Source organism: Vibrio sp. 10N.261.55.A10 (genome assembly GCF_041470825.1).
GTDB lineage: Bacteria > Pseudomonadota > Gammaproteobacteria > Enterobacterales > Vibrionaceae > Vibrio > Vibrio crassostreae_C.
Genome location: NZ_JBFRNC010000063.1, coordinates 1 through 57,671, shown reverse-complemented (window position 1 = coordinate 57,671; position 57,671 = coordinate 1). Strand labels below are relative to the sequence as shown.

52 protein-coding genes, 1 pseudogene and 1 riboswitch (1 of these 54 running past the window's edge) are annotated in these 57,671 nt (G+C 44.8%); of the genes and pseudogenes, 24 read left to right on the top strand and 29 right to left on the bottom strand.

Annotation, left to right across the window (positions count from 1 at the left end; all coding sequences use genetic code 11):
* From tnpC to AB4274_RS19100, 11 genes and pseudogenes are all read right to left on the bottom strand, one after another.
* Window positions 1-612, bottom strand: a pseudogene (tnpC, locus tag AB4274_RS19150) (IS66 family transposase); its annotated part reaches 348 nt to the left of the window's first position; the annotation flags it as partial.
* The gene (yegS, locus tag AB4274_RS19145; protein ID WP_108111935.1) at window positions 513-1,253 is read right to left on the bottom strand and encodes a lipid kinase YegS; all 741 of its coding nucleotides are present in this window, start codon (window positions 1,251-1,253) and stop codon (window positions 513-515) included. The gene yegS and the pseudogene tnpC, both read right to left, overlap by 100 nt.
* Window positions 1,254-1,272: 19 nt before the next feature.
* Entirely contained in the window at window positions 1,273-2,178 is a 906-nt protein-coding gene (locus AB4274_RS19140) for a LysR family transcriptional regulator (RefSeq protein WP_372112947.1), read from the bottom strand.
* A gap of 78 nt (window positions 2,179-2,256) precedes the next feature.
* Window positions 2,257-3,639, bottom strand: coding sequence for a BatD family protein (locus AB4274_RS19135; RefSeq protein WP_372112946.1), 1,383 nt, complete (start codon window positions 3,637-3,639; stop codon window positions 2,257-2,259).
* Window positions 3,636-5,342, bottom strand: a complete 1,707-nt coding sequence (locus tag AB4274_RS19130) for a VWA domain-containing protein (RefSeq protein ID WP_372112944.1) — start codon at window positions 5,340-5,342, stop codon at window positions 3,636-3,638. Before AB4274_RS19130 ends, AB4274_RS19135 begins: the two co-directional genes overlap by 4 nt.
* Window positions 5,335-6,414, bottom strand: a complete 1,080-nt coding sequence (locus AB4274_RS19125; RefSeq protein ID WP_050621573.1) for a VWA domain-containing protein — start codon at window positions 6,412-6,414, stop codon at window positions 5,335-5,337. Before AB4274_RS19125 ends, AB4274_RS19130 begins: the two co-directional genes overlap by 8 nt.
* Window positions 6,407-6,949 (bottom strand): DUF4381 domain-containing protein, encoded by a 543-nt coding sequence (locus tag AB4274_RS19120; protein ID WP_017066901.1) that lies wholly within the window; start codon window positions 6,947-6,949, stop codon window positions 6,407-6,409. Before AB4274_RS19120 ends, AB4274_RS19125 begins: the two co-directional genes overlap by 8 nt.
* Window positions 6,950-7,912: a DUF58 domain-containing protein gene (locus AB4274_RS19115; RefSeq protein ID WP_372112942.1), complete on the bottom strand. Its 963-nt coding sequence runs from the start codon at window positions 7,910-7,912 to the stop codon at window positions 6,950-6,952.
* A gap of 12 nt (window positions 7,913-7,924) precedes the next feature.
* A complete protein-coding gene (locus AB4274_RS19110; RefSeq protein ID WP_017060007.1) occupies window positions 7,925-8,908 on the bottom strand; it encodes a MoxR family ATPase in 984 nt (327 codons plus the stop codon).
* A 149-nt stretch (window positions 8,909-9,057) separates the two neighbouring features.
* Window positions 9,058-11,481 (bottom strand): tetratricopeptide repeat protein, encoded by a 2,424-nt coding sequence (locus AB4274_RS19105; RefSeq protein ID WP_372112940.1) that lies wholly within the window; start codon window positions 11,479-11,481, stop codon window positions 9,058-9,060.
* A 192-nt stretch (window positions 11,482-11,673) separates the two neighbouring features.
* Window positions 11,674-13,221, bottom strand: a complete 1,548-nt coding sequence (locus AB4274_RS19100) for an arylsulfatase (protein ID WP_372112939.1) — start codon at window positions 13,219-13,221, stop codon at window positions 11,674-11,676.
* 346 nt (window positions 13,222-13,567) lie between these two features.
* Here AB4274_RS19100 and AB4274_RS19095 point away from each other — a divergent pair, with 346 nt between their 5' ends.
* The 5 genes from AB4274_RS19095 (at window position 13,568) to AB4274_RS19075 (ending at window position 20,183) form a co-directional block, all read left to right on the top strand.
* Window positions 13,568-15,130 carry an arylsulfatase gene (locus AB4274_RS19095; protein WP_017064704.1) on the top strand — a complete coding sequence of 521 codons (1,563 nt, stop codon included), beginning with the start codon at window positions 13,568-13,570 and terminating at the stop codon, window positions 15,128-15,130.
* Window positions 15,131-15,497: 367 nt separating this feature from the next.
* Window positions 15,498-16,592 carry a cytochrome-c peroxidase gene (locus AB4274_RS19090; protein ID WP_372112937.1) on the top strand — a complete coding sequence of 365 codons (1,095 nt, stop codon included), beginning with the start codon at window positions 15,498-15,500 and terminating at the stop codon, window positions 16,590-16,592.
* Window positions 16,585-18,972, top strand: coding sequence for an ATP-binding protein (locus tag AB4274_RS19085; protein ID WP_372112936.1), 2,388 nt, complete (start codon window positions 16,585-16,587; stop codon window positions 18,970-18,972). The genes AB4274_RS19090 and AB4274_RS19085 overlap by 8 nt, the downstream gene beginning before the upstream one ends.
* Before the next feature lie 13 nt (window positions 18,973-18,985).
* Window positions 18,986-19,411, top strand: coding sequence for a hypothetical protein (locus AB4274_RS19080; protein ID WP_372112934.1), 426 nt, complete (start codon window positions 18,986-18,988; stop codon window positions 19,409-19,411).
* 106 nt (window positions 19,412-19,517) lie between these two features.
* The gene (locus AB4274_RS19075; protein WP_017060014.1) at window positions 19,518-20,183 is read left to right on the top strand and encodes a DUF2057 family protein; all 666 of its coding nucleotides are present in this window, start codon (window positions 19,518-19,520) and stop codon (window positions 20,181-20,183) included.
* Between the two features lie 179 nt (window positions 20,184-20,362).
* Here the strand turns inward: AB4274_RS19075 and AB4274_RS19070 are convergent, their stop codons facing one another.
* The 3 genes from AB4274_RS19070 to AB4274_RS19060 all read right to left on the bottom strand — a co-directional run bounded on the left by AB4274_RS19070 (window position 20,363) and on the right by AB4274_RS19060 (window position 23,295).
* Window positions 20,363-21,385 carry an adenosine deaminase gene (locus tag AB4274_RS19070; protein ID WP_372104172.1) on the bottom strand — a complete coding sequence of 341 codons (1,023 nt, stop codon included), beginning with the start codon at window positions 21,383-21,385 and terminating at the stop codon, window positions 20,363-20,365.
* A gap of 90 nt (window positions 21,386-21,475) precedes the next feature.
* Window positions 21,476-21,575, bottom strand: a riboswitch (purine riboswitch).
* 75 nt (window positions 21,576-21,650) lie between these two features.
* Window positions 21,651-22,145: a GNAT family N-acetyltransferase gene (locus tag AB4274_RS19065; RefSeq protein ID WP_372104169.1), complete on the bottom strand. Its 495-nt coding sequence runs from the start codon at window positions 22,143-22,145 to the stop codon at window positions 21,651-21,653.
* A 166-nt stretch (window positions 22,146-22,311) separates the two neighbouring features.
* Window positions 22,312-23,295, bottom strand: a complete 984-nt coding sequence (locus AB4274_RS19060; RefSeq protein ID WP_372104166.1) for a DUF2860 family protein — start codon at window positions 23,293-23,295, stop codon at window positions 22,312-22,314.
* A 204-nt stretch (window positions 23,296-23,499) separates the two neighbouring features.
* On the opposite strand from AB4274_RS19060, the gene AB4274_RS19055 reads away from it, so the two are divergent.
* A complete protein-coding gene (locus AB4274_RS19055) occupies window positions 23,500-23,997 on the top strand; it encodes a fasciclin domain-containing protein (protein ID WP_017064709.1) in 498 nt (165 codons plus the stop codon).
* Window positions 23,998-24,124: 127 nt separating this feature from the next.
* Here AB4274_RS19055 and AB4274_RS19050 read toward each other — a convergent pair whose 3' ends face one another.
* The 6 genes from AB4274_RS19050 to AB4274_RS19025 form a co-directional block, all read right to left on the bottom strand.
* Entirely contained in the window at window positions 24,125-24,421 is a 297-nt protein-coding gene (locus tag AB4274_RS19050; RefSeq protein WP_017064710.1) for a hypothetical protein, read from the bottom strand.
* A 131-nt stretch (window positions 24,422-24,552) separates the two neighbouring features.
* On the bottom strand, window positions 24,553-24,810 hold the full coding sequence (locus AB4274_RS19045) for a hypothetical protein (RefSeq protein ID WP_017060020.1): 258 nt from the start codon (window positions 24,808-24,810) through the stop codon (window positions 24,553-24,555).
* Between the two features lie 165 nt (window positions 24,811-24,975).
* Entirely contained in the window at window positions 24,976-25,458 is a 483-nt protein-coding gene (locus AB4274_RS19040) for a GNAT family N-acetyltransferase (RefSeq protein WP_372104163.1), read from the bottom strand.
* 98 nt (window positions 25,459-25,556) lie between these two features.
* Complete coding sequence (locus tag AB4274_RS19035; RefSeq protein WP_017060022.1) at window positions 25,557-25,871, bottom strand: cupin domain-containing protein; 315 nt, start codon at window positions 25,869-25,871, stop codon at window positions 25,557-25,559.
* A 61-nt stretch (window positions 25,872-25,932) separates the two neighbouring features.
* Window positions 25,933-26,436, bottom strand: coding sequence for a YgjV family protein (locus AB4274_RS19030; RefSeq protein WP_017071337.1), 504 nt, complete (start codon window positions 26,434-26,436; stop codon window positions 25,933-25,935).
* Window positions 26,437-26,559: 123 nt separating this feature from the next.
* Complete coding sequence (locus tag AB4274_RS19025; protein WP_065584627.1) at window positions 26,560-27,360, bottom strand: PhzF family phenazine biosynthesis protein; 801 nt, start codon at window positions 27,358-27,360, stop codon at window positions 26,560-26,562.
* A gap of 575 nt (window positions 27,361-27,935) precedes the next feature.
* Between AB4274_RS19025 and AB4274_RS19020 the strand changes: the two genes are divergently transcribed.
* A complete protein-coding gene (locus AB4274_RS19020; RefSeq protein ID WP_017060025.1) occupies window positions 27,936-28,967 on the top strand; it encodes a PotD/PotF family extracellular solute-binding protein in 1,032 nt (343 codons plus the stop codon).
* 3 nt (window positions 28,968-28,970) lie between these two features.
* Entirely contained in the window at window positions 28,971-31,403 is a 2,433-nt protein-coding gene (locus AB4274_RS19015) for a putative bifunctional diguanylate cyclase/phosphodiesterase (RefSeq protein WP_372112932.1), read from the top strand.
* 249 nt (window positions 31,404-31,652) lie between these two features.
* Here AB4274_RS19015 and AB4274_RS19010 read toward each other — a convergent pair whose 3' ends face one another.
* Complete coding sequence (locus tag AB4274_RS19010) at window positions 31,653-32,678, bottom strand: GGDEF domain-containing protein (protein ID WP_017069848.1); 1,026 nt, start codon at window positions 32,676-32,678, stop codon at window positions 31,653-31,655.
* Between the two features lie 9 nt (window positions 32,679-32,687).
* Complete coding sequence (locus AB4274_RS19005; RefSeq protein ID WP_372112930.1) at window positions 32,688-33,143, bottom strand: hypothetical protein; 456 nt, start codon at window positions 33,141-33,143, stop codon at window positions 32,688-32,690.
* Between the two features lie 462 nt (window positions 33,144-33,605).
* Between AB4274_RS19005 and AB4274_RS19000 the strand changes: the two genes are divergently transcribed.
* The 6 genes from AB4274_RS19000 (at window position 33,606) to AB4274_RS18975 (ending at window position 39,168) form a co-directional block, all read left to right on the top strand.
* Complete coding sequence (locus AB4274_RS19000; RefSeq protein WP_029235248.1) at window positions 33,606-33,980, top strand: cytochrome c; 375 nt, start codon at window positions 33,606-33,608, stop codon at window positions 33,978-33,980.
* Between the two features lie 37 nt (window positions 33,981-34,017).
* A complete protein-coding gene (ccoN, locus tag AB4274_RS18995; RefSeq protein ID WP_372112929.1) occupies window positions 34,018-35,442 on the top strand; it encodes a cytochrome-c oxidase, cbb3-type subunit I in 1,425 nt (474 codons plus the stop codon).
* Window positions 35,443-36,057 carry a cbb3-type cytochrome c oxidase subunit II gene (locus tag AB4274_RS18990; protein WP_017064719.1) on the top strand — a complete coding sequence of 205 codons (615 nt, stop codon included), beginning with the start codon at window positions 35,443-35,445 and terminating at the stop codon, window positions 36,055-36,057.
* On the top strand, window positions 36,054-38,210 hold the full coding sequence (locus AB4274_RS18985; protein ID WP_102393760.1) for a cytochrome c: 2,157 nt from the start codon (window positions 36,054-36,056) through the stop codon (window positions 38,208-38,210). The genes AB4274_RS18990 and AB4274_RS18985 overlap by 4 nt, the downstream gene beginning before the upstream one ends.
* Window positions 38,211-38,475: 265 nt before the next feature.
* Entirely contained in the window at window positions 38,476-38,703 is a 228-nt protein-coding gene (locus AB4274_RS18980) for a PAS factor family protein (protein ID WP_004730426.1), read from the top strand.
* 282 nt (window positions 38,704-38,985) lie between these two features.
* Window positions 38,986-39,168 carry a hypothetical protein gene (locus tag AB4274_RS18975; protein WP_004730424.1) on the top strand — a complete coding sequence of 61 codons (183 nt, stop codon included), beginning with the start codon at window positions 38,986-38,988 and terminating at the stop codon, window positions 39,166-39,168.
* A gap of 171 nt (window positions 39,169-39,339) precedes the next feature.
* Here the strand turns inward: AB4274_RS18975 and AB4274_RS18970 are convergent, their stop codons facing one another.
* The 7 genes from AB4274_RS18970 to AB4274_RS18940 form a co-directional block, all read right to left on the bottom strand.
* A complete protein-coding gene (locus tag AB4274_RS18970) occupies window positions 39,340-40,632 on the bottom strand; it encodes an alpha/beta fold hydrolase (protein WP_017069844.1) in 1,293 nt (430 codons plus the stop codon).
* 396 nt (window positions 40,633-41,028) lie between these two features.
* Complete coding sequence (locus AB4274_RS18965; RefSeq protein WP_372112927.1) at window positions 41,029-41,766, bottom strand: DUF3726 domain-containing protein; 738 nt, start codon at window positions 41,764-41,766, stop codon at window positions 41,029-41,031.
* Window positions 41,763-43,574 (bottom strand): hypothetical protein, encoded by a 1,812-nt coding sequence (locus AB4274_RS18960; protein WP_372112926.1) that lies wholly within the window; start codon window positions 43,572-43,574, stop codon window positions 41,763-41,765. Before AB4274_RS18960 ends, AB4274_RS18965 begins: the two co-directional genes overlap by 4 nt.
* 263 nt (window positions 43,575-43,837) lie before the next feature.
* Window positions 43,838-45,445, bottom strand: a complete 1,608-nt coding sequence (locus tag AB4274_RS18955) for a BCCT family transporter (RefSeq protein ID WP_017066850.1) — start codon at window positions 45,443-45,445, stop codon at window positions 43,838-43,840.
* Between the two features lie 230 nt (window positions 45,446-45,675).
* On the bottom strand, window positions 45,676-46,671 hold the full coding sequence (locus tag AB4274_RS18950; protein WP_017060833.1) for a membrane dipeptidase: 996 nt from the start codon (window positions 46,669-46,671) through the stop codon (window positions 45,676-45,678).
* Between the two features lie 206 nt (window positions 46,672-46,877).
* Window positions 46,878-48,338, bottom strand: coding sequence for an aldehyde dehydrogenase family protein (locus AB4274_RS18945; RefSeq protein WP_372112925.1), 1,461 nt, complete (start codon window positions 48,336-48,338; stop codon window positions 46,878-46,880).
* A 187-nt stretch (window positions 48,339-48,525) separates the two neighbouring features.
* The gene (locus AB4274_RS18940; protein ID WP_017060835.1) at window positions 48,526-48,924 is read right to left on the bottom strand and encodes a RidA family protein; all 399 of its coding nucleotides are present in this window, start codon (window positions 48,922-48,924) and stop codon (window positions 48,526-48,528) included.
* Window positions 48,925-49,081: 157 nt separating this feature from the next.
* Between AB4274_RS18940 and AB4274_RS18935 the strand changes: the two genes are divergently transcribed.
* The 10 genes from AB4274_RS18935 to AB4274_RS18890 all read left to right on the top strand — a co-directional run bounded on the left by AB4274_RS18935 (window position 49,082) and on the right by AB4274_RS18890 (window position 57,584).
* Window positions 49,082-49,966, top strand: coding sequence for a LysR substrate-binding domain-containing protein (locus tag AB4274_RS18935; protein WP_372112923.1), 885 nt, complete (start codon window positions 49,082-49,084; stop codon window positions 49,964-49,966).
* Window positions 49,967-50,683: 717 nt separating this feature from the next.
* A complete protein-coding gene (locus AB4274_RS18930; RefSeq protein ID WP_017060837.1) occupies window positions 50,684-51,085 on the top strand; it encodes a hypothetical protein in 402 nt (133 codons plus the stop codon).
* A 1-nt stretch (window position 51,086) separates the two neighbouring features.
* Window positions 51,087-51,857 carry a F0F1 ATP synthase subunit A gene (gene atpB, locus AB4274_RS18925; protein ID WP_017060838.1) on the top strand — a complete coding sequence of 257 codons (771 nt, stop codon included), beginning with the start codon at window positions 51,087-51,089 and terminating at the stop codon, window positions 51,855-51,857.
* A gap of 47 nt (window positions 51,858-51,904) precedes the next feature.
* Entirely contained in the window at window positions 51,905-52,141 is a 237-nt protein-coding gene (gene atpE, locus AB4274_RS18920; RefSeq protein ID WP_004730405.1) for a F0F1 ATP synthase subunit C, read from the top strand.
* Window positions 52,142-52,195: 54 nt separating this feature from the next.
* Window positions 52,196-52,666 (top strand): F0F1 ATP synthase subunit B, encoded by a 471-nt coding sequence (locus tag AB4274_RS18915; protein ID WP_017060839.1) that lies wholly within the window; start codon window positions 52,196-52,198, stop codon window positions 52,664-52,666.
* A gap of 11 nt (window positions 52,667-52,677) precedes the next feature.
* Window positions 52,678-53,229, top strand: a complete 552-nt coding sequence (locus AB4274_RS18910) for a F0F1 ATP synthase subunit delta (protein WP_017060840.1) — start codon at window positions 52,678-52,680, stop codon at window positions 53,227-53,229.
* 9 nt (window positions 53,230-53,238) lie between these two features.
* Window positions 53,239-54,780, top strand: coding sequence for a F0F1 ATP synthase subunit alpha (gene atpA, locus AB4274_RS18905; protein ID WP_048608585.1), 1,542 nt, complete (start codon window positions 53,239-53,241; stop codon window positions 54,778-54,780).
* Window positions 54,781-54,826: 46 nt separating this feature from the next.
* On the top strand, window positions 54,827-55,696 hold the full coding sequence (gene atpG / locus AB4274_RS18900) for a F0F1 ATP synthase subunit gamma (protein ID WP_017064727.1): 870 nt from the start codon (window positions 54,827-54,829) through the stop codon (window positions 55,694-55,696).
* Window positions 55,697-55,740: 44 nt separating this feature from the next.
* Window positions 55,741-57,126 (top strand): F0F1 ATP synthase subunit beta, encoded by a 1,386-nt coding sequence (gene atpD, locus AB4274_RS18895; protein ID WP_372112920.1) that lies wholly within the window; start codon window positions 55,741-55,743, stop codon window positions 57,124-57,126.
* Between the two features lie 14 nt (window positions 57,127-57,140).
* The gene (locus AB4274_RS18890) at window positions 57,141-57,584 is read left to right on the top strand and encodes a F0F1 ATP synthase subunit epsilon (RefSeq protein ID WP_017060844.1); all 444 of its coding nucleotides are present in this window, start codon (window positions 57,141-57,143) and stop codon (window positions 57,582-57,584) included.
* Window positions 57,585-57,671: the final 87 nt, after the last annotated feature.

Here is a 57,671-nt window from a genome sequence, read left to right as displayed (position 1 = left end):
CTTTATTGCTTTGCCTAGTGGGCTAGAGCCTATCACCTTCTGGGTTGTCATCCATTGGTAAAGCTCATCCAGTATCGGCTTGGCATACGCTTAACGCTCTGCTTTGCGTTCTTCGGCAGGCGCACCTTTTAAGCGTGATTCTATCCCGTAGAGCTTTTGGGGGTTAGCCAGCACTTTATCAGCCTTGCCCGATTTACCTTCCCCTTGAAGCTTCTTCGCGTCCATGAACTTGCGTTAAGCACCCCACATTAGTGACGTGATGCAGACCATGATAAGCCGTGTAGCCATCGGTTTGTAGATAACCGTTGTAGTCACCTAAAAAGTCCACGGGGCACACCCTCGCGCGACTGTTTTGATAGTCGTACAAGGCGATTTTTTCACATTCGGCAGTGCCGCTTCGGGCGAGTCAGCGCCTGAGCAGTAAAGCCACATATAACACTGCTTCTCTTCTTTGAGCACATTGAGCGGCGTTTCATCCGCCTGAACCACCACTTGTTGAAGTAGGTTCTCCTTCAAGGCCACATACAGCGGGGCGAACTTCTCACTGACTTGGATAACCCACCTTGCCATGGTGGCGCGTGATAGCTCGATACCCGACTGGGTAAACAGCGATCATCAATCAATGCATTGGGTGCTAACTCTTGTCCTCCACCCGCTAAGCGACCATTACAAAAAGCACCAACAAGGATCTCGCCGGTAAAGCTGCCTTTGTCTATGGGCAACGTGCCACTGTAGGGCTTAAAGCCAAGTGCTTTCACCACACCTGTTAGTGTATACGCACCGCCACCGAGAAAATCTTTAAGCTCGACTGGCGTTTCAGCTGTGACTTCAGCACCAAAACCCGCCGCAGCGACATTCATAAAATAGCGGTCATTCGCACGCGCGCTATCCACCGCAAACGCCTTGCCTTCCAGCGCTAGTTCAAAAGCACCCGAAATATCGTTAGGTATTCCCGTTGCGGTAGCAAAATCATTCGCAGTGCCCATTGGGATAAGCGCCAGTTGTGGTCTTTCACTGGCACGGAACTGGTTGAGCGCGTTAACGGCTTCATTCACCGTTCCATCGCCACCGACAACAATCAGACGCTTAACACCATCGCATATTGCCTCGCTTACCAAACGAAACATGTCCGACGATTCCCAAGTCACTCTAACTTGCAGGTCAATATCATTGTCCCTCGCCGCAAAGATGGCTTGCCTTAATTCCGGGATATTGGCTTTCTTTCCGTTTAAAATCACGCGAATGCTGTCCATGGCTATGTCCTTGTATAGGCTAACTTGATAACTCTTTTGCTGCCGCTTTGATCTTAGCTCGTAACCACTTATGGCTTGGTTCATTAGTACGGCTTGGATGCCAAATCATACACATATCGAGGTCTTCCAACTCGAAGGGTAATGGTAGTGTTTTTACCGCGTACTTTTCAGCAAAACAACGCACTGATGAAACAGGCATTACTCCGATGTACTCAGAGCCTTCGATAACAGGAAGCATCTCTACAACGCCCGCTGCGCGATACACGATTCTACGTTTCTCAAGGTCACTATAGTGCTCAGAGCTTAATAAGCTTTTGCGCGCATGCCACCTAGAGACCACCACATGCTCGAGTGCTAAGAACTGTTCCATATCGATGGTATCGCCAACCGTAGGATGATCACTACTACACACCACCACCAGCTCTTCTGTAGAAATCACCTCGTGCTTAAGCATGGTTCTTCCTTTAGGCGTCATATCAACAATCACGTCGTGTCTTTGCAGCCTTAAATCAGACTCATAGTCTTCGGTAAACAGAGGATGAACCTCTAACGCGATACCTGGTGCGACTTGGCTGATTAACCGCATGACTTTTGGCATCATTTCGTAGCTCGCCGCCGAGACGCAGGCAATGGAAAACACGCGGCCTGAGGTTTTAGGATCGAAGTCTCTTGATGCGGATAAGGTAGAAGTAAAGTTTTTAAGTGCAGCGGCCATTGCAGGATAGATATCAATAGCGAATGTGGTTGGCTCTACGCCTGATGTGGTGCGATGAAACAGTGGCTCATCATAGATATCTCTCAACCTTGCAAGTGCTTTACTCACTGCTGGTTGGCTTATATCCATGCGATTAGCAGCTCTAGATAAGTTCTGCTCTTCATAGATAGCAACAAATATAGGAATTAGATTTAGTTCGGTACTTTTCATACAGTTCCATATTAAAGAAGCAGGTTCCCCATAGTAGAGAACCTGCCGATTATGTTCGATGCGAATAACTAAAGTTTGCTACTTAGTTCTATCTTTTAAGTTTGGCAAGGCTTTAGGGATGTTCAAGCGAGCGGCAATTGAACGAGAATTGCTTGAGTTTGATGTGTCACTGGGCAAGTTACGTAACCCTTTCCATAAACGAGTGAATACGTTTTTATCTTCACATCCTTGTTGAAGGGCTTCGCTATCTTCTAGCCAACGCTTTTGTCCATTTGATTTACCATGTTGCGCTTTATCCAGTTGCACTTTATTCAGTTCTAACTGAGAGGTTTGGTTTCGCAATTGACGGTAGATAAAGGTTCTTAATGCAGCCCAATTACCTTGCTTAACTAAACGACGTAGTACCAGCCAACTCGGTGTTGGGCGGTTTGCGTAGTAACGCTTAACCGAAACAATCAACGCAATGCAGACTAACAACACCAAACCAACACTAATAAACACCGACATGTAGGCTTTGATGAAAGATTGGACTGTGTGTTTGGCTTCAAACACTTCGCCTTTTATCACCACGTTTTCAAGGCGTTGATTTTTGCTGTCCCACCACTGAAATGAAAACTCTGGCAGCGTAAACTCACCACCCTGCTGAATCACATATACAGTCTGTTCAACTCGGCTTGAGCGATAATCACCACGTTCTTGAGTGTCATCCAAACGATTGGGCTGTGGGTAAGCTTGGAACTGCTTAGTGGACTTATTGGTTAGCACATCTGGCAGCAACACAGAAAAGCTGTCTTTTGCCTTAATCGTGATAGTTCGAGTAATAGCATCGCCAACTTTTAGCTCTTCACTTGAGCGTTGCCATTGCTGCTCTATATCTACTTCTGTCGCAGAAAACCAAGGCGTTTCATTATCGAGTAAACCTGAAGGCAACGAAGCTTCAAACTTAATCGGCTGCGTGTAAAGCGTACCGCCCACGTTTGAACCATCAGGAGCAGAAACTTGGATACGAACCGGTACGGTTGGAATAACAAACTCACCGGAAGTCATCGGATAAAGCGTCAATTCCCAACGCTGACGTGACCATGTAGTACCACCGACTCTTTCTGTGTAGTTCGTCGCGAGTTGGTTACGCTGCTTAGCGATAACGTTAGGGATTTCGATACTGCCGATTCGAGTGCCGCCCGTTAACCAGCGCGGTGTCGCCACCTCAATGTTCAGAATGACCTGCTCATTTACGCTGACTTTGCCCGGCGTTATTTTGTCGCCTGACTTGGGTTTCTCGCCAATCCAAGCGATAAGCTCAACGTCACCACTTTTTTGCAGATCGAAGATATCGGCAGCAGAAGCAACAGCAGGAAAAAACCAACTCAACATAAGAGTCATCGACAACAACCATGTGCGGGCTGTGAATCGCGCTCGCTTTGATTGAATCGCTTCAAGAGCTAAATCATATCGACTCATTGCGTTTGCTCCTGTTTTGACGCTTGTTCGATGGAAGGCGCAGGATCTCTTAACTGAATTTGGAATTTGGATTTCAAGAAGAACTTAGGATCGGCTTCTACTCGCTTTAACCACTTGTCGGCAAGCTCTTGGCTGCCCAAAATCTCATTCGCGTTAAGTGTTTCCTTAAGCATCAATTCCGCTACCGTTTCTTCTTCAGCGCCATCACCCGTTCGCGGCTGATCGTCTTCGAGTTCTAAAGATTCTTCAGGGCCATCTGTGGTTCCAGACTGGCTTTCACTGGTTCGGTTTACCTCTTCGACAATTCCACTAAGCACAGCAAGATTGTTCTCCACATCCGTTCTTAGTTCTGGTGACAGATCCTCTTTCTCACTTAATGATTTCAAGAGGTCTCGTGCGGCAAGGTATTCACGCTGCCTAGCTAACGCACTCGCTGCATTGTACAAACCAAGGTCAGTTTTGGTTTGCAAAAACGCACTGTGAGCGAGCTTAAAATCACGAGCATAGTAATAAGCCGCGCCCTTTCGCATTGGATCAGTAAAATGTTTGGCAGCTTGAAGATATTCTTTCTGATTCAACAGGCGTTGACCTTGCTGATCGGGCGTTAACCATAAGTCCCACCACCATTGAGCTGTTTTGTCCCAAGTAGTAACCGACTCCACCACAACGGGTTTCTCAGCGGTTAAGTTGACTGTTTTCGCCAAAGTGTCTGGTGAATACATGCTGCTTGTGATCATCAAACCAACGACACACCACTGCACCAACCACCCTTTTCTGAACCATAGCAACATAATGAAAGCCATTGGAATAAGCAGTCCATAGCCCATGTCTTTCCAAGGCATTGAAGATTCGCCGTTGAGCTGCATGTTTCTTTCAACCGCTCTGTTCAGTTGTTGGATATCCGAATCATCAACGGTCACTTCAATCACTCGTCCACCCGTCTTACTCGCTAAGTTACGCAGTGAATCTAGGTCGACAGGGTTATCGCTCACCACATCGCTATTTCCGGCAGCCAAAATCAGCAGCTGATATGGGTTTTCGTTAAAGAAAGTTTCAAAAGCTCGTGTGGTACTTGGATTCACACCATCTGATACCAACAACACTGACGAACCTAACTCACCAGACAATTGCTGATTGATGAGCGGCAACGCTTCCTCTGCTGACTTACCTGAAACAGGCATGATATCGGGTGTGATAGCCGCTAGAAACGGTTCAAACACCTTGCTGTCTTGCGTGACGGGCATCGCCACGTGTGCGCTGCCTGCATAAACCACTAAGCCCGTATTACCGCCTTTGCGAGCTGCCAATAAGTCTCTAATTTTCTGCTTAGATCGTTCCAAGCGACTTGGAGGCAAATCTTTAGCAAGCATAGATTCACTATTATCAAGCACAACCAACATCGACGCTTTGTCTTCACCAAAAGGCGAAGCCTCACGCTGCCATGTTGGGCCAGAACAGATAATGATGGCGATAGTCACAATCACCACCAATAGCTTCAACGGCAGTTGCTTGCGCCAGCCTGTTTCGCCAATCGTCAATGCATCACGTAAATGTGTAGGTAAAATGTCTTTCCACGTTGGTTTGGTCTCTTCTCTCCAACGAACCCATAACAGGAAGAACATCGGAATAAAGGCCAACAACCACAAAGGTCGGATAAAATGAAACTGGGTAAAGAACTGTTGTATCGTGAGAGAATCAGGCATCACTCTCTCCTTTCAAATTCTTAGCCGAAGAAGCGAGCAGCGATCTTCGGCGTATCGTTGCTAAGCTGAATGCGGTCAAATACATCACTACAACAATCGCCATCAAATAGTGGTGCAGCCCCTGTTTAGGGCGATAAGTGGTACTTTCATATAATTGTGGTTCTAGTTCACCGATTTGAGCGTAGGCTTTGGTCAGTTCGTCGCGGTTAAGTGCTTCAAAGGCTTCGCCACCTGACTCTTGAGCGACACGCTTGATGGTTTCCATATCCAGAGCAACCTCTCCAACGGTTTGCGGATCGCCCATCGCAATAACGTGAATTCGAACGCCTTTAGCCTTGGCGACTTTTGCAGCATCGATAGGCTCAACAAAACTTCCTGTATCATTACCGTCTGTTAATACGATCACGACTTTCTCTTTTTCGTTGGTGTCGACGTTTGAATCTTGAACGGCAGCACTTTGCTTTTCACTTTGTTCAAACACCTTGATCGCCAAGCCAATTGCATCGCCCAAGTGCGTACTTTGCCCTGCCATTGCGACATCGGTTTGATTAAGCAGTTCAAGCCATACATCTTGGTCCGCGGTAAATGGCGTTTGTACAAACGCTGCATCACCAAACAAGATCAAACCGAGTCGGTCACCTTTTCTGGTTTTCGCAAAATCAGCCAGCACCTCTTTGGTCGCATCTAAACGAGAGATTTTATCGCCTTGTTTAGAAGTGAAATCTTGCTCCGCCATTGAGCCAGACAAATCGACCACCACCATCACATCACGACCCAATTGTTCGCGAACCTGTGGCTCACCAAGAATGGTTGGTTTCGCTAACGCACACACGACCAATACCCAAGTAATAATGAGCGTGGTTCGTTGCCACCAGCTTGGGGTTAACTGGCTTGCACCTTCTGACGGTGCTTCCCCAATCGCTTCTACCAATTCTCGAAAAAATGGCACCTTAATCGCCATTTGCTTAGTTCGATAAGCTGGCACCGCAAAGTAGACCAACAACGGTAAAGGCAGCGCAATAAACCACAGCGGATGCGCAAATTCAAAACTGGCAGATAAAACATCAAACATTGTCTTGCCCCTCAACCGTTACCTGTACATTCGGCTTGTGAAGTTTTAGCCACATCATCGCGGTTTGAATTACCTCTAAACGCTGTTCAAAGCTCAAACGCACATTAGGGTCAATTAGGCTTTGCATCCATAATTCCGAAACTTCATCGGCAAAGAACGCATTGCTGTTTTCACTCGTGTTGGCGCTAACAGGCAGATAAGCGTTCAAACGGTTCACATAAGCTTGGCCAAACAACTTGGCATTACTGCTGTCTAGGTAACGAAGCACCACTTTGAGGACTTTAAAGGTTCGTTCGGTTGAGTTCTTGTCTCTTGCATCCAGTACCATGAGTTCTTGAAGCGCTTCTTTGCGATAACGGTTATTCCACCACCTTAACGCCAAGCGATAAGCCAGATAGATAGCGACCAATAACAGAATAACGCCAAGGATCTTCCAGCCGATCGTTTGAGGAGCCCAGCTCACACTGTCAGGAATGGCGACATCATGTAGGTCGCGAAGGATATAAGTACTTGGAGGCGTATGTTCAACAGCCATTTAGCGCCCTCCCACTAGTTTCTGCAGCTGTGATATGTGATTGCCCGACGTGTCTAATTCTATATAAGGGAGGTTTTTCATCGCCATCAATTTAGCAAGGGACAGTTTCTGAAGTTCCGCTTTTTGGGCAAGGCTTTCACTTGCGAGGTTAACCTTAGATTGGCTATCCAGATTAAGTTGAAAGCGACCATCACCCACCACCCAGTTTGCGCTTGCCAGATCTTGAGGCAATGATTGTTCTAATGGATCGGTGACCATAATGGCTAAGATATCGTTGTGTTGCTGTAACTGCTTTAGTCGATCGAGATGTTGTTCTCGGCAGTCTCGCCAGTCACTAATGAATATCAAGGTTGATTGCTTGAGTCTCATTCGTTTGATCAGTTCAATCCACTGGCTAAAACCAACATTATCGCCATCACTTACATTGACGCCTAAGCTTTGATTGGCTTTGGTAAGATGTTTTAGCTGAGCCAACAAATCAGATTGAGAACGTTGAGCTTTGGTATGAAACAGTTTTTGGTGCGAGGCCAAAACGAAGCCGACACGATCACCATCTTTCAGCACTCGCCATCCACACAATGCCGCCACTTCGGCAGCCACAACAGATTTCATGGTGTTTTGAGACGCAAAGAACATCGAACTGCGCTGATCGACACAGATCATCACATTACGGTCTTTCTCTTCGGTATAGCTACGAACATGAGGCTTACCCGTTCGCATCGTAACTTTCCAATCGAGATTACGGATATCATCACCCAATTGGTAATGACGTAATTCTTCGAAGTTCAAACCACGACCACGGAACAAAGAGTTATGTCTGCCCGAAAGTACGCTGCCCGCTTTTAAATGAGGTAACAGTGAAAACGACTCAGCTTGAGCCTGAATTCGCACTAACCTTGAATAATCACAATACAGTCGTGGATCAAGGCCTTGCGATTTGGGAGCTTGTGTTGGCTTCGCCATGACGCCCCCTAGTTATCCAATCTCAACATTATCGAGCAGTTCTTCAACCACTCTTTGATGGTCAACACCATCGGCCAATGCGTCGTAAGACAACGAGAATCGGTGACCTAATACGGTTGGTAACATGGCACGCACATCGTCCAACGTGACATGGTCACGTCCTTGCAACCATGCATAAGCGCGAGCACATTTATCCAACGCGATGGAAGCACGCGGACTTGAACCAATCTCAATCCATTTAGACAAGTTTGATTCTGGGTAACGCTCTGGCTTACGAGTTGCCATCACCAAGGCCACAATGTAGTTCTCAACTAAATCAGAAACGGCAATGTCTGGAAGTTGGCGCCGAGCTTCAAGTACCAACTCAGGTTCAATATGTTGTGGCGTGACTAATTCTGAACTGGTCTCGCTACCGAGTTCCTCACTGCGCACAAGTCGAATGATGTCGCGTTCAGCTTCATCTTCTGGATAGTCGACTGTCACTTTCATAATGAAACGGTCCATTTGTGCTTCAGGCAGTGGATACGTACCTTCTTGCTCAACTGGGTTTTGTGTGGCTAGCACCATGAACAAATCTGGCAGGATGTGAGTTTGACCACCCACCGTAATCGTCCCTTCCGCCATCGCTTCAAGCAGAGCAGCCTGTACTTTTGCAGGCGCACGGTTCACTTCATCGGCTAATACAATGCTGTTGAAAATAGGACCCGGTTGGAAATGCAACTGAGGCTTTCCATCAAGCTCTTGATACACCTCCGTGCCCGTCACATCAGATGGCAGCAAGTCTGGCGTAAATTGAATTCGACCAAAACTGGTGTTCAGTAGATTCGCCAGCGATTTTACTGAGCGAGTTTTCGCTGTACCGGGAAGTCCCTCTAAAAGCACATGGCCATTAGTCAATAACCCTATCACCAGAGCCCGAACGACGTGGCTCTGACCGATAACACTTTTCTCTGTTTGTTCAATCAGTTGGTTTATTGCTTGTTGCGCATGGTTCATAGGTCTTCCCTTAATTCAATCTGGCTGCGTACATCCTACTCACAAGCCCCATAACTATTAGTTATACACATGATAAACAGTTATAAACGCGATAATTGGTTACAAGCGGAATAAGCAGCAAGCTCGATAGCCAAGCTCACCTCATCGCTTTATTTAAACCTAGCTTTCAATTGGTTAATGGCTTCCGGCGGTGCCACTTTGCTCAATGATGAAATACACTGCTCAAACGCCTTTGGTACGCCCGGTATATGACTGTTTCGCGCCAACACTTCACACTGGGCATACAGGTGCTGTGGGTTGCGGCTAAATTGGTAAGCCTTATGCAGTGATTGACTTGCCGCAAGCACATCCGATTTTTCCAAAGCCAATCCGTACACATACCAATATTGAGGGTCGGTTTGCGCAGTTTCAGCGGCTTGTTTAAGGTAGTCCGTTGCTTGTTCGTAATCTTTCACACGAAGCAGAGACAATCCTGTGCTGTATGGCAAAACACTCGATTTAGGCTGAGCTTCAATACCTTGCTTCAAGGTCGACAACGCTTTTGCCTCGTTACCTTGCGCTCGATACAAATCCGCTAAATTGGCGTAGCTGTTTTCGAAATAAGGCTCAATCTCGATAGCGCCTAGATAAAACTCAATCGCTTTGTCGTGCTGGCCTAAATCTCGGTAAACGTTGCCTAGGTTAGTACGTCCAAATCCTCTGTCGGCATTAAATTGCTGTATTTCAATGTACTCTTCTAATGCAGGCTTGATTTGGTCTTTCTGCAGAGGGTTCATTTCTCCCCAATAACGCACTAATACGCCTGCGGTTTCTGAACGAATCGACAATACAGGGTCTTTCAGTAGCGGCTCTAGAATTTGCCAACGGTCAGTGAATGGGAAACCAGACGAGCCTTGTACCACACCCAAACGGATCATTTCATCATCATGTTTCACCGCTCTTGCCAGCGAAATAAGCGTATTCTTACCCGTATTACCGCCCAAACGTTCTAAGCTCGATGCACGAATGATATTGCTTAAGCTAGAGTCCTGAGCCGAGTATGCCAACGCATCCTCTGCACCTCTGTGCCCTATCGAGTCAGCATAAAAGGCAACGGCAAAGTGCTGCTGATTACGATACTTAGAATCTGGGAACCACTCACCGATTTGCTTATCTGCCCACTGGTCGGTTTGATCTGCATGACAGCTAGTGCACACGTTCGGCGTTTTAATGTGTTGGCTAATATCAGGACGTGGGATATGCCAACTGTGGTCACGCCTTGGGTCGACCTCCATGTAAGTCGTCTCTGGCATGTGACAAGTCGTGCATTGTGAAGCTTCAGTATTCGCTTCGTGGAATGTGTGCTTTTCAGGCGTGTATTCTGATGCAATATGACATTGGCTACACACGGCTTCTTCCGCAATTTTTAGTTCAGCGGTATGAGGATCGTGGCAGTTAGTACATGTGACGCCTTTTTCAGCCATCACGGATTGAAGGAAAGATCCGTAAACGTAATCTTCATCGTAGATTTGACCATCGTTGTGGTAAAGCTCTGGGGTAATCAAGCTCAAGCGATACTTATCAAAGAAAGACCCGTTAACGTGATCACCCGTTTCATTTAACTGAGTACGACGGCTGTGGCATTGAGCACAGGTTTGAACTTGATTGGTATGGATGATGTCTTTTGGTTGCAGGGTTGAATTACCCTCTTGATAGATCCACTCTTTGACCGACTTCGACAAGTCGCGGTCAAAACCATAATGCGCCGAGACTGGAGCATCCTTTCCACCGTTAGCTTTTGCTTTCTGTTTATTTGCTAACAAGGCCTGTTCAACGTGCTCGCTTGCAGGGCCATGACACGCTTCACAACCGACATTAATCTCAGACCAAGTAGTGTTGTAGGTATTACTCGCGCTGTCGTAGTTTTTCTCTAGGTTCGTTGAATGGCAATCAGCACACATGAAGTTCCAGTTTTGACCGCTATTGGTCCAGTAGAATTCATCGGTGTTGGTGGTATCAGGATAGAGGTGAAACCAGCGTTGACCGCCTTCGCCCTCAGTGCGAGAATCCCAAGCGAAAGGAATCAACTGTACACGGCCGTCTTCAAATTCAACCATGTATTGTTGTAGTGGTTCAAAGGCAAAGGTATAGCTGATTTTGTAATCTTTAAAGTGGCCGTCTTGCCCTTCAATATTGACCCAGAACTCTTCGCCCTTGCGGAAAAATCGGTTGGGTTTACCGTCATGAGTGAATGTTTGATCGTTGAAATCGCCTAATACAGATTCGTCTGTAGCGTGCTTCATCGCCATATCATGATGAGAGCCCTCCCACGCTGCGACTTCTTCACTATGACAATCAACACATGCTTCCGAACCGACATATCTGGCTTTAGAACCGATAGGTAAAGCGTCAGAGCTAACGGGTGACGCTACAGAGTTGGCCTTTGAAATATCAGAGTTGATATTAGGATCTTGCTCGTTGGCATAGGCGTTCAGACTGAACAGCGACAACATCAGTGAAGACAAGATTGCGGATAATACTGCGACTCGCTGGTGTTTCAATCCGTTTACCAGTGAGCACAACCATGCAGACATAACATTCCTTGTTTTTATACATCCTTATGCTTAATAAGGTAGACGTAAAAACAACGAATTTACAATTATTTAGTGGCAATGAGCTCGATTGTTGTGATTCGTATTCACGACCGGGATTTACTCATCGATATGCGCATAAAAAAAGAGCTCCTAAGAGCTCTTCAATCTGTTCAGTTTCACTCAAACAATCACTTACTTGTTATGAGATTCCTGCAGTTTTTCCATTACCTGATCCAAGCTAAAGCTCGCAGCTTTTTGGCGTGGCGGGTATTCAGCAAAGGTTTCTAGGAACTTGCCCACATACGCTTGTGCTGGAACGAACATATAAGCATGGTCTAACAACCAGTCGTAATATGTGTTCGATGTAATGTCTGCGTTTTCGTATGGGTCCATACGCAGGTTAAACAGCTTAGGAAGACGTAAGGTCACGAACGGTTCAGCCCAAATTTGCATGGTACCCGTTGCACGCTGTTCCATGAACACCGCTTTCCATTGGTTGTAACGAAGCGCCGCTAAATCACCATCATCGGTAAAGTAGAAGATCTCCGAACGACGGCCTTTCTCTTCTTCACCCGTTAGGTAAGGAAGGAAGTTGTAACCATCTAAGTGAACCTTAAACGTTTTATCACCGGCAGTATGACCTTTGAGTAGTTTCTCTTTGATTTGGTCATCACCAGCGGCGGCAACGAAGGTTGGCATCCAGTCCATATGGTGCATGATTTCGTTAGATACGGTTCCTGGTTCAATCTTACCAGGCCAACGAACCATTGCTGGTACACGGTATGCGCCTTCCCAGTTGGTGTTTTTCTCACCACGGAACGGGGTTGTACCCGCATCAGGCCAAGAGTTCATGTGAGGGCCGTTATCCGTTGAGTAGAAAACAATCGTGTTGTCTTTGATACCCAACTCATCCACTTGCTTCAATAGTTGCCCAACGTGTCGATCGTGCTCAACCATACCATCAGCGTAGTTACCGACACCGGTTACGCCTTTACTGTCGGCTTTCACGTGCGTTCTAAAGTGCATACGTGTCGCGTTCCACCACACGAAGAATGGTTTGTCCGCTTTCACTGCGCGATCCATAAAATCAAGTGCCGCGTCTAGTGTTTCTTCATCAACCGTTTCCATACGCTTACGCGTCAGTGGACCGGTATCTTCAATCTTGCCATCAGCGAATGACTTAATGACACCACGAGGGCCAAATTTCTTACGAAACTCAGGATCGGTTGGGTAATCTTCATTCTCTGGTTCTTCTTCAGCATTTAGGTGGTAAAGGTTGCCAAAAAATTCGTCAAACCCGTGTGCTGTTGGAAGGAATTCATCTTTATCGCCAAGGTGGTTTTTACCAAATTGACCTGTCATGTAACCCATAGGTTTCAGCATTTCTGCGACTGTCGCGTCTTCTGCTTGTAAGCCAATGTCTGCGCCCGGCAAACCTACTTTACTCAAACCCGTTCGTAATACACTTTGTCCCGTGATAAAGGTAGAGCGACCCGCAGTACAAGATTGCTCTGCGTAATAGTCCGTAAACATCATCCCTTCTTTCGCGATGCTATCAATATTCGGGGTTTTGTAACCCATGAGACCGAAGGTGTATGCACTCACATTGGATTGACCAATATCGTCCCCCCAAATAACCAATATATTTGGCTTTTCAGCCGCAAAAGTGGCGCTGGACGCGGCCATCATCGCTGTACCCAAAATCGCTAATCGACGTTTAGCGCCATATTTCGCTGTCATAGAAACCTCTTCGTAAGTTATTTGCATCCTGCCCTACAACGTATAGTCCATTTTTTACACATGCGCGAGATTCCCTAAGCTATTAATCTTTTTGTCATTTTTATTGAGATACGGATACAGAAATCATCGATAAGGTTTACGCCAACAAACATGATAAGGATCACACATACAAACTAAGGCTTTATTCTACGTACCCACTGGAGCTGATATTAATCAATAGGTTACCTAAGCATCATAACGATTGGTTATAAGCACTATAAAAGGACGTAACGGAATTTTGAGAATAACATTTGCTCATCGATGCGTTGTTCTAACGCATTAATCTTAAAAGTGAATCGGAGTCCTTATGGGTACTAAAATTAATAAACTAGCATTAGGTGTTGGCTTATTAGCAGCTTCTTCAGCGGCAACAGCAGCAGAAAAACCAAACATTCTTGCTATCTGGGGTGATGACATTGGTGTATTCAACATCAGTGCATACAACAACGGTATGATGGGTTACGAAACACCTAACATCGACCGTATTGCTAACGAAGGCGCACTATTTACTGACCACTACGGTCAACAATCGTGTACTGCTGGTCGTGCTGCATTCCTAACAGGTCAAGAACCTTTCCGTACTGGTCTATTGACTATCGGCATGCCAGGTTCGGACCACGGTATCCCTGATTGGGCTCCAACGATCGCAGACCTTCTTAAAGAACAAGGCTACATGACAGCTCAGTTCGGTAAGAACCACATGGGTGACCAAGACAAACACCTTCCAACGAACCACGGTTTTGACCAGTTCTTCGGTAACCTGTACCACCTAAACGCCGAAGAAGAGCCAGAAACATATTACTACCCTAAAGACCCAGAGTTCCGTAAGAACTACGGCCCTCGTGGTGTAATCAAGTCTACTGCTGACGGTAAGATTGAAGATACTGGCCCAATGACGCGTAAGCGTATGGAGCATGCGGATGAAGAGTTCCTAGAAGAATCTCTAGCATTCATGGAAAAAGCGGTAAAAGCTGACAAACCATTCTTCATCTGGCACAACACCACTCGTATGCACGTGTGGACTCGCCTACAAGAGAAATACCAAGGTAAATCAGGTATCAGTATTTATGCTGATGGTATGTTAGAGCATGATGACCATGTTGGTGTGCTTCTAGACAAGCTGGATGAACTAAAAATCGCTGACAACACTATCGTAATTTACTCTACCGATAACGGTGCTGAAACGGTTTCTTGGCCTGATGGCGGCGCAACTTACTTCCACGGTGAGAAAGGTACAACTTACGAAGGTGGTATGCGTGTGCCTCAGCTAGTTCGCTGGCCTGGGACTATCAAACCTGGAACTAAAATCAACGATATCATGGGCCACCAAGACTGGATTCCTACTCTACTAGCAGCCGCTGGTGATGATAAAGTGGTTGAGAAGCTAGCATCTGACAAAGGTGCAACTTACAACGGTAAAAACTGGCGCGTACACCTAGATGGTTACAACTTCCTGCCTTACTTCCAAGGTAAAGAAGAGAAAGGCCCTCGTGACAGCATGCTTTACTTCTCTGCTAACGCTGAGCTAAACGCAGTACGTTGGAATGACTTCAAGATTTCGTTTGCTGTGATGGATGGTAACATTGTGGATGCAGTTCGTTTCCAACCAAACTGGCCTCAAGTTGTTCACCTACGTGCTGACCCATTCGAGAAAGCACCGCACGAGTCTGGTATGTACCTACGCTGGATGGCAGACAACATGTGGTTATTCGTTCCAGTAGGAAATCAGGTTCAAGAGTTTATGACGACGCTACCAGATTACCCTATGCAGAATAGCCAAGTACTGAACCCTGGTAACTTCAACCAGAATGCATACATGCTTCAAGGTAAACTTAAGCAATTAGAAGCGGCAGCAGCGCAAGCTAAATAAGCTTAGGCTTAGATAGGCGGTCTAGATTGTTCAAACTGTATAGATGTGTATTGCACTAAGATTGATAGTAAATACATAATCTAGTACGAAAGCCGTGATAACTCACTTGAGTTACCACGGCTTTTTTCGTTTAACGCCATTCGGCTTAAATTCAATTGAAAGAGCTTCATTCAATTCTGACTAAGATCTCCCGATCAATCCCCGCTAGACAACTACCTAAGCGATTTAATTTCTTACCACTTGTCTTGCAACATCAAGTATGCGCAACTAGGTTTATAAATAACACCTATCATTGGAAAGTGAAATGAAGGTGATATCAGAAGGATTCTGAATTGCCATAATTGTCAAAACTAGATGGACTAATGTTATGAAAACGCCATATTTAGCAGGAATAAGCATCACTGTCATTGTCGTTTCAGTCGCTATGCTAGTTTATGACGCGGCCTCTTCAAAAATGCACACCTCGTTCGAACACCAAGAAGATCACGCCCATGAAAGCGATCATGATGACTCTCACTCTTCAGGGCACTCCGCACATTCCGAAGAAAAGCACGCACATAAAACCGTCGCTTCAAGCCAACCCATATCCCCGATTCCAAACTCTCCCGAGATAAATCATGAACTGGCCAAAATTGGTTGGGTGCTATTTAAAGACCCGAACCTTTCTTCTAACCGCAGTGTGAGCTGTGAAAGTTGTCATAGCCTGCAAACCAACGGCGCAGAGGTGATTCCAGTTTCGATTGGCGTAAACGGCGCAGGGATGAGAAATTCACTCACCGTTTTTAACGCAGTCTTTAACTATCGGTTCTTCTGGGATGGTCGGGTGAATAATCTCGGCGATCAAATTGATGGCCCAGTGCACAACGTCGATGAAATGGATTCAAACTGGCAACATATTACGGATTATGTGTCTCAATCGAAAACTTACATCGACTTATTCCAAGAACAATCAACGCCCATTGACGAAGCTTCAATTAAGGCTGCTCTTATTGAATTTATGCAGGGTTTGACCACACCCAATGCCCCTTTCGACCTGTATTTACAAGGTGACAACGCAGCACTGTCTGAAACCGCCAAACGAGGTTGGGAAACTTTTCAAGAAGAAGGCTGTATTCGTTGCCACCAAGGTACCAACATTGGTGGAGGCATGGTGATGCGATTTGGTTACTTTGGGTTATCGAAAACAGGAGCCGAGCGAAGTGAAGACCAAGGTCGTTTTATGTTTACCGCTAAACCACAAGATAAAGATTTATTTCGTGTTGCGAGCTTAAGAAACGTGGCGATCACTGCACCCTATTTTCATGACGGGCAAACAGCCACACTCGAAGAAGCGATCAAAATAATGGGTGAAAGCCAACTCGGTAAAACGTTTGAAAAACAGACCATAAACGATATTAAAGTCTTCCTCGAATCCCTAACCGGTAACCGTCCTCAAATGTTAATGGAGTTTGAAAATGAATAAGATCAGACTCATATTTCTACTGTTTGTATCGCTTTTCATCGGCTTAATTAGCTTTATTATGCTGACCTACTCCGAGCATGAAAAGGTCACCGAATATGGAGTGCCTATTCGGCAGTTAGGCCATGAAGTATTAGAAATGCGTGATCATATCACCAATGCAGCGCTTGCGGGTATTTCCAACCCTTATCAAATGTCTGCAGATTTGGTTGCTTTAGAAAGAGAGTTGCAACTACTCAGAGAAAGTTATCAAAGCGAGAATATTCACTCTACGTTCTTTAAACACTTACCGACAGCGCAATTATTGGATCGCTTTTACGATGCTTCAATGTCGAACTTAGATACGCTAGACAACCTAGTAGGACTTAGTGTGGCTCGTCAGTTTATTTTGCAATCTTTGACTCTACAACTCACAGAGAGCAACTCAACTGATGCTGAGATAAACAACGCAAATATCGACATTCAAAGCGCGCTTCTTGCGAGTGTGTTGGTTGGGGGAATCGAAATTAACCATTCAGGTGTTAACTCCGAGCTGGCGAACCTTTATAAAACGTTTACCGAACTCAACCAACAACAAAGTCAGCTGTTATCTCAAGTACTTTCAGCACACAGCATGGAGTATATTGAACATATTGAGCATGAGTTTACCGATCTGCAAGACCAACTTAAAAGTATCATCGTTAAGCTTATTATCGTTTTGGCGTTGCTGACTTTAGCGTTCTCATTCACCATGTTTATTTTTCGAGTCTTCGAACTCAAAAGAAACAACCTCTCCTATCAAGAAGCCGCAGACAAAGCAGAAAAAGCCAGCGAAGCAAAATCTCTCTTTCTCGCTACCATGAGCCACGAGTTACGCACCCCAATGAATGGCGTATTAGGCATCGCTCAGATAATCAAGGAGGATTCACACAGCGAGAATACTCGTAAACACGCCCAAATCATCATTGACTCTGGTCAGCATCTCGTCACCATATTGAATGACATTCTTGATTTTTCTAAGGTGGAGCAAGGCAAGATGGAGTTGGAATACAGCCCGTTCTCTGTCACCGACGTCGTGACACACCTTGATAAAACATTGACACATCTTGCAGAAGACAAAGGCCTCGCTTTTATCATTAAAGATAACATTCCTACCAATATTCAGTTGATTGGTGACTCTGCACGTACACGTCAGATCTTATTTAACTTAGCAGGCAATGCAGTCAAATTTACTGAGTCAGGAAAGGTCGAAGTAGAATTCTTGATAGCCCCTACTACTCCACCAAGCGTGAATATTTTAGTGACGGATACGGGTATTGGTATAGCAGAAGACAAGATCGACGATATATTTACCGCCTTTGAACAAGCTGAGCTTTCAACAACCCGTAAGTTTGGTGGCACAGGGTTAGGGCTTTCCATTGTTCAGCAGTTAGTCGAACTGATGGGCGGAACAATTAAGGTTTCCAGCCAGCTTGGTTTGGGCACTCAATTTAAGATCTCTTTGCCGTTAGAAATGCATGAGCTTGAAGAACAAGTCATCGACCAAACGCCAACCAAAACCAATGAGACTCTCGATGACTTCTCAGTATTGTTAGTCGAAGATAACAAGATCAACGCAATGGTGATTAGGAAGTTCTGTGAGTCGATAAACTTAACGGTTGAGAATGCCTACGACGGTTTACAGGCCTTAGATAAGTTGGCGTCAAACCAATATGACCTGATCATAATGGACAACCATATGCCCAACATGAGCGGTATTGAAGCGATTCAAAAAATCCGTGGCGAACTCAAGCTGACTACGGTTGTTTTTGCATGTACCGCCGATGTATTCAAAGAGGCCCACGATGAATTCATCGAATCAGGCGCAGACTTTGTACTCACCAAACCGTTACAGAAAAACAGCTTACAAAACGCCATCAACGAGTTTCACCAACAGTTTGAGGTCAACCGCCATCACTCCGTTAACACACACAATCTTCCAAACAAGGAAAAAAGTAACATCACGATGTTAACGCGTCACCCTAAGAACAAATTGCCACTCACAGAGGAAGAACTGTCGCGTAGCCAATTGTTAGCTAACGATGAGCTTAAATCAGACGAAAAGCTCAAATGCTTAACTTCTCTCGTTGATGAGCTAGAAAACGAAATCGATGAGTTGATAGAGCTATTTTCGGATGCCAAGCAAGATGATCTATCCAGAACATTAAAGGCGGTTAAAGCGATTGCATCAAGGTATGAAATGAGTGAAGTATTCGAGCTCGCAACCGAAGCTGAGAAGGTAACGGAGAAGCACATCATGCCCGAGGCTGAATTACTTCAGCAACTCATCAATCGCTTGATAGTCAACAGCCATCAAGCAACACGATTAATACACAAACTCCATCAGCAACGAAAAACGGGGTAAAAGAAGGTGTCATATGATAGGGAATGTAAATTTACCTAGCACTGGCCCACATTTATTCTTAGCACTCGGTGCCACAATCATTTTTGTGGTCGACTGTCATGTTCCTTTGGGCATTGCCATGGCCGTGCCCTACATAACGATAATCTTGCTCGCAGCCACAACGAAAGATCCACTATCAGCCGTGATGTGGGCTATTGGCTGCACCTTACTTACCTTATTGGGTTACTACTTATCTGGTAGCGGCAGCGAAACCTGGTTTGTCGCCTTCAACCGAGTCATTACCATCTATACCATTTGGGTGGCGGCAATTATTCCTATTTATATCTCTTTACCTTCTCCTCAAGCCTCACTGGACGTCGATGATGACGTGACAGAGGAAAGTTCAAGATCACGCCCTCACTCGCACAGAAACCATACAATCGACACGTTCAAAAACTAGGCTTTGGTTAAGTTTCGGTGAATTTTTCCAAATCGAGACAAGGCAACTTGAAATACTTCTTTATGCATGCGAGTGTAGAACTACTCACCTAAATAACTGTATGACTATGAAAACATTACAATCCATTGCGCTGCTTTCGACAATTATCGCAGCACCACAAGTGTTAGCTGACGTAACAATTGAAGTTCCTTCTAGCGCAGATGCTTTAGTCGAAGTCTTAGCTGTAAATGAAGCTAAACCCGATCTTGACGGTGGTTTCTTCTCTTCGAGCAAAACGATCACCGTTCCAGATGGCGTAAACCAAATCGTTTTCAAATATCAACTGGCTTTCAGCCAAGGTAACGACCGAGAGTTTGTCGATAGCGATACCATTATTGCTACTTTTGATGCGACAGACACAGCATTGACGTTTGACATGCCTAAGTTCCGTAACACCAACGAAGCGAAAAAAGGCCTTCAAAACTTAGATTGGAAACTGGTTGATAAAAACCAAAATGCAATCAGTGTTAAGCAAGACAAACTTATCAAAGATGGCATGCAGATTGGTCGTAAGTACCCACAAGAAGCGAAGGAGTACAACCAGAAAGGCGGCATCGCTGCACTTACAGTAGGTGCTAGCGCGGGCGTAGCAGCTGCTGTCGCACAACCGGTAACGCTTCCAGCAAAGATTGACGGAAATGCAGCAAATACAGCTGAAGAGATGCTCTATTTCTGGTACGAAAAAGCGGATGCTGAAACCAAGCAGAAATTCAAAGACTACGTGAACAAGTAGCTCAATGAGCTTAATTTAAAAATGAAAGAAGCTGGCAAACTGCCAGCTTCTTTTTTGTCTTCATCTAGATGATTTAGGCTTATAGAGATTAAGCAGACTCAGTCGATAACACTTTACCATCCACTTTAGTTGGCCATCCTAGCGCTTTATACTCAGCTGCTAGTAAATGGGCACAGCGGCTAGAAATTCTGGTCAAAATCAGCTTTAGCTAAGTAACCTTGAACAAGCTCTCGATATTGCTGCTTCAATGGCGCTTCAATAAAGCTCGCGTCTATCGCATTCAAACTAAACAGCGCTAACTCCTGATGCGTCATCTCATGAGCTTTGCTCACCGCATTAAAGTTATCCGACATGTAACCACCAAAATAAGCAGGGTCATCCGAGTTAATCGTTACAGCCACACCCTTTCTGAGCAGTTCGACAATGTTGTGGTCTTCCATCACATCGAATACACGCAATTTAATATTCGACAGTGGGCACACCGTCAGTGGCATTTTGGTTTCAATCAGCTCTTCGATTAGAGCTTCGTCTGTCATGCACTGGACACCATGATCCACTCGACTCACGCTGAGCATTTCAATCGCATCGACAATGTTTTGAGCCGGCCCTTCTTCTCCTGCATGCGCCACCGTCAAGAAGCCCGCTTGTTTTGCTTGTTGGAATACACGCTTGAACTTCTCTGGTGGGTGTCCTAATTCAGAAGAGTCCAGTCCAACCCCGACGATCTTATCTTGATGCTTCAATACCTCTGCGAACGTTTGAAGGGCGCTCTCTTCAGATAAATGGCGCAGAAAACATGCGATGATTTGAGAGGTAATGCCCAACTCTTTATGACCCTGTTCAAGCGCACGATGAATGCCGTTAATAGCGGTGTCGAATGCAATGCCACGATCGGTATGTGTCTGAGGATCAAAGAAAATCTCAGTATGGATAACATTGTCGGCTTTACAGCGTTCTAGATAAGCCCATGTTAAGTCGTAGAAATCCTGTTCTGTGCGCAGTGCATCAGCACCTTGATAATAGATATCCAGAAATGACTGTAAATCATCAAATTCGTATGCGCGTCTTAGTTGCTCTGGGGATGAATAAGGCAGCTCAATGCCATTGCGTTGAGCAAGCTGGAAAAGTAACTCAGGTTCGAGCGAACCTTCAATGTGTAAATGCAACTCTACTTTTGGGAGCCCTTGAATAAATGCGTTCATATTTCACCTACTATGGATTTTAGGTGTGCACTTACTCTGAATAATAGACAGGAGGTTTTCTTGAACGCCATTACAAAGAGTAAGAACACAATTGTGATCTAAACCCTTCGTAATCAGCACTTTGCGGGAGCTGGTAGAGACCCCCAAACCATATCATTGGGGTTATACGAAGCAAACGGTTGCTACTATACAGAGTTTAATGGGAATTTCACTAATCAATTGCTCATTAACCGATTTCTAAAGCAGGAACCTGTTTGGTTCGATCTCAACGGTAATCTGGTCGTATTCTCGACATAAGCAACATATCGATGTACTTACCCGCTTTGAACGTACTGAGTCTTTTTGTGCCTTCTAACTGAAAGCCTACACGTTCATACAAAGCAATAGCGGCGTGGTTATCGGCATGAACCTCTAACTCAAGACGCACGAGATTAAGCCAGTTATCCGCCTGATTGATCGCTTCTTGCATTAACGCCTTACCGACCCCTTTACCATGCATATCCGGGTAAATAGCAATACCAAGACCAGCGCAGTGCCTGTCTCTTACCTTGGTGGTCATGAATAAAGTAATGTGACCCACTACTTTGCCGGAGACTTCCGCAACCAGAGTGAAATGGTCTGAATGACCAAACAGTCGCTCCACTTGTTCAGAACTAAGATAAGGCTTTTGTGAGGTGTTTTCTGAAACTGAAGGGCGGCGATAAATATCGAAAATATCTTGGCTATCCGTTGCTTCTAAATGTCTAATTTGTATTTCCAAAGCGCTTCCTTATCCTATTATTTCTATCCATAAGCTAATTTTCATATTACGGATAGCAACGGGAACCTACAACCTTTAAAGGTGTAAGTGCCCGAAATAATTAAACAAATAGTAAGACTGAACTTAAACTTCTGCTTTGATGAGTATTTTTAAAATAGTGTGAATATCAGAATTTATAATCCACACCCACACTCGCTAATACTTGCTCGGAGTTATAGAAATCGATATTAGAATCTATGCTTCTTAAACCCAGTAAAGTAATGAACGCCCAATCTTTATAGCCCATCAAACCACTAAACTCATAAGCTAAGAATGCACCGAATTCATTCTCTTCACGTACTTGCCCGTAAATTGGATTCGACTCATCATATTCACGATCACTTGCATCTAGGGTGACAACAAAACCATGACGACCGATTCTCTTCGCGTAGTTTAATTCAATACCATAACTATCGAAGCTGAGTGCTCCTCCTTCTGCGTCTGAGTGGAAATACACCATTGAAGGAACAAATAGACCTGCGTGGTTTGGTAAGATAAAGCGGTATCCTGCTTTGGCGTACACATAGGTTCTTTCCCTATCCAGCAGCACAGTATCTTCCGGAGATAAGCCTTGGCTACCAGATAGCTCTTCATCAACATCTGATTGCCCAAATGCGAGATCCGTTCGAAAACCAGTTCCACCGATATTAGTGAGCTGCAGTCGTCCTACATTACCTTTGACATCCGTTTCATTTCGATTAACGCCAACAGCATACGGATCCGTCCAAGCCTTACCCGAGATAAGCGTAGGAAGAACAGAAAAGTCTAATATAGTGCCACCAGAAAGTTGGTATCTATAACCGATCTCAAACGCGATGGTACCTGTTGCAATATCCTCTCGTGTCGTACCCGCATACACTTGGTGAGTCAGCGATTCGCCAAAAGTATATTGAACAGTACCCAAAAAGCCGAGTAGCCCTTGGTTTTCACTCTCCCCTTCCTGGGTGTTGGTGGCTTGATTCGAATCTTGTTCAGTACTCAAATTACTACTGTCAGAGTAGAAACCGGCCAATACACTGAAGTTACCGCTGAAGCCTTCACTTGGAGCAAGGCCGCTGTATGCAGGCATTGAAGCCAATGCAGAAAAGACTACTGGTAAAACAAACCTCATATTCACATCCATTACTTGAATAATCACCAAATAACTATAATCATCAAAATGGAATTATAACAAGCATTTAACAATATAAGTTTATTCGCTTGACGCTGTCGATATCGCTAACCATTCACTCAAAGACACAACAAATTGATCTATCACGATTGGGCTTTCGTAATACCTCTCGAAAATAACGGACAAAACTCAAAGGAAGACAATATGTTTAATAAATTAATCAAAACCATGTCAGTGCTAGTTGCGACGCTTCTTTTTACGGCTTTTGCTCACGCTGATCACCACGGAATGAAGAAAGATATCGTTGACGTGGCGGCTGAAAACGGCTCTTTCAACACCTTGGTAGCAGCGGTAAAAGCGGCAGGCTTAGTTGAAACATTGAAAGGTGACGGTCCCTTCACAGTGTTTGCGCCAACGGATGAAGCGTTCGCTGCGCTACCAGAAGGAACGGTTGATATGCTGTTGAAGCCAGAAAACAAAGACAAGCTGATTGCAGTACTGACCTATCATGTGGTGCCAGGGAAAATAATGGCGTCTGAAGTGATGAAACTTGATAGTGCCGTAACAGTGCAAGGCGAAGCGGTAATGGTAGGAATTGATCACGGCAACGTGATGGTCAACAAAGCGCAGGTCGTGATGGCAGATGTTGAAGCAAGCAATGGTGTCATCCATGTGATTGATGCTGTATTACTGCCTAAATAATAAAGATGAACACAAATCAAAGGTTCTTAGAGGGTGTGACAGGCTCACACCCTTTTGACGTTTAAATACCAAGTTAAGATCGGTATCAAACTAGCCGAACCTGCCTTTATATAAGCAAGAACCCGGATTACATAAACAAGCGCCCGAATATCAGAAAGGCCGCCATCGATACCACCTTCGTGAAGACCACTACCCAGATGCAGTCACCAATACTAGAGTGCGTCGCTTTCCCGAGTAGGAACACAAACAGAATCAACCCTAACACCCAACCTACTGTTGGAATCAATGACACCAGAGCAACGATAACAGCAATAGTAAGAAGGGATTTAAAATCTGCGACCACGAAAGACATTTTAGAGGCGATGTACATACAACATGCGGTGATTAATGCGTCCATCACAAACGCTAAAGCTTCAATACCCACTTTACTTCCTTCACTGATATTAGTTGAAGTGAATATTATCTCTAAAGAGATGATTTTTCTTGAATAAGAGAACAAAAAGCAGGTGAAAACTGTGTCAAAAATGAGATTACCGTTCGTCTGAAGGCATAGGTTTATTTGTTCGAGTCTTCTAAGCCTTTGACCAGTGCTCGCGACCGAGTCTGATTTGCTTTTTGATAGGCATCAAAGCCATCTTCGCGTTTACCTCCGAACAAACAAAGAAACGAGTTGATGACAAATGAAAAGAATGAGATGACGACAACAAAGAGAGGAAATAGCCCCGACACCCCAGCATCTAAGGCAAGAACGCCAACAGCGAAGGACAACATCGACACCAATGTATATAGTTTAGATCTACTCACATGACTCATGAACAACACTCCTTGTATTCATTCAATGTTTAGATTAGACAAATTATCTTGCACACAATTTGAACTCATCGACAATATCAATAGATCAGGAAAAGTTATCCTTAAAAAGGTTTTTTAATATTTCAAACTCGGTTTCTGTATCCCTAAGAACACGAGTCCGCCTATTCAGCTGCCTTGTCCATCTTCAACTATCTTTTCCATCACGTAATTGGTCAGCTTTACGCCACGCATTTCGACTTCCTGTTCATTTACTACCTTAAAGCCAAGGTGCTCATAAAAAGGCCTTGCGGTAATACTTACTTCAGAGAAATATCTCGATATACCACGAACTCGACCCACAGTGAAAACATGTTCCATCAACGCTTTCCCGACACCCTTCCCTTGATATTCGTGGTGACAGAAAAAGTGATCAATCAAGCCGTTGGGTTGCAGGTCAGTATAGCCAACAACGCAGCCATCGAGCTCAGCCACAAAGGGTTGTAACCCATTCATACGCTTTTGCCATAACGCAAAGTCAAAGCTACTGGGTGCCCAAGCTTCGACTTGCTGTTGAGAATAATCTCGAACATTCACGTTACGTACGGTATGAAAGAAGATCTCCCACAGTGCTTTGTCATCACTCGCTTGATAGTTTCGAATTCTAACCACAACATACTCCTTTTTATCTTAAGTCCTTTCTGAGGTGCAAATAAACAGCTGAATCAGCAAGCTTTATAACCTAACAGCCTCAGCTTTAGAGCAAGATATCAACGATAAAACACAGCGAGCCAGATCGTCACCGTATCTTTATCTGTGCCAATAACCTTGTGCTTTTCTCTCGCAGCAATATTGGTGTAATCCCCTTTAGACAAGGTAACAACGCGTCCATCTTCAAACTCGATGACGCCTTGACCTTCTATCACCATCACCCATTCATTCTCATCTTGATCATACCAACCCTCTTCCGGGGAGCTGTGTCCATGCGACAATATTCTTTCAATTCGAACACTGTCGTTGGCAATCAGGTCATTGAATATTTCATTGGGTATTGATGAAGGAACATCATTGTAAATGTTTGGCATCAAGCTCTCCTAGCTAGTATTGAATTGATTAATAATTTGGGCCTTAGCTTCAGTTGTAAACCTAAGCAGTGGCACTCTTTCTGAAGTAAAAACGGTAATAGCCCACCAAGTTACTGCAGATAAACAGCGCCTCCATAACAACCGCTGTTGGCGAACCAACTAAATAATTGTGAACCAACCAAAAGCTGGTTCCGATGATCATCAATTCTCTTAATCGACGGTCATCTTTATTGAAGGCAGCAAAGGTCTGAAATACGGAGGCAAAGCAACTCAATATGCTGGTCAGCCCTGAGTAAGTCACTGCGGTTGCGACCACCGACATCGAAGAAAACAAATATTTAAACTTAGACGAGGTAGAAAATACGCTCGTCAAATAGCGAATCGTGGCAATCGTCATTAAGCTCGCCGCTGTCCATTGTTCAAGAAGGATAAAGTGACTCGAAATAAGAACGCCAGCAAAGAACAGACAAGTGACGATTTTCTTCCTTTCCTTGAATTGGAATGACAGAAGATCAAAACAAATGGCTATCGCGACTAATACTTGGGAAAGATAAAAGGCAGACACGGTGATTCCTTCAATAATAACATTCCGCCCTAGCCGCTTCTTTCACGGTGAATAATCGAATAAAACATACTAGGCGGTTACAACAAAACAGAGCAAACAGCGCTCTAAAGCTTCTATAAAAATCTAAAGCTTCAACACACCACTAATCACAGTGGTCGCAGAGCCGATTAACTTTATTCGCCCATTAGCCAATAATTCAGTCGACATATAGCCACCACGACGAGACGCCTGATAAGCACTGAAACTGCTTTTGTTGAGCTTTTCTGCCCAGTGTTGCGTCAATGCGCAATGTGCCGAGCCAGTCACAGGATCTTCATTAACCCCAACCCAAGGTGCAAAGTAGCGAGAAACAAAATCAAGTTCCGTATTTGCTGCCAATGCTGTCACCACTACACCTCGCCCTTGAATACCTTTTAACGCATCAAAGTTTGGTGAAAGCTCCAATAACACTTGTTCGTTGGAAACTTCGATTAACTGCTTAGAGTCAAATTCTCTGAATGAAACTACTTGATGCGGATCTAAACCTAGGTGTTCAAGCAGCGTGAGGTTGGGTTCAGAACGCAATGATAGCTGTGTACTAGGAAAATCAAGCTCGATAGACGATTCACAAACGGCGGCAGATAATTCCCCAGATAAGGTGTTAAACACGACCTTATCACCTGTCTCAAGCAGTCCTTGTTCTTTCATCACATGAACCGTTGCCAGTGTGCCATGTCCACACAGCTTCACTTCGACTTCGGGAGTGAACCATTTAAGCGTCATAGTGTTAAGCGCGAGAAAAGCCGTTTCAGATACCGCCATCTCTTCAGCGATTGAAAACATTAACGACTCATCCAACGGCTCTTTGGAGATACAGACCCCGGCAGGGTTCCCTTTAAACGCTTGAGTTGTAAACGAATCTACTTGATATATCTCTAAATCCACAATGGCTCCTAAATGCACAACATTTCCCAAACCGGCAATCATGGCTCGTTGGGACATAACCTAGATATTGCTGCCCACAATAAGCACAATCACCTTGTGCTACAAGTCTTTAGCAACAACTTTATCGATACTTATTGAGAAACGAAACAAATGATAAACAAAACGTTATAGAAGTGTTTTTAGGGATAAAAGAACATTGAACATAAGAGTAAATCGCGATGGCAAAACAAAGGAATAACGACGATTAATACGAGCGAAAACCCGAAAAAGGTAATCACCGCATCATTATTTAATGCTTAATATTTGCATAATAACTTGTAAGAATGGATATTATGATGAATATTAATTTAAATAATCCATTCACGGACAATAAACTGGAATACGTACTTGTGTTGAATACGATACGACGGAGTCATCCTTGCCTCACACGATAAAGGTTCGGTATCAAGTAGGAGTAGCAAGTTGCTATTTGCATGAAATGCATGAAGTTGAAGTTAAATTAAGTGCCTAAATTTGAATCATATCGCAAATTTTGGGCTACGATTTAGTTATCACGTACGAAAGGGAATCCGTCAGTGAAAGCGTTTTGCGTATCAATACTTGCGTCAACATCCTTTTTGGCTAGCCCTGTATTTGGCCAGCAGCATGATATTTATCTCTACAATTGGGATGAATTTTTATCTGACAGCGTCGTTACCCAGTTGAGTGATACCTACGGCATCTCACTAAAGCAGCAATATTTTTCTGACGAGTCCATTCGTGATGAAGTGCTATTGAGTGAACGACGAGGTGCGTTTGAATTGGTTGTCATTGAAAGTATGAAACTGAAAGCGCTGGCTAAACAGAACTTATTCCACAACCTGAGCGACTTGCAGCAATCCCTTTCAAGCAACTTTGACTCAAGATGGGTGGATGGGTGTGGCGAATATGGAATCCCCTACGCTTGGGGGACATCCGGCATCTTATACCGAAGCGGAAAAGTTGAGACTCCCAAGTCTTGGGGCGCTCTTCTAGACCCTGAAACCAAAACCAGCGGCCGAATCAGCATGTATTATGAGCCTACGGATTTGGTGAGTGCTGCGCTTCTGATGAATCAATTTGAGCCGTTTACCAACAACGAACAAGAACTTCGAGTCGCTTACAAAACGCTACAAGCACAGAAGCCTCACCTTGAAAGTAATGAATACGTTGTCGATTATATTCGTCATCCCGAACACTTAGCCAACATCGACCTCGCCTACGGATACTCAGGTGACAGCTATGTGCTTAATGATGCCGAACCTGAGGCATCTTGGGCCTACACAGTGCCTCTAGAAGGAACAACCTTATGGTTAGAGTGTATGGCTGCAATTAACAACGGAGAGCGATCTCCACAGGCAACCACGATTCTCTCCTTCTTATCGCAACCCGAAATCGCCGCTCAAAACGCAATGGATTCATGGTTTGCAACGCCAAGTTCAAAAGCAAAAGCACTCACTTCTCAGGAGTATCAAAACGATCCCGAGCTTTTCCCGAATAAAGAAGTATTAGATCGCAGCTACCTTTATCAGCCGTTAGAACCGAGTAGCATTCAAATTCGCAATCGTATTGTCGACAGTTTGAGATAACTCATGCCAGTATTGAAGAAGCTCTATTTTGTACTTTTACCAACGCTGACATTTGTGCTCCTGATAGCAGGAATCGTGATGTACAACTTCGCATCAAATCATGCTAAGCACATGTATTTGGACAAGGTGCAATCTGATGTGAACACCGCTTTAGTCGCGGCGGAATACGAGCAGCTCGGCTTGTCCTTACTAGTTAAAGATATCGGTTCTTCGTTGCAGTTCCTCCGCTACATTCAAAATCCTGGCGACTACACGACTCTATCGCTATTGGAAAAACGAGTACTCCGAGTATTAAGCCAGAATCACGTCAATCAATTTGGGCAACGCAATGTTTATATCGTGGACCCTAAGTTCAAATTAACGCTTTCGACTCTCAGAGCCGATCCTTTCGAGGGGCTAAAGATCCCTGACAAGATTTACGAAAGAGTCTTCGATATATACACCTCGTTAATCAGCAAGAAGGAACTCTCCTACGAAGGCTTCTCTTATGTCTCGATCAGTGGAGAGCTCAGATACTCGTATGTTGCAGCAATTGACCCTTACCTCCTTCCTCAAGACAAACGTGCAAGTAACAGTTTAAATCGCTACATCTTGATTGCTGACGGACCTCTGATACAACTCTCTAGCTTATTAATCAAATACAATGACGATGACAATATTCAGTTCTTAATCGAGCCATCCTCTGACGCTGCCAACATCGGAAATACCCAATTCGTTATCAAATCAATTGAGCAAACCCAAGATAATATCAATGTGCAGATGACCAGCCGAAATCTCATCGCGCAAGTAAATATTCGAGAACAAAAGTTCAACCATGAGAAAGCCATCATCACTAAACAAACCTTGTTAGGTGGCTTTGGCACTCTCTTTACGATCATGTTGATCGTGCATTTAGTGGTGCGTTACCAACTTGTGCGCCCGCTTAAAGACTTACTTAAAGAGATATCGATCGGCGGGCTCAAACTTAGATACTTCAAACGCTCATCAGGGCAAAGTGAAATTGATGGTTTAAAGAACGCGTACATAGACTCATTAACAGAGTTGAAGTTCGAAGCCGAATTCGACCAACTCACCAAGCTAGCTAACCGACGCTCTTTCATCAGACACCTTGATGTACGACTAAAAAGCTCGATGAGCCCACACTGCTATGTGGTTTGTTGGGACATCATCGATTTTCGTAAAATTAACGATCTCTACGGGGCAAAAGTTGGTGATAATGTACTGATAAGCTTAGCTAAAGCACTGAAAGAGACACTACAAAACCAACAAGCCTCTTTGGGCTTTAGTTGCAGTGATTACTCTTTAGCCAGACTGGGAGGGAATCAGTTTATCGCGATCTTGGAGATGGGTAAGAACCAAGTGATAAACGAAGAAATTGAGAACATCAACAATACGCTGACCGGCACCACCTTCCTTGACTACTATGGGTTTCGATTATCACTCGCAACAGGTGTTTTACCGCTCGACACGCCAAAGTTCGATGAGATTTGGCACCGATGCATCGATGAAATGTTAGCTAATGCGAAGTCTCATAGTGATGGCGAAAGTCGTATTGTTTATGGCGAAGAGTTGTTACATACCTTGGAACGCCATGACGTTGTAGAGAAAAGACTCTTAGAGTGCTGCGAAAGTGACAACTTTGAACTTCGCTTTATGCCTATTTTTAACGCCAAGACACTTCAGATAGATGGCGCGGAGTGCCTGATTCGTTGCCCAGCCTTATTCGATATCGATGCGGGACCAGAAGAATTTATCCCAGTTGCAGAAAAGAGTAACCTTATTGCCAGGCTCGACATGTGGGTCATTGGCACCGCGATCAAAAGCTATAAAGAGCTTTCAGAACTTCATAAATACAAGGGCACTCTGTCAATTAATATCTCGGCGATGGAGCTCTACAACCGTAATTTTGCCGACAACATCCGTAAAGTACTCGAACGTTATCAAGTGCCACCTGGCAACATTATTATAGAGATTACCGAGACCAGTTACGTGAAAAGTACCAAGCTTACGGTGCAGACTATCGAGAGCCTCAGAAGCTTGGGTTTAAAGGTCTCCCTTGACGATTTTGGTACGGGCTACACAGCGTTTAACCAACTTCTCCACTACCCTGTGGATGAGCTCAAAATTGATAAGAGCTTTATCGATAACATGGTAGACGACAAGGCCGACCGCAAGATGGTCGAATCTATGGTTAACTTAGGCCACTCTTGTGACACGCTAGTCGTCGGAGAAGGTGTTGAGTCGATAGAACAGTATCATTACCTCAGAAAAGCCAACTGTAACCTAATACAAGGCTACTTCTTCAGTCAGCCACTCACTTATCTGGAATTCATCGAGTTTGTTCGAAACCATAACCCGCAAGCAATTTTAAACCCGCAGTCTGTTAGCAGTTCGAGATCTAACGAGCGAATCGTTGCACTCACTCAAAAGCAGTAACCTTAAACCTAAACCTTAAACCTAAACCTAAACCTAAACCTCAAAGCCTCTCTTCCTATTCAAGCGCGGAAAGCCACTATAGCTATAACTAGTAGTAGAACTATCTTCATCAGAGCAGGAGCTCTCTATTGGCTGCACATTGAATGAGGAGGCAAATAAAGAATGGCAAAAGCCATGATAGTGAAGAGGGAGAATGGTGAGCGTACAGTCAACAAAACCTAATGATCTAACTTATCGCTGATGCGGGGATTAACTCTGCATCGTCGTTAGTAGCTCCATCATATCTTTAGAGCTGATGTTCTTCTTATGCCTGACTACAGCGTCAATCATCAATTCTAAATTCCCCGCAGAGATATAATCCTTAAGCACGTCATTGAATTTTTCCTGTATCTCATCACTTGTGTACAATTGCTCAGGAATGAAGAATAGAAACTGACTGCCACTACTACGAAACGAGATAGTACTTTCCGGTACCTTTGCCGTCAGGGACTTAGCAGCTGAACTCACCACCAAGTCTCCATATTCAAGTCCATACTTTTGGTTTATCTCACTAAGGTTTCTGATTCTTACAAAGTAAAGGTCGAAATTACCGTTTGTTGGATAGCTGTTCTTAACAAACTGCATGAGCGAGACTCGATTGCGAAAGCCAGTAATGAAGTCGGTAGAATGAAGTTTTCGTTTGATTGCAAAGTCGACGTAAAAAATCGCTCCTGTCACAAGCAGTAGCAACACCAGAAATACGCTGCTTATCTGATGCATCATCACCAACTTGTCGACCATTGTGGTGTTTTCTTCAATAACCGGGCTTTGAAGTCGAAACTTTTCGTTAATAAATTCGACCAGCGTGTTGTAACAAATATCAATTTTCTTCTGCAGTGATTCCTTAGGCAAAGCGCCTTGATTCACCAACTTAATTGAGGATTCTAACGACTTAAACTTTTCAAACTCTGCGGTAAAGTACGGTTTAAAGTTTGCTGAGCGAATAAAATTGGACGATTCAGTGCTGTTGATCAGAATATCAAAACGACTCCAAGTAATGTCATATGCCAACCAAAGTTCATCATAATCAATCGTCTTTGCATGGCTAACCATCAAGAAGTTTGCATACTCTTTGACGAGTTGAAAAACAAACCAAGTGGCCTCATTTTGGCGGTTAGAAAAGCTCTTGTTGATGTCATTAATTCGAGTGACACTGTAGATATTGACGGATAGAACAACCACGGCCAAAGACAAAACAACGACTTTGATTGCGGCCATAGACAACAGCTTCTTCATAATTAGCCTCTACAGGTGAATATCACGAATCTGCCAAATCATCTTGGCATGGAAATCAGGGGTATTGGTTTCAGGGTTCGCAGAGATTGGGTAAATCAACCAAAACGGGCCTTTCTCTCTCACAGACATAAACTCCCCATTCTTTTTAATCGCAATGATGGGGTCATAGGTATCAAAATCTTCTTTGGGCACCGCAATTTTATAGTCATTCAATGCTACGAAAGTGACTTGTGATGATATCGGTAGATCCATATTTTCAAGCACCGTTTGTAACGTCACACCACTATAAACGGTCAGACCCTCGACCCAAGGCAAGGTGGTAGTAATTTCTTTTTGAGGAAGTGACAGGAGTTGCTCTCTACTAAAACCATGCTTTTGCCCGGAGTGGTCGAAAACCGTTAACTCTGAGGCTGCAAAAATCGAAAACGAGCAAAGCCAAAGCATCAACAAGAATACAGTTCTCATTCTAAACTCCATTTAAAAAGGTCACTAATTTGAGTCTAGTATAAATTGACCATTTAACTTGTACCGATACCACTCAGATTGATTGGTATCGCTTTATCCCTAATGCCCCTACACCTCGCTGTTTTTCAATAACTTCGCCGTTTCTCTGTCTCTTCCATCACCGCTCTCGTTCAGCACTCCCTACCCGCTTGACGTATTCCTTCTCAACCGTCTAGTAACAAAAACTCGTATTTTACTCTGCGTAAGTAAACCAATAAGCCCTATGAATACGTATGAAACAACAAAATTAACAATAAATATGAGTAAGTCAGTAGCGAAAATGCTGGTTGCTGCATAACCTTTAATCGAATGTAAGCAGCTTTAAGAGACTTAATAACGAGTTCCAGTCGTTTCTACTTCACCAGTTGATCTCGTGTATTGATCTTAGAAAGCTTACTCATTTCATAATCAAGGGAATCGAGAATGAGTTTGAATATAAAAAAATTTAACCCCATGGCGACACTTTCTACCCTAGTAATGACGCTGGTCATGTTTCCTGTTTCTGCTGAAGTTAATCAAGAACAATTCGAATTAGGTAAACAAAAAGCTAAAGTGTGTATGACCTGTCATGGCGCTGATGGCATCTCAACACAAGATCCCTACCCGAACCTTCGCGGTCAAAAAGTGGGTTATCTCATCTCTTCATTGAAAGATTACCAGACTCGAGAAAGAACCAGTGGCTTAGCGATTCTCATGCAACAACAAGCCGACACGCTCTCAGACCAAGACATCCGTGACATTTCCTATTTCTATTCTGTGCTCGGCAACGAAGCAGGCTCGCTCAGCGATTCAAATTAAGTCAGCGATTCAAAACCTCTAGGCAAGGAGCCTTGTTATGGAACAAGTGACAACGCAATACAGCATTAAGGTCGTGAAGTACTTCATCATTGCATCCTTAGTGTGGGCGATTGTAGGTATGATCATCGGCGTGATTCTCGCCGCGCAATTATATTGGCCAATCTTAAACTTTGATTCTCAGTATTTCCAATTTGGTCGACTGCGTCCGCTACATACCTCTGGAGTAATTTACGGCTTCGTCGTGAATATCTTGATGGGGACGTCTTTGTACATTGCCCAGCGAACAGGCCATTGTGACTTGTTCAACAAAAGCCTTTCATGGATGGTATTTTGGGGCTGGCAATTCATCCTGTTACTTGCGGTCATTTCCTTACCCGCAGGCCACACTACCTCAAAAGAGTATGCGGAGCTTGAATGGCCAATCGACTTGATGATTGTGTTGGTTTGGGTGCTGTACGCGGTGTTGTTCTTTGGCACCCTTGCTAAACGAAAGGTCAGCCATATCTTTGTGGCTAACTGGTTCTTTGCTGCATTCATTATCGTCGTTGCAATGATTTTCATCGTGAACAACCTCGCGATGCCTGTGTTGGCGATGAAGTCCTACTCTGTGTTTGCAGGCGCTCAAGATGCGATTGTTCAATGGTGGTGGGGACATAATGCCGTCGGTTTCTTGCTGACCGCTGGTGTGATTGGTATGAACTACTATTTCATACCCAAAGCGGCGGATCGACCTATCTACTCGTACCGTTTGTCTGTGATCCATTTCTGGGGCTTGGTCGGCTTTTACACGTGGGCCGGAACGCACCATTTGGTTTATTCTTCTGTTCCCATCTGGATTCAGAACATCGGCATCGTTATGTCTTTGATCCTGTGGCTCCCTTCTTGGGCAGGCGCGTTCAATAGCGCAATGACCCTCCTACAAAATAAAGAAAAGCTGAAGTCCGACTACATTCTTTTATTCTTTTTCTCAGCGATTCTTTACTACTGCTTGGCAACATTCGAAGGTCCCCTACTCGCTATTCGCTGGTTCAACATGGTGGCACACAACACCGAATGGATCATCGGGCACGTACATTCCGCGGCTCTCGGATGGGTTGGGATGTCAGGGATAGCGGTTTTTTACTACTTCATTCCACGCTTATGGGGCCAAACCGATCTATGGTCACGGCGACTGATTAAATGGCACTTTTGGCTTGCTCATGCTGGCGTCGCCATCTATGCAATAGCACTTTGGATCGCAGGCATCGGCGAGGGATATATGTGGCTCGCTCAAAATGAAAATGGCGAACTGATTTACAGTTTTGTAGAAGCTATGGACTTTAAAGCACCTTGGCTATTCATGCGTTTCTTTGGTGGCGCGCTGTTTGTACTTGGATTGTTCTTAATGGCTTTCAACTTGTACAAAACGGTTCGTATGACCGTAACAAATGATGCTAAACACACTGTTAATGAAGGAGCTTAAATGATGAGTAAAGACTTTACACATTCAATCGTCATTTTAATTTTGACCACTGTTGTCGTGGCCTCCTTCTCTTTATTGGTCTGGGTAGTGCCAAGCATTGTCCGTGGCGATGATATTGCCAAAGGCAGCTTAGCGATGCCTCTCACACCGATTGAGTTAGCAGGCCGAGACATATACATCAGTGAAGGCTGCCATGTTTGTCACACACAAATGGTTCGCCCTCTAGAGCCAGAAGTGAAGCGTAATGGTCGCCCGAACCAAGAAGCAGACGATATCTATGAGTTTCCTAACTTGTGGGGCTCTAAACGTACTGGTCCTGACCTCACTAACTTAGGTAGAAAGTATTCTGACCAATGGCATGCTATTCACTTAATTGACCCTCGAAAAGTCGTACCGACCTCGATCATGCCCTCTTACCCGTGGCTATTTGAGCAGACTCTGACTGGCGATGATATTAGCGCCAAAATGGAAGTGTTACGTACCTTAGGTGTGCCTTATACCGATCAAGAAATTGGTGATGCCCGTTTGCAAGTAAGAGGCAAAACCAAAGGTGAAGCTCTGATTCGCTATTTACAAAGCCTGGGTAAAGATACGTCACAGGAGGTATCACAATGAGCACATTCTGGAATCTATGGGCGGTACTCTTAACCTTAATATTCTTTGTTCTGATGGTGTCTGTTGTCGTTAAATACTGGCGTAGCAATCACAAGGCCGATCACGACCACACCATTGGCACCTTTGATGGTATTGAAGAGAAAGATGCGCCTCCACCTAAGCTGTTATTTATCAGTTATGCAGTGGCATTTCTTTTGTCTGCGGGTTATTTGGTGCTCTACCCCGGGCTTGGAGAATGGGAAGGCTTAGTCGATTGGGAACAAAGCGACGATAAGCTCAGTTCACCATCCACCACTCTCAATGAGCAATTTGCACAAACCAGCGAAACCACGTTAGAGGGATTAGCTGCTGTCCCAGAGATCGTGAACAGCGGTAGGATTCTATTCCAAACTCACTGTGCCGCTTGTCACCGAGATAATGCACAAGGTCAGAAACACTTCCCTAATCTTATCGACCAAGAATGGTTATACGGCGGCAGTGATGAAGCTGTGATCCATTCGATTGCCAAAGGGCGAAATGGAGCGATGCCGGGTTGGAGTGAAATCATGCGCCCAGACGAGGTGGCAAAAGTCTCCTACTATCTAGCCTCCCTCAACCAACGTCATACCGATGTGCCGGAGATTAAAGTCGAGCTCGGTAAAACCTTGTTCGTCCAATACTGTTCGTCTTGTCATGCCGATGGTGCTGTCGCTAACCCAGCGATTGGCGTACCTGATCTTTCCGATGATATCTGGCTTCACGGAGGGAGTATTGAAGAGATTCAGCACACCATCAATTACGGTTTGAACAACCTAATGCCTGCGTTTGATGAGCAGCTCAGTGAGAACGAGATACTCGCGCTTGGGGCTTATATCCGACACGCTGGTGACGTAGAGCAACAACGGCTCGCGAGCTTGAAAGCATCATCTGTTGAGCGCGGAGAATATCTCGCTTATGCCGGTGACTGTGTGGCTTGTCATAGTGCAGAAGGTGGCGAACCCTTTGCTGGCGGCCTACCCTTTGTCACCCCCTTCGGCACCGTGTATTCAACCAACATAACGCCACACACTACCGAAGGTATTGGGACTTATGACTTCGATGATTTCCGAGCGGCGTTAGTCGCAGGTAAAGGCAAGAATGGTTACCTGTACCCTGCAATGCCTTACACCTCCTATCAATACCTCACCGACCAAGACATGGTGGATTTATGGGAATACATGCAGTCAATCACCGCCGTGCCGCGACGCAATGATGACAACAGCATGATGTTTCCATCCAATATTCGCTTAGGTTTGCTTGGCTGGAACATCGTATTCATGGATACCGACCCTATTGATTATGAAGTGCCAGAGGAACTCAAAGGAGAAATTGAGAATGTCGATAAGTGGCAACAAGGCAAATATTGGGTCGCAGGACTTGGTCACTGTTCGGAGTGCCATACACCTCGAAATATTGCCCAAGCACTGATACCAGAACGTATTTTCCAAGGTAACTTGATCGACGGTTGGAACGCGCCTGATATTACAGCCAATGAGCTCTATATCGATGGTTGGGATGAAGCAACACTCACAGACTTTTTACACACAGGACATTCAGACAAAGGCACCGCTTTTGCGGGTATGGCTGATGTAGTGAAAAACAGCCTAAGCTTGATGACGCGTGAAGATATTGAGTCGATGTCCTATTACCTACTCAGTGGGGACATCAACAACACCATTGCCAGTGATGCCGTTCAGTTACAGCCTAAAGGGTTTGATGAAGCTGCGTATGCCAGTGAAATCTACACCACGTATCGTCAAACCTGTGGGGCCTGTCATGGTGACGATGGTAAAGGTCGCGATCCAATCGCCCCTACTCTGTTGAACAACGGTATTATCATGCACAGCGACCCATTCAATACCATTGCGGTAACGGTGCGCGGCTTGCAACCCACCTATCTCGACAAAGACAGAAATTTCATGCCAATGGCAAGTTTTGAGGATGTACTGTCGGATCAACGCTTAGCTGAGTTAATCACGTTTGTGCGTTTAAACCTTGGCGACAGAAATGAACCGGTCACGGCTGAGCATGTTCGAGAGGTAAGAGAAACACTTGAAGCAGCAGGCTATGCAGGTGGATTACACACCACACCTGAAATGTACGAAAATCGAGATAAGAACATTAACATACGATAGGCGCTGTAGCTGTGCGTAGCCGATTGGCTCAATAAACAGCGAACAGCACGTAACTTTTATCTTTGCTAACAAGCCAAAAGGAGACCACTGTGTCTCCTTTTCTTTTGCCCAAACCCGAGTTCCGACACTTTGCCGTACAACACAATTGTAACTAACTGATTACACAATTAAGCAGAGCTGCACATAATGCGATCAATCTCGCAGAACAAAGATGATACCAAGTGCATAATATGCAAAATTTTCTAAAGATGTACTAAGGACAGTTATGGATACAACTACACTCATCTACGATACGTTGGAAGGCCTGTCGAGCGCAAAGCCTCAGCAACACGCTCAAATCCGCCAAAATCTATATAACCAATTAGATTTATCATTTGAGAAGCAGTTGGCTTTGTATTCATCAGTTCTTGGTCCAGCAAGTGCTGGTAGATTGACCGATTTGGATAGTGCAGTGATGTCTGCACGCAAGATTGTTGGCTTAGAAAACAGCTAAGCAATCTTCAACCTATCTCAACTTTAACGCTGCCATTGTGCAGCGTTTTTTTATGGACGCTATTTACGATAAGTAAGGTTGGTTACGATAAATGCTGTTAGTTGCGATAAATACGGTTAGTTGCGATAAACGCGGTTAAGAAGATAAGTGCAGTTGGGTCTGTTTTTCAAGTTACACGCATTCTCATTTGGTTAATCTTATGTTCCATTTTTAACAGGTGTGTAACCACAATAATGGCGCTAATGTTAGTAGCACGTTAACCACACATCGGATGGAAGAATCATGAGAGTACTTATTGAATATACACAAACAGGCAAATACCGTGATCATGCGTGGGAAGCATTAACGATTCGTTCAAAAGGCGAAATTCAAGCTGTAACTCCCTCTTATGCGGCTCAGCTTATCGAACAGAACCGCGCCAGCTTATCGACCACTGAAAATCAAGATATCGTCATCCAACCTTAATGGCTTCAAGGGCTACCCCTCCTAGTTCCTTAAATCGAATAGTTCGATGACATAAAAAAACGCTGCATGGGTGCAGCGTTTTCTTGTTTCTGGCGTATCGTATTTCTAACGTAGATAGTTTCTAAAGTAGAAAGCTTCTAACGCATCTTGTTTCTAGTGCAAATAGCTTGATTACTTTGGCAGATTTTCTAACGCTTCAACCATCGTCATCAATTTATCGACAATCCTTTCGCCGTCTACTCGCAAGCCATTGTGTTCATATTCATTGGTGATCCACGCTTTCGAGTTAGGAATGTTCGCCAATGTTTCACGGCTGTAATCCAACTCAACGTACATGTCATCGGCGTAAACGGCACACGCCATTGGCACTGTATTCTTGCTCAACTGCTCTGCGTTGTACAAAGTGCCCCAGTCCGACTTTTCAGCCAACATGTTCGCGGCTTCACGCAGTGGCTTCAGCGTTTCAAGTTGGTCGAACATCCATGGGTACACCATTTCACCAGTAAACCAGAACTCACTGCCCGATTGGTAGTTGAAGTGTGGGTACTGCTCACGAACACGATGTGCAGACCAGTTAGACGCTGTACCTTGACAGTAAATCGATTCATGCAAGATTGCGTAAATTGGGTTAGTTAAGTAACCCTGCTCTTGCTGCATTTGATTTAGGAAGCTGTAGCTCAGCTGTCTGTTACCGTTCACTTCAACAAACGCACTCTCCAGTGTGAAATACATTGGAAGGTTTGCTTCGCCGCCACCAAGATTAATACCTATTAGCTGGAACTGTTCAACTGTGAACACCTGACCGTTTGGCAGTCTCACATCGTTGTTGAGCAGGTAATCAGAGATCTCGCGACACATAGCTTGTGCTTGTGGGAACTGAGCAAAGAAAGCTCTGTTTTTGTCTTCTACACGCTTGTAAGTCGCACGATAAACATCGTCAGCTTCTCGTTCAATAGAAGGAATGCCGCCCGTCACATAACAACGCTGCAAGCTCTGTGGGAACAGTGACAAATAGCTCAGTGTACAGAAGCCACCAAAGCTTTGACCAATCGTCGACCATTGCTTAATACCAAACTGTTCACGAATCGCTTCAGCGTCACGAACGATGTTATCCGCTCTGAAATGCGTTAAGTATTCGACTTGTTGTTCTGGAGACAAATGCGCCAAAGTTTCATGGCTGATAACCGTGCTGTTGCCAGTACCACGTTGGTCTAGAAGCAGAACACGGTAGTTTTGTAATGCACGCTTTAGCCAACCCGATTGACCACTCACCCGTGGAGAAGGAAAACCTGGGCCGCCTTGAAAGTAGATCAACCACGGCAGCTCTTGCTCATCTTTAGCGAGATCAACCAGCTCACGTGCGAAGACTTGGATCTGTTGTCCATCTTTGGCTTGATAATCAAGTGGCAACTCGAAAGAGTGCTGACGGTACAGGGTGGCTCCATCAATAAAGTTAGCTTGCACGCTTCATTCCTTTTTATCTGATTCTAAAGTCATTGGTACGAATAAAAATGGCACCCTTTGGCACCGTAGTTAGCAAGATACGCATACTAGCTTGTAAATGAAACCGTTTGTTGAACCTGAATGTGAAGGTACTTCATTAAATCGCCAAATTAGCTTTATACGCGTAACAACTTGTTTCAAAACAGAAGGTTTAAGGGGTGCTCTATTGAGAGGAAGAATGAAAACGGGAGACAAATAAAAAGAGCTTAACGAGGTGAGGATACGTTAAGCTCTTTGGCTTTATCTGTTGTAAATGAGGTTTTTAGGTTGAACAAGCTCAGGCTTTATAGGTTTAGTTTCTATAAGCCAAAGATCTATAAACTGAGCTTCTGTAACTTATAGCTCTATAAAATAAAGCTAAGAAGCCTCGAGCTCACCTGCACCTTGAATTGAACGTTGGCTGTTTTCAACAAGGATAGCCGTCGCCGTTTCTTTCAACGCGCCCCACTCTCCATCGTCAACTTCAATGCCCTCGTTCCACGCCTTCTCTTGAGTTTTAAAAAGCGCTTCCGATTCAATGTGTGTTTGGTAGCCATCTGACAAACGTTCGATATCGAAATCCTGGACGGAAAGCTCGATGGTCATATTGTGGATATGATCGTCCGATGCCAGAGGCAAATCTGATAAAAACAGTTCTGGTGCAACGCAACCACGGTTAAGCACATACAAGGTGCTCTTAGGATTTGAGCCATTATCCCAACGTGCGGTACATGCGATGCCTTTCGCTGCCAGTTTTACAAGCTCACTGTACGCTAACCAACGGTTATGGCAGTTGTTTAGCTCGATTTTCAGCGTCTTCTTGCCGACCATTTTTTCAATCGCGTAATCCATCACCACAGGTAGGTGGCACGCTAAACTTGCCTTGTGCAGGTCAACTTCAACCGTGTTATCGCTAAGCACTTGAATGTCCACTGGGCAATCGTCTTCTAGCCCCATAAAGTTGCTCGCATTGTTAAAATGACGAACACCATCCAAGCCAACCATTTGTAAATCTGCCACCATGTTCGCTATCACATCGGCTTCACCACATGTACGACGCATACCCAGAAAGGCTTTATTAACGGCCGCGACCAATTCATTGTGAGAAACGATCATAACGATTTACCTCCATGTTGAGCATTAATATGTGTAGTAGCTTTTTGTGAATCAGCGAGCTCCGCTTCACTTGGTAATACTGGGAACACCCATTCGTCCTGATGAATTTCATCAAGCAATGGCGCACCTTGGAAAAACGTCACTCGTACCCAACGGTCTGAGCGAGGATCAAACTTAGTCGCACCAAACATCGCAAGCTTGCAACGCAGTAAGTGCATTGGTGGCGAATCTTGGTGCAGAACATTCATTTGAATGTCGCCCATCGCTTTGTTGCCTAGCGTCCATACACGACGTGCAATAGCACGATGCTGTGGCTGCTTAACAAGGAACTCAGCCAATGAAAGCTCTGGCGCAAACTGCAATAAAGCATGGTACAAACGGTAAGCTTGACGGCCTATATCCAACGGCAGTTCGCGCTCTTCGCCGAGTTCCTCGCCTCGAACACCGAGCCTTGGCTCTTCTTTGTCCTGAGAGCGATACCAGAACCAGTAGTTATTTTCTGCTTTCGTAAAGTCAGTCGTGATCGCCCAACGGTACTTTTCTTCTAACACAACCAAAAGGTCTTGAATCTTTTTACCACTTGGAAGCGACAGTGTTTCGCTGCAATTCATTTGCTCTTGATGGGCGTCCACTAATTCTGGGTACAATTCCATCAAGCATGAGATAAGGATTTCTTGGGCTTCCATACTCATGTGCTTAGATTGTTCAACTAACTGCGCCCACGTATCACATTGGCTGACAGACACTTCTAGCGATTGCTCTGCGTGTTTTAATTCATCAACCGCTACTTTGTTCAACTCTTGCTGGTTTTCATTGATGGTAACGACTTGTTCTAAATGACAAACCGCTTTTTTAACTAATGTACGTAGTGGCTCAATCAACTCCGTATCCGTGTGACTAACTAACACGTCAGCTAATGCATGCTCACGTGTTGTCATCCACTGATCGACAATACTCGGGTGGTTAATAAGGTATGGCGCCATGCCTAAACCAGTCGCATTACCAACACCAAGGTAACGCTGTAATCCTCTGTGCAAGGTAATCGCTTGTTCACCGCCCTGTTGCTCGGCTAGGTAATGAACCCAATCTAGGCTGAACTCACGCAGCATATAAACCGCACACATTTGCGCACTAAACGACTGATTAAAATCTTCATTTTTCTCTAAGATTTTAAAGTCAGCAATGCCAAATTTACCATTACCATAAACCGCTGTGGTTCGTAGGATGTAGCCAACTTCCGCTAGCTCTTTTGGCGTTGGTTGAACACCTTTAGCCAAGTGACTAACAATATGTTCAAACACTCGTACACTTTTGTTGGCACGCGCTAAAACAAGCACATTGTTAGGGTTACGGCCTGCTTCTTGTAGCGGTACATTCGCACGAAGTCTCTCAAGTAGGGTGACATCAACATCACCAAGAACCAGAGCAAACGTTACGTCCCACTTTTCAGCAATTACACGGTCATTTCGTTCGTCGTCTGCAATCTCATCGCAGAAAACAACCAAATGATAAACATGATTTGGCGTCGCAAGCTTATAGATAACATGACCAAAGCCCTGAGCGTCTAATTGCCATTCATGTTTGGTCACTTTCCATTCTTGCTGCGCCATTTTACGAATCAGAGTTCTAACGAAGCTGATACGTGTTTGGTGCATTGCACCTAGCCTTTCCGGTGCCATGACGACAGTCGCGTCACGTAGTGCTGATTCAGTGTAGGTAGAACGATGTGCATCCATTTTGCTCACCACCTTATAGTTATAGGATTTTGCTAGCCATTCAGAACCGATCGTTGCTGTCTTTTGAAGCATATATAGCGACAGTATGTTGGTTAGCTTTCACGTTTTTAATCGTTATTGATATTATCGAGGCAAGCGAACTCGCCACTTATTATTTGTCCTGACTAGATCGATTGACCTAAATACGTGCCGCCCGGTGTATCTTCACCAGTACGGTTTTTATCTTCCTTCCGGAATCTTGTATCAGCCTTCTTTCAAAGGCTCACACCTTGTTTATCTTCAGTTTTTAGAGAGCTTTATCTCTACATTTTCTTCTTTATACCGGCATTGATGTTTTATAAGCCTTGATCTTTCGCCATCTTGATTGCGATTTGAGGCGCATTCCAAAGTGATGGCAGCAAGATTAAGGACACCGGTACCGCTGTGATAACTATGAATGATTGCAGCGCTGAAATACCGCCGGAACCTAGGGAAATCAGAATCAATGCTGTTACCCCCATCATCACACCCCAGAAAGTACGAATAATTGCGTTAGGCTCTGTCTCACCGCTGACTACCACACTGATGGTGTAAGTCATTGAGTCACCTGTCGTTACGATGAAGATCGTCGTCAAGATCAAGAACAGAATAGAGATAAGCATTGGCATTGGTAGTTGCTGAGTTACTGCCAGTAGCGCGCCAGGTAAATTAAAGCCTTCGAACGCTTTACTGACGCTGCCTGGGTCTGCAATTTCAAACGCAAGGCCAGAACCGCCAACAATGGTGAACCAGAAACATGTTACGAACGGTGCAATAAGACTGATGGTTGATACCAATTGGCGAATACTACGACCGCGTGAAATACGTGCGATGAAGATTGCCATCATTGGGCCGTAACCTAAGAACCAACCCCAGAAGAATACTGTCCACCAGCTCAACCAACCTTCGTCACCACGGTATGTTGCCATTGGGATGAAGTTGTCTATCATGCTGCCTACACCTTGGATGTAGCCATTGAAAATGAAGTTTGTTGGGCCGAAGATCAGAATGTAGACCATCAATGACATTGCTAAAATTACGTTGTAACGGCTTAGCATTTGCATTCCGCGGTTAAGACCACTTAATGCCGACAATGTGTATAGAACGATAGCGAACAGGATGATGATAAGCTGCGTCGTGAAGCCATCAGGAATATCAAACAGTGCGTTCAGTGCGTAGCTCACTTGCAAGCCTAAGAAGCCGATAGGACCAATGGTGCCCGCCGCTACTGCGACAATACAACATGCATCAATCAATGCGCCGGTGTGACCTTTCAATGCTCGCTCGCCTAAAACTGGGTAAAGCAAAATACGAGGTTTAAGCGGTAAGCCTTTGTCGTAGTGAAGGTGCATCACCACAATAGACGTTAAGCTACCGACAATGGCCCATGCTAGAAAACCCCAGTGCATGAAGGATTGCGATAAAGCATTCACCGCGCCTTGCTGTGCGTTTTCTTGTGCGCCGTACAATGGTGGTGGGCTAACGTAGTGAGCGATAGGCTCTGCTGCTGCCCAAAATACACCGCCACCTGCCAGTAGCGTACAGAAGATGATCGCCATCCAACGGAAGCCGTCCATTTCAGGTTTAGCGATGCCGCCTAGGATAACCTTGCCTGTTCGCCCTGCCGCCAGGCCAAGACCAATAAGAAAAGTCAGAAGAAGAAGCATTTGCCAGTAAGGACCGAATACTTTTACAGACCATGCAAAGCCCGTATTTACTAGGCTTGATAACAGCTCGCCATCAAATAGAGCAAGTGCCACGAACAGAGCGATAAAACCGCCGCTGTACCAAAGTGCTGGGTTGGATAGGCCTAATTTGTCTGACGTAGACTCAGACTCGTTTGTGTTGCTTTTTGCATTAATTGTTGTGTGTGCTTGACCCGCATTTAAGCTTGAAGATTTCACGCTATTGGTTAAATCAGACATACTCTGACTCCAGAGGTTTCTTTGCAGCTGTCATTTGAATGATGACTACAAGGGTGTATTTAACACCTGCCCTATTGTTTTTTGTGTTGGGCAGGCTAATCCATGTTTGGGTTACCGCGTTGCGAAATAGACCGTTGTTCCTTTTGAATAGTGAAATTGGTTTAAGCAGCACTTGCTTATTGAACGTTTGTTAGAAGGCTGCTAATTCGATGATGGCTCGCGAGAAACCGTTAACCCTTGGTTTGAGGCTCTAGGCCATCTTTCAAGAAGTTAAACCAGTTTTCTCCCAAGACTTGCCCAGCTTCAGACTCGCTGAAACCATGACGCATCAATCCGTTATATATGTTTTCCATACCCGCACTACCACAGAACCAAGGCAACGCATCTGGCCAACCTGAGTTGTTCGCAGAGCCTTCGCCGTAGTCCATTGCTTTAGACCAACGACCATTTCTCATCCATTCAAGAACGGCTTGAGGTTGGTTTAAGCATAGGTCACTGCCAATACCGAGGTGCTCTACGCCGACCATGTCAGCCGTAGTCGCAACCATCTGGCAGAAATCTTCCAAGGTACATTGGCTGCCGTTTGGTAGGTGGAATGGGTACAAGCTGAATCCGATTAAGCCGCCGCGTGCGGTTAGAGCTTTAATTACATCGTTTGATTTATTTCGTAGTGCATCATGAGCAAACGTCGGGTTCGCATGGCTGATACAAATAGGACGAGAAGACAAGTCGATAGCTTCAAGTGTTGAGCGCTCTGCACTGTGAGACATATCTATGATCATGCCCACTCGGTTCATCTCTTCGATGGCTTGTTTACCAAAGCGAGTAATACCTGTGTCGTTCTTCTCGTAGCAACCCGTCGCCAATAAGCTCTGGTTGTTGTACGTCAGTTGCATGATCAAAAGACCTTGCTTACGCATCACTTCGATAAGACCGATCTCATCGTCGATTGGAGAACAGTTTTGAGCACCAAGGAAAATGCCGACTTTGCCAGTCGCTTTTGCAGTCTCGACATCAGCCATTGAGTGAATCGGCATGATAAGGTCTGCGTTCTGCTCGAATCTTAAATTCCATTCTGCAAAGCGAGATAAGGTTTCACGAGCCGTCTCGTGGTAAACCGCGGTAGCGTGAACTGCTGTAATGCCGCTCGCCTTTAGTGTTTGGAAATATTCTCTGTTCCAATTGCAGTATTGCAATCCATCTATAACAATCCGTTGCTGGTACATAACCACTCCTATTGAAAGCTCAGTGTTCTAGCTCGGTTTTGAAAACACGCTCAAATAACATGTTTTCAAAAATGGGTTAAATCACTTGTCTAAGTTCGTTTGCTGCTTTGGTTTGAATGTTGGCCTGACTCTGTGAATCAGGCCAATTCGATAGCTGGATAGCTAGGAAGTTAATTCAGCTATCCAATTCTTATTTAGAAAGTGGATTAGTAAGGACGTTGGTAAGCCGTCTTAACCACTGTGTAGAACTCTTTCGCGTATTGACCTTGCTCACGAGGACCGAAGCTAGACTCTTTACGACCACCAAACGGTACGTGGTAATCCGTGCCTGCTGTTGGTAGGTTGACCATCACACAACCGGTCTGCGCTTGTTGCTTGAACATTGCGCTAGTACGTAGGCTCTGAGTAATGATGCCGCCTGTTAGACCGAAGCGAGTGTCGTTGGTTGTCGCAATCGCTTCTTCTAGGTCAGCGACACGAATCACACTTGCCATTGGTGCGAACACTTCTTCTTGGTTCACTTCCCAATCGTTCTTAGTGTTCAAGAACAGCGTTGGAGACATGTAGAAACCTTCGTGCTTCATACTCAAGTGTTCGCCACCAAATGCCAGCTCACCGCCGCTTTGACGTGCTTTCTCAACCCAACCTAGGTTTGCTTCAAGTTGGTTGCCATCAACGACAGGGCCCATGAACACACCCTCTTCCAGTGCGTGACCCACTTTCAGCTCGCTCATACGTTTAATCAGTGCTTCAACGTATTGGTCGTGAATGCTATCCATAACCACAAGGCGAGAAGACGCGGTACATTTTTGGCCTGCGCCAGAGAAAGAACCTGCAATCGTTGCATCAACCGCAGTTTGGATATCAGCATCGTCAGCAATAACAAGTGCGTTCTTACTGCCCATTTCTAGTTGGCAACGAACGAAGTTTGGCGCTGTAGCCGCTGCCACTTTACGACCCGTATCAACAGAACCGGTAAAGCTCACACCGTTCACTTCTTTAGAGTTGATCAGTGCATCACCTACTGTTGAACCGCTACCCAGTACAAGGTTAAACGTACCTGCAGGGATACCTTGGCGGTGGATGATCTCTGTAAGCGCGACCGCACTTGCTGGTGTTAGGTTTGCTGGTTTCCAAATAACGCTGTTACCGAAAGCCAATGCTGGAGCAATTTTCCAAGCTGCTGTTGCTGTCGGGAAGTTCCAAGGAGAGATAATGCCGATAACGCCCACCGCTTCGCGAGTCACTTCAACAGAAACACCCGGGCGTACAGAATCTGCGTTGTCACCAATTTGGCGAAGCACTTCAGCCGCAAAGTATTGGAAGAACTGACCTGCACGGTAAATCTCACCGCGACCTTCAGCAAAAGGCTTACCTTCTTCACGAGATAGCAAAGTGCCCAGCTCATCACAACGGGCAATCAGCTCATCACCAATCGCTTGAAGCACCGCTTGCTTGCGTTCAATCGGCGTTTTTTCCCACTCTGGTTGAGCGTGTTTCGCCGCTGAAATCGCTTGTTGAACTTGTTCAGCACTTGCTTGTGCAAAGTTGCCAATATTTTCAGAAATATCTGATGGGTTAATGTTCGCTACGGTGCTTACACCCGCTTGCCATTCGCCGCCAATGTAAAGTGCGTTTTCTGCTTGAACATTCTGTAAGTGAGTCATCATTCTGTCCTTGTAACGTTAGGTTGCGGTTGAGTCTGGCAACCATCGGATTAATTGATAAATTGTTAATTAATATAGAGAGTAAGTATTAATTTTGTATCTAGACGTAAAACTATTCGCTTGTATTAGTAAAGATCTGCGTAGACAAACAGCTTTGATTGGCAAATTGCCTCAGTTCACAGTCCATTTATTCAGGTTGAGACGCCGATGCATAAACCACGAACTCAACCAACATCTCTTCTCTAGCTAGCCCTGCAACAACGACTGCTGCACGATTTGGATAAGGTGCGTTGAAGTATTCTCCGTATACGCTGTTTACCGTTTTCAGGTATTCACGGTCAGTCACGTAAATCAGAACCTGCAGCACAGAATCCATCGATTCGCCTGCACACTCCAAGGTATGAACAAGGTTGTTAAAAGTCTGACGCGTTTGCGCTTCAATACCGCCTTCTACTACTGCGCCCGTTTCATCGATTGGAATCTGCGCAGTGTATAGAGTGCCGTTATTAACGATTGCCCACTCTAGTGGTGCTTTTGAAGCAAAAAGAGAGGTTTTTACTGGGTGTTTTTTAGTTTGTGCGTTCACGATTTCATCCAACTTTGTAACAACTATGTTTCAAGATGGTTAAATACTGCACCTTGACGCCTGATAAATCTAACGGTAAATTTTGTGCATTTGATAAATAAAATCTATCACCTTGCAAAAAGTAAGGTATAGCAAGGGCTAGAGAAGGATCGGAGTCATGAGTATTAAGCTACAACAGTTAAAACATTTCGTTTTGGTGGTCGAAGAAGGTGGATTTAGAGCGGCATCTCACCGTGCAAATCGATCGCAAGCGGCACTTTCGACTTCGATAAAAGAGTTGGAAAAAATACTCGGCCAACCTCTGTTTGAAACAGGCAACAAATCGACACTGACGCCTTTTGGAGAAATATGTTTGCCCAAGATCATTCAATTTCTGAACGTTTACAAAGCATTAGACAATGACTTACGCGCAGCGGCAGCAGGACAACAAGGAAGAGTTCGAATAGCGAGCGTGCCTTCTGTGGCCGCAAAACTCATCCCTAGTGTTTTAGGGGCATTTTGTGAGCAGTACCCGAATGTAGAAGTGAGTTTGATTGATGATAATGCGGCAGGGGTAGAAGCAAGATTACTCTCTGGCGAGGTGGATGTTGCCCTCGGTAATAGCTCCCATTTAGAAGAAGAGAGCATCGACTTCACGCCTTTGCTTTCTGATCCTATCGGTGTGGTGTGCCTCAAAGATAACCCTATCGCCTCTCAACAGGAAGGAATCGAATGGCAAACCTTGTTAAAGCAGCCCTTCATTCGTAACGGGACTTGCACCCTACTGGACCCAACACCTGCGCGCATGCTCAGCGAACAAGCCCTGTACTCTGTCGAGAACATTACCTCGCTGTTTTCGGTGTTAAAGCTCGGGATAGGCGTGACCACGCTACCTAAGCTGGCTTTCCCAACCAATGAAACCCGCTTGGTGTGGATTCCGCTAATTGACCCACCCTTGCAACGACAAATCGGCATTTTCAGACTGTCTGATCGTACGATCTCGCCACAAGCACAGGCTTTCCATGACTTATGTATTCAATACCTCAGTTATGAAGAGTCATAAGAGAGCCTAGATTAAGTAAATTAGGCAGCGCTCTGCTGCCATTTACTTCCTCAAAACTCGGTGTTTCTTCTCCGCACCATGCTTCTCGCACACCCAGTCCCCCATTTCACTCCTATATCATCAACATTTAGGCGCTGAATTTTCACTCTCGCGCACGCAAATAGTGACAAGCTGACGACAATATAAAAAATATTCGCTTATTGATAAGGAGCGACGTACGTTTAATTTACCAGAAAAACCAGATCTTCCATCATTGCCTCAAACAAGCTTAACCCCTACCAAAATCACACTTCACAACTCAGCTTGTAAATGAACCTAAGTGTTTGAATAGTCTTAATTGATAAGATCATAAGTTGAAAATTTAGCTCGCTACTCCCTTCTAAAAAGACCCTCTTTTTCACAAGGATAAAGCATCTTAAATATTCATGAATAAAGTGATAGAACTATTACTTTCATAAATGAAAAACATTCATTTCAAAAATGGAATTATTGATATCAATATTTGTCGTTTTGATCACATAATTTTAGGCGTAGTTTATATTTTGTCGAAACGAGAGCGAACTAGTTTATATCGTTCTATTTCGTCAGGAGATATAAGACCAGCAAGATTATCTCTTTGTTAACAAGCAAAGTTTTATTAACAAGTAAATGCGAGTAGCAAGACATATTCAAACTGTGTTTTATATGAGCTTACACTGTTAAATATAAGGTTTTATTATGAGGCTTAATGGGATAAGTGGTGACATTCTTGTTGCTGCTAAAAGAGTTGTTCTCTGCCAAGTAGTATTAGCCGTCGGTGTAGTTTTATATGAAGTGTTTTTTGGTAATAAAGTAGATATGGAATCGTCGGCTTTGGGTATCGGAATTGCGATGCTACCTCCGCTGTTTGGTTTTATATATGCAAGCCTAAAGGTGCGCAAGAATCCTAATTATAGTTTACGTGACTTAATGCAAATGAGTCGTGTCGTGAAAATAACTTATACGTTCTTAATGTTTATCTTGGCGTTCCAGTTTTTCAAATTGGATAACCCAGTAATATTGTACGCATATATTCTCACTATGGTTGGGTACTTCTTAACACCATTTATTACTGCCTCTACAAGATCGGAGTACGTGTAGTATGGATCAAGTAACTACCGCTCACGAATACATAGAGCATCACTTAACCTTCTTAACTACAGGTGATGGTTTCTGGGCGTTCAACATCGACTCGATGTTGGTATCTTGGATTACGGGTTTACTGTTTATTGGAGCTTTTCGATACGTAGTGACTAAGGGCACCAGCGGTGTTCCAGGTCGATTTCAATGTTTTATCGAACTGATATTTGATTTTGTAAACAACCTAGTAAAAGAGATTTTTCAAGCGGAGGATAAATTAATAGGGCCACTGGCATTAACCACTTTTGTTTGGGTGTTGTTAATGAACGCGGTCGATTTATTACCAATAGATTTCATACCAGCATTAAGTCGTGCAATGGGTCTAGAACACTTTAGAGATCTACCAACGGCGGACGTAAATATTCCAATGTCGATGGCACTCGGTGTATTTATCTTACTGTTGACTTATACATTTAAAAATAAAGGATTGAAAGGCTTTATCAAAGAGCTTACTACGCAGCCATTTGATAACCCTCTTTTATACCCTGTTAACTTAGTTCTTGAATTAATAACATTAATTTCAAAACCTATATCACTAGGCTTACGATTATTTGGAAACATGTATGCAGGTGAGATGATATTTATTCTGATCGCATTAATGCCATGGTGGATGCAATGGGCACTGAGTGTTCCTTGGGCACTATTCCACATATTAATCGTATTCTTGCAAGCATTTATATTTATGGTACTGACCGTTGTTTATTTAGGTATGGCAACAGAAGAACACCACTAATTAATAACTAAAAAATTTAACTAAAAAATTATTTATCGGAGATACAAATGGATATCGTAAGCGCAGTTTTATATGTAGCAGGTGCATTACTGATCGGTTTAGGTGCAGCAGGTGCCGCATCTGGTATTGGTAACTTAGCAGGTAAATACCTTGAAGGTGTTGCGCGTCAACCAGACCTTACTCCAATGCTTCGTACTCAATTCTTCATCATGATGGGTCTTGTGGATGCAGTACCGATGATCGGTGTTGGTATCGGTCTATACATCATCTTCGCCGTGGCTTAATCAAACCGCTTTGAAAGATCGATTTATACATAATCAAGATTTAGTGAGGAAGGTATGAACTTAAATGCAAGCATGTTTGGACAAGCAATCTCATTCGTGATTTTTGTTTGGCTCTGCATGAAATATGTATGGCCCCCTCTCACCGCGATGTTAGACGAGCGCCAAAAAGAAATCGCTGATGGTTTACGCCACTCAGAGAACGCTGCGAAAGAGCTAGAACTAGCAAAATCAAATGGCGCGCAACTCATCGAAGATGCAAGAAAAGATGTGACTGAACTGGTTGAACAGGGCCGAAAACGCCGCAATGAAATCATCAGCTTAGCGCAACAAGAAGCCGAGCAAGAAAAGGCACGCATCTTAGAACAAGGTAGAGCTGAGCTAGAAGGCGAACGCCAAAAGATACGCCGTGAACTTCAGGCAGATATGGCAGACGCAGTAATTCAAAGTGCACAGAAACTGATTAGCAAAAACCTAGATTCCGCAACGAACCGAGCGCTAGTTGACCAAATGATTAGCGAACTCTAAGGAGAGGCAATATGTCAGATTACACCAATATTGCTCATCCCTACGCCAAAGCATCGTTTGAATTTGCTTTAGGTGAAAACCAGTTACAAGAGTGGCACTCAATGCTGTCCATTCTTGTGGCTGTCGCGGAAGAAGAAACGATCGCTAGTCAGATTTCTTCAGCAGAAGGTGCTTCTACACACCAAACAGAAGAGCTGGCAAACCTCATCATTCATATTTGCCAAGGACTCGTTGATGACCACGTCATTAATCTTATTCGAGTCTTGGCCGAGAACGGCCGCCTTTCTGTTGTAAGAGACCTGTTTGAATTGTACTGCGAGCTAAAGGACGAACATGAACGTGTAGTGCCTGTCACTGTCACCAGTTCAGAAATGCTGACACAAGATCAAGTTACGTCACTAACAGCTGCACTTGAGAAGAAATTAGAGCGTCAGGTTGAAATGAAGCAGGTTATTGATGACACGTTAGTAGGTGGAATGGTCATCAAGGCGGGTGAAACCGTTATCGATGGTTCTTTAAACACATCAATTGACCGATTGGCTCATCAACTTCACGCGAGATAGGTAACAATTATGCAATTAAATTCAAATGAAATCAGCGATCTAATCAAAGAACGCATCTCGAAATTTAATGTGAGCACCGAGGCTCGCAACGAAGGCACTATCGTATCGGTTCGTGATGGCATCATCACAATCAATGGCCTTGCTGATGTTATGCAAGGTGAGATGATTGAGCTACCAGGTGGCAAATACGCACTCGCACTTAACCTCGATACCCACTCAGTAGGTGCGGTGGTTATGGGCCCTTACACTGACCTCTCTGAAGGTATGAAAGTGAAAGGTACAGGTCGTATCTTAGAAGTACCTGTAGGTAACGGACTTCTTGGCCGTGTCGTGAACACATTAGGCGAGCCAATCGATGGCAAAGGCCCAGTGAGTTGTGACCGACTCGACCCTGTAGAAGTGATTGCACCCGGTGTAATCGAACGTAAGTCTGTTGATCAACCTATTCAAACTGGCTACAAAGCGGTTGATACCATGGTGCCAATCGGTCGTGGTCAACGTGAACTTATCATCGGTGACCGTCAGACGGGTAAAACAGCGTTAGCTATCGATGCGATCATCAATCAGAAAGATTCTGGCATCAAATGTGTGTATGTGGCGATTGGCCAAAAAGCCTCCACTATCGCTAACGTGGTTCGTAAACTCGAAGACCACGATGCGCTAAAAAACACCATCGTAGTCGTGGCGTCAGCATCAGAGTCTGCAGCGCTTCAATACCTAGCCCCTTATGCGGGTTGCACCATGGGTGAATACTTCCGTGACCGCGGTGAAGATGCGCTGATCATCTATGATGACCTATCAAAACAAGCCGTTGCTTACCGTCAAATCTCATTGCTATTGAAACGCCCACCAGGTCGTGAAGCCTTCCCTGGCGACGTATTCTACCTTCACTCACGCCTACTAGAACGTGCAGCACGAGTGAATGCAGAGTATGTAGAGAAGTTCACTAACGGTGAAGTGAAAGGTCAAACTGGTTCATTAACAGCGCTTCCTATCATTGAAACTCAGGCGGGTGACGTATCAGCATTTGTACCAACCAACGTAATCTCCATCACCGATGGTCAGGTTTTCCTTCAAACCCAACTGTTTAACTCAGGCCTACGTCCTGCAGTAGACCCAGGTATCTCGGTATCTCGTGTGGGTGGTGCGGCACAATGCAAGATCATCAAGAAACTGTCTGGTGGTATCCGTACTTCATTAGCTCAATACCGCGAGCTAGCAGCATTTGCTCAATTCTCTTCTGACCTAGATGAGATGACGCGTAAACAGCTAGACCATGGTGAACGTGTTACCGAGTTAATGAAGCAAAAACAATACTCTCCAATGTCAGTCGCTGAGCAAGCAACGGTTATTTACGCGGCAGAGAAAGGCTACTTGGTCGGTGTTGAACTAAGCAACATTGCCCGTTTTGAAGAAGAACTGATTGCTTACGCCAAAGGTCAAAACCCTGCGCTATTCGAAAAAATCAACGCGACAGGCGATTACAACGACGAAATCGACGGCGCTCTTAAAGAGATCCTAGAAGGTTTTGTTGGGATGAAAGCTTGGTAAGTGCTCCGGTTTGTTAGCTGGAAATCAAAACAAATAGGAGCAGATTATGGCAAGTACTAAAGAAATTCGCACCAAGATAGCCAGTGTTAGTAACACTCAGAAAATCACTAGCGCAATGGAAATGGTTGCAGCAAGTAAGATGCGCAAGGTTCAAGACAACATGACGCTAACTCGCCCCTACGCCGAGAACATGCGAAAAGTTATCTCTCATGTTGCATCGGGTTCGCTGGAATACCAGCACCCTTACCTGCAACAGCGTGAACCTAAGCGTGTCGCTTACATCATTATCTCGTCCGATAGAGGCTTGTGTGGCGGCTTGAACTCAAACTTGTTCAAGAAAGTATTAGAAGAAATGGAGCAATGGCGCACCAAGGGAGTCGAGGTAGAAACAACCTTAGTGGGATCTAAGGCTATCTCGTTCTTCCAACGCGGCGGCAACGTTATTGCACAAACGTCAGGTCTTGGCGATACCCCTAAGTTAGAAGACATCTTAGGTACAGTGAACGCGATGCTGGGGCATTACGACGAAGGCAAGATCGATAGCTTGTATCTCGTTTACAACCAGTTCGTCAACACCATGGTTCAAGCACCAACGACCTTGCAGTTGCTCCCCCACCCTTCGGATTCTGAGGAAGGTGGTGAGCCTAAAAAAGCACGTCGGTGGGACTACATATATGAGCAAGCGCCCAAAGACATACTCTCAGAACTGTTACATCGATACATCGAATCGCAAGTGTATCAAGGCATTGTTGAGAGCATTGCCTGTGAGCAAGCAGCCCGAATGGTCGCTATGAAAGCGGCGACTGATAACGCAGGCCAACTCATTGATGACTTGCAGTTGGTTTACAACAAGGCGCGTCAGGCTGCCATTACCCAAGAGCTGAGTGAAATAGTCTCAGGTGCTCAAGCTGTCTAAGGGCAGAAAAGAGTGGGTTAAGAACAGAATTTGAGGATTTAAGAATGAGTGTTGGAAAAATAGTTAAAGTAATCGGCGCGGTCGTTGACGTCGAGTTCAGCGGCGGCAACAGCCCACGCGTTTATGATGCATTGAAAGTGACTAGTGACGAAGCAAGCTCGTTAGTATTGGAAGTACAGCAACAACTGGGTAGCAATATCGTTCGTTGTATTGCAATGGGTACGTCAGATGGCTTACGTCGTGGCCTAACGGTTGAAAACACAGGCTCACCAATCACGGTGCCTGTGGGTGAAGAAACGCTGGGCCGAATCATGAACGTGCTTGGTCAACCTATCGATGAGTGTGGTGAGATCGGTCAGAAAGAAAGCTACGAAATTCACCGAGAAGCCCCCTCTTATGAAGAGCAAGCCAACAGCACTGAGCTTCTAGAGACAGGTGTTAAGGTTATCGACCTTATTTGTCCTTTCGCTAAGGGCGGTAAAATCGGTCTGTTCGGGGGGGCGGGTGTAGGTAAAACCGTCAACATGATGGAGCTTATCAACAACATCGCCAAAGCCCACTCAGGTCTTTCTGTGTTTACCGGTGTAGGTGAACGTACTCGTGAAGGTAACGATTTCTACTACGAGATGAAAGAAGCTGGCGTATTAGACAAAGTTGCCATGGTTTATGGCCAAATGAACGAGCCACCTGGAAACCGCCTACGTGTTGCACTTACTGGCCTAACTATGGCTGAGCGCTTCCGTGATGAAGGTCGTGACGTACTGCTGTTCATTGATAACATTTACCGTTACACGCTTGCGGGTACCGAGGTTTCAGCGCTATTAGGTCGTATGCCTTCCGCGGTAGGTTACCAACCAACACTGGCTGAAGAGATGGGTGTGCTTCAAGAACGTATCACTTCAACTAGACAAGGCTCTATCACGTCTATCCAAGCTGTATACGTACCAGCGGATGACTTGACTGACCCCTCACCTGCAACAACCTTTGCTCACTTAGATGCGACCGTTGTACTGTCTCGTAATATCGCTGCATTGGGTCTGTACCCTGCGATTGACCCGTTAGATTCGACGTCTCGTCAATTGGATCCTCTCGTGGTTGGTCAAGAGCATTACGACATTGCACAAACAGTTCAAACAACGTTGCAACGCTACAAAGAGCTAAAAGACATCATCGCGATTCTTGGTATGGATGAGCTTTCAACTGAAGATAAACAGATTGTATCTCGTGCTCGTAAGATTGAACGTTTCTTAACTCAGCCTTACCACGTAGCAGAAGTGTTTACCGGTCAGACAGGTGTCTTTGTACCGCTAAGCGAAACACTAAGAGGCTTTAAAGGTCTGTTAAGCGGCGAGTATGACGACATCCCAGAGCAAGCGTTCTTGTACTGTGGCTCTATCGACGAAGTGCTTAAAAAAGCAAAATCACTCTAAGAGGTAGGTGCACCATGGCTATCGGAATTACAGATAATACATTTCAACTTAATATTGTAAGTGCGGAAGGTACGCTGTTTTCAGGTCCAGCGTATGCCCTAGCCGTTTCTGGCGCTGACGGTGAACTGGGGATCCGCCCCGGTCACTCCCCGCTTCTCAGTAAGATCAAACCGGGCGTAACCGTGTTTGTTACAGACCCTAAATCAGAAGGCCAAGTGCTGTATGTCTCTGGTGGGATGCTGGAAGTTCAGCCGGATGTGGTTACGTTATTAGCCGACACGGCCTTGCATGGTAAAGACATTGACCGCGCTCGCGCAGAAGAAGCGAAATATGCCGCTCTAGAGAACATCAACAAGGGCAACATAGACATTAACTTTGCACAAGCTCAGCTAGAACTAGCGAAAGCCGTTGCTCAGTTACGTGCATCAGAGCTAACTTCTTCTCACACAAGACACTGAGAATAAGCGTTATTGGCCGTTAGCTGTGCTAGCAAACTGTCTCGTCCTAAAATACGTTGACAGTATTTCTACTAGGGCGTGTTGATC

Bases quoted from the DNA above. Each gene is read 5' to 3' on its own strand.
- yegS (WP_108111935.1), bottom strand. From the start codon at position 1,253: ATGGACAGCATTCGCGTGATTTTAAACGGAAAGAAAGCCAATATCCCG.
- AB4274_RS19140 (WP_372112947.1), bottom strand. From the start codon at position 2,178: ATGAAAAGTACCGAACTAAATCTAATTCCTATATTTGTTGCTATCTAT.
- AB4274_RS19135 (WP_372112946.1), bottom strand. From the start codon at position 3,639: ATGAGTCGATATGATTTAGCTCTTGAAGCGATTCAATCAAAGCGAGCG.
- AB4274_RS19130 (WP_372112944.1), bottom strand. From the start codon at position 5,342: ATGCCTGATTCTCTCACGATACAACAGTTCTTTACCCAGTTTCATTTT.
- AB4274_RS19125 (WP_050621573.1), bottom strand. From the start codon at position 6,414: ATGTTTGATGTTTTATCTGCCAGTTTTGAATTTGCGCATCCGCTGTGG.
- AB4274_RS19120 (WP_017066901.1), bottom strand. From the start codon at position 6,949: ATGGCTGTTGAACATACGCCTCCAAGTACTTATATCCTTCGCGACCTA.
- AB4274_RS19115 (WP_372112942.1), bottom strand. From the start codon at position 7,912: ATGGCGAAGCCAACACAAGCTCCCAAATCGCAAGGCCTTGATCCACGA.
- AB4274_RS19110 (WP_017060007.1), bottom strand. From the start codon at position 8,908: ATGAACCATGCGCAACAAGCAATAAACCAACTGATTGAACAAACAGAG.
- AB4274_RS19105 (WP_372112940.1), bottom strand. From the start codon at position 11,481: ATGTCTGCATGGTTGTGCTCACTGGTAAACGGATTGAAACACCAGCGA.
- AB4274_RS19100 (WP_372112939.1), bottom strand. From the start codon at position 13,221: ATGACAGCGAAATATGGCGCTAAACGTCGATTAGCGATTTTGGGTACA.
- AB4274_RS19095 (WP_017064704.1), top strand. From the start codon at position 13,568: ATGGGTACTAAAATTAATAAACTAGCATTAGGTGTTGGCTTATTAGCA.
- AB4274_RS19090 (WP_372112937.1), top strand. From the start codon at position 15,498: ATGAAAACGCCATATTTAGCAGGAATAAGCATCACTGTCATTGTCGTT.
- AB4274_RS19085 (WP_372112936.1), top strand. From the start codon at position 16,585: ATGAATAAGATCAGACTCATATTTCTACTGTTTGTATCGCTTTTCATC.
- AB4274_RS19080 (WP_372112934.1), top strand. From the start codon at position 18,986: ATGATAGGGAATGTAAATTTACCTAGCACTGGCCCACATTTATTCTTA.
- AB4274_RS19075 (WP_017060014.1), top strand. From the start codon at position 19,518: ATGAAAACATTACAATCCATTGCGCTGCTTTCGACAATTATCGCAGCA.
- AB4274_RS19070 (WP_372104172.1), bottom strand. From the start codon at position 21,385: ATGAACGCATTTATTCAAGGGCTCCCAAAAGTAGAGTTGCATTTACAC.
- AB4274_RS19060 (WP_372104166.1), bottom strand. From the start codon at position 23,295: ATGAGGTTTGTTTTACCAGTAGTCTTTTCTGCATTGGCTTCAATGCCT.
- AB4274_RS19055 (WP_017064709.1), top strand. From the start codon at position 23,500: ATGTTTAATAAATTAATCAAAACCATGTCAGTGCTAGTTGCGACGCTT.
- AB4274_RS19045 (WP_017060020.1), bottom strand. From the start codon at position 24,810: ATGAGTCATGTGAGTAGATCTAAACTATATACATTGGTGTCGATGTTG.
- AB4274_RS19035 (WP_017060022.1), bottom strand. From the start codon at position 25,871: ATGCCAAACATTTACAATGATGTTCCTTCATCAATACCCAATGAAATA.
- AB4274_RS19015 (WP_372112932.1), top strand. From the start codon at position 28,971: ATGCCAGTATTGAAGAAGCTCTATTTTGTACTTTTACCAACGCTGACA.
- AB4274_RS19010 (WP_017069848.1), bottom strand. From the start codon at position 32,678: ATGAAGAAGCTGTTGTCTATGGCCGCAATCAAAGTCGTTGTTTTGTCT.
- AB4274_RS19005 (WP_372112930.1), bottom strand. From the start codon at position 33,143: ATGAGAACTGTATTCTTGTTGATGCTTTGGCTTTGCTCGTTTTCGATT.
- AB4274_RS19000 (WP_029235248.1), top strand. From the start codon at position 33,606: ATGAGTTTGAATATAAAAAAATTTAACCCCATGGCGACACTTTCTACC.
- ccoN (WP_372112929.1), top strand. From the start codon at position 34,018: ATGGAACAAGTGACAACGCAATACAGCATTAAGGTCGTGAAGTACTTC.
- AB4274_RS18990 (WP_017064719.1), top strand. From the start codon at position 35,443: ATGATGAGTAAAGACTTTACACATTCAATCGTCATTTTAATTTTGACC.
- AB4274_RS18985 (WP_102393760.1), top strand. From the start codon at position 36,054: ATGAGCACATTCTGGAATCTATGGGCGGTACTCTTAACCTTAATATTC.
- AB4274_RS18980 (WP_004730426.1), top strand. From the start codon at position 38,476: ATGGATACAACTACACTCATCTACGATACGTTGGAAGGCCTGTCGAGC.
- AB4274_RS18975 (WP_004730424.1), top strand. From the start codon at position 38,986: ATGAGAGTACTTATTGAATATACACAAACAGGCAAATACCGTGATCAT.
- AB4274_RS18965 (WP_372112927.1), bottom strand. From the start codon at position 41,766: ATGATCGTTTCTCACAATGAATTGGTCGCGGCCGTTAATAAAGCCTTT.
- AB4274_RS18960 (WP_372112926.1), bottom strand. From the start codon at position 43,574: ATGCTTCAAAAGACAGCAACGATCGGTTCTGAATGGCTAGCAAAATCC.
- AB4274_RS18955 (WP_017066850.1), bottom strand. From the start codon at position 45,445: ATGTCTGATTTAACCAATAGCGTGAAATCTTCAAGCTTAAATGCGGGT.
- AB4274_RS18950 (WP_017060833.1), bottom strand. From the start codon at position 46,671: ATGTACCAGCAACGGATTGTTATAGATGGATTGCAATACTGCAATTGG.
- AB4274_RS18945 (WP_372112925.1), bottom strand. From the start codon at position 48,338: ATGACTCACTTACAGAATGTTCAAGCAGAAAACGCACTTTACATTGGC.
- AB4274_RS18935 (WP_372112923.1), top strand. From the start codon at position 49,082: ATGAGTATTAAGCTACAACAGTTAAAACATTTCGTTTTGGTGGTCGAA.
- AB4274_RS18930 (WP_017060837.1), top strand. From the start codon at position 50,684: ATGAGGCTTAATGGGATAAGTGGTGACATTCTTGTTGCTGCTAAAAGA.
- atpB (WP_017060838.1), top strand. From the start codon at position 51,087: ATGGATCAAGTAACTACCGCTCACGAATACATAGAGCATCACTTAACC.
- atpE (WP_004730405.1), top strand. From the start codon at position 51,905: ATGGATATCGTAAGCGCAGTTTTATATGTAGCAGGTGCATTACTGATC.
- AB4274_RS18915 (WP_017060839.1), top strand. From the start codon at position 52,196: ATGAACTTAAATGCAAGCATGTTTGGACAAGCAATCTCATTCGTGATT.
- AB4274_RS18910 (WP_017060840.1), top strand. From the start codon at position 52,678: ATGTCAGATTACACCAATATTGCTCATCCCTACGCCAAAGCATCGTTT.
- atpA (WP_048608585.1), top strand. From the start codon at position 53,239: ATGCAATTAAATTCAAATGAAATCAGCGATCTAATCAAAGAACGCATC.
- atpG (WP_017064727.1), top strand. From the start codon at position 54,827: ATGGCAAGTACTAAAGAAATTCGCACCAAGATAGCCAGTGTTAGTAAC.
- atpD (WP_372112920.1), top strand. From the start codon at position 55,741: ATGAGTGTTGGAAAAATAGTTAAAGTAATCGGCGCGGTCGTTGACGTC.
- AB4274_RS18890 (WP_017060844.1), top strand. From the start codon at position 57,141: ATGGCTATCGGAATTACAGATAATACATTTCAACTTAATATTGTAAGT.